Source organism: Nocardia sp. NPDC055165 (assembly GCF_053606985.1).
Window position 1 is genome coordinate 344185 of the sequence record NZ_JBSGSS010000006.1, and the last position, 57671, is coordinate 401855.

Sequence of the window (57671 nt, forward strand, 5' to 3'; positions counted from 1 at the left end):
AGAAGGAGAAAGCAAGTGAGTAAGTATGTTTCAAGACCCACCCTCCGTAGGGAGGAGAGCCACGCCAACATAGGTGGCGATTACGACTACTACGCCGAGATTCAGTTTCGGCTAAATGAGCCGGTGATCTTTCTTGATCCCCTCGGCAACACTACGAAGTTCACTCACATTGTCGTGTTCGAGGGTGATTTCGCAATCCGCATCATGGAGTACGCGAACAATAAGGATGAGTATCTTTCCTTTCCCGTTCCCGTAGAGGTGCTTTACGAAATGTATGAACTGGCAGAGAAGGCTGTAGTAGGTCGGGGCAAGTTATCAGACATGCTGTTTGCCGATACGATCAAGCACTGTGTACCGCTCGATAAGTATAAGAAGGAGTGGATATTGGCATGAATAAACAGCAACTAGAAGAAAAGATGATGGCTGTCTATGCGGAAGATGTCGACGTCGGACCAGGCATCAGTGTCTCTCCTGAGGCAGTCAAAGAGTACGTACAGGTAGCAGAGCAATACGCCTACGAATATGCGGAGAGGGTGATAGGCGATGGCGAGCTACATGTCTCGCACGTTTGCCCACAAGATTCAATACCATGCCGAGAGTTCGGCGCTAGAGGCAGATTAAGAAATGCACAGCACACACGTAACAAGGAACTATCCTCACATAAGGAAGAAAGGGGCATATGAGACTAGAATGCGAAACATGCGGCTCTCCCTTAGAGAGTGAAACACCTCCCGGAGCACCTGGACCAACTATCTTCTGTCCCAATCACTGTCATGAGGCTCCCATATCTAGGGAGGATGAAACCTTTACTCCAATACCAATCGAGGAGGTAGTACGTGAGCTGTTCGCGTCGGGATACACGGCACATATTGTTGACGACCTATCTAACGAAAAATACATCAAGGGGTGGGCGCTGAAGCATATCCGAGCGTGGGGTCTCAATCAGAGGATAGATGAACTCGGTAACTTCATAGAGGACGATGATGGAGATATAACGCTACATGAATCCTATTACGACAAAGAGATTGACGGGGATGTATTGGGGCAAAGTATTAGTTTAGACGACCGACTGGCTACTCTTAAAGCCCAAAAAGAAGGACTACAGCAATGAGCAAGCAAACAATCACAAAAGAAGTCGAGGCTGTTGTTTGTGAGTTCTGCAACGAGGAGATCAACACAAAAGATGGCAACTACTGTTATCACCACCTCCGATCAACCGACGGAGATGTAATCAAAGGGTATCAGTATGGCGTGAAGCATATTCTGTTTAGTTGGTATCACCGTAAAGCACCACCGTCTATCGAGTATGTTCAGTACGACTTCCATGCCTCTTGCTTCGATGAACTGATGCAAAAGTTTTTGGACGAGCGGGGGAAAGATGAAATTTAGAGAGGAAATGATCGAGCCTGTCCAGTTCGCAGTCATTAAGGAGTACCTGCGGGTCGGCGGCAATTACAAAGGAATCTCCGAGGTTACTGGACTAGCGCCAGAACAAATCAAAGAGATAGATAAGACTAAGTACTACCTCGACTACTCAAAGATGCAGAAGCGCAGGAAGATCACGGCAATATTGGACGATGCGGATGAAGTGATCGTCGACCCGCGTAAAGATCAATTTGATTCGATATTCGAGGAGGGAGGACTACAACAATGAGCAGGCGGCTCCTTCGCAACCTGACGAATCAAGAGCCATGGTGGTATGGCGCAGTCGCTCTTTTGGTCGCGGTGCTTGTCATTGATGTTGTTACCCAGAGCTGGTTTCATCTCGTCGGATCTCTTGCGGGCGTTGGTGTAGGGATCTTCCTTAGACGCCTGTAGTCCCTGTCGCGGGACCACCTCTGTTGCCATCAGGCAGCAGAGCACATCCCACGACTAAAGGACTCTACGGGTGAAGATCACAGGCATTGTCATTCCCTCGAATCATGAAGTCTCCCCTACTAGGGTTGAGATCGACCGGGGGGATATCAGAAAGTTTCAGGAGATCGTCGGTGGCCGGTTCGAGGCTGTTGATACGATCAGTCCCCCGGCCACTATGTGGCTGAACGATGAGGGTCTTATTAACGGCCTTCCCATGAACCATCGCTCCACTATGTTCGTCTGGGCTGGTGATTCTGATCTTCGCAATCTCCAGTGGTATTGCGGTGACGTACTTATCACCGGACTGCCGGACGCGGACGGAAACGCTACCTCTGTGCCGGACGAGCTGTTGAAGCTGGTGTTCGAGTATCAGGTGTTCAAGACGCAGGTACAGACGTTCGGCGATCCTGACGAGTGGGCCGGAAATAACATGCTCTTCACGTCGTACTGGATCGCCTTGGCAACCGTGGTCGACTTGGCGCTCAGATGGACTCAGGTGAAAGAGGTGCGAGTAATCAAAGCATAGTCGTGGGTAAGTCCTACCGCCCTCGGGCGGTAGGCAACCTACAAAATAGAAAGGAATTTATGAGTGAATCATCAGATAAAGGTCGCGATCTAGAGAAGTTTATCGCCAAGACCCTGCAGAAGAAGCTAGGCGCTCGCGTGTCACGTGACGGCAAGTCAGGGGCGGGTAGTCATCAGAAGATGGACCTAGTCGACTACTTTCAGGACACTCCGTTCGACATCGAAGCGAAGAACCACAAAACGATCGCTATCAAACAGTGGATGCGTCAGGCCAAGGCCGGCGCGAGCTTGAGTCGCATACCTACGGTGGTGTTCACCGCGGATGATGACGCAGGCAAGCCCGATGTGCTCGCCTGCGTCCCGTTCACTGACTTGGTTGATCTGGCCGTTCAGATACGGGACCTCCGGCGCGAGCTGGCGGACCTACGTACACCGGTGGCCCTCCCCGTTGATGAAGCCGTAGACAAGGCTGTAGCAGTCCGACAGGCTACGGGCGGTGTCTCGTTCTGCCGGAACGGTCACATCGTCTCCCCCGGCTCAAACAAGTGCCTGGACAAGAAGTGTCCGTACAGCTCAACGCACAAGCGTTCTAAAGAGAAGAAGTAGGCCACCTCCGAGCACCTCACCTGGTCGCGGTTGTAACTGCACAGCAACACGGCTGTGCTGAACAATCACGACTAAGGCGGTAGTAATGATCATCACGGCGGTTGTCATTCCGGAGGATACTCGGGACGACATCTTTGAAATCGAGCTCAACACGGCTGACAGGTACCGAATCAACAGATTGGTCGGGGGATCCGCCCATAGGCTGGAGCTGAGTTCGGGCGCTGTAGCGTTCATCAACTGCGGAAGTCTGGCTGACATGGATCAACCCTCCACACCTCTCGTACAGCTCAGGAGTCTCAATCCTAGAGCCGTAGCTCTACTGGGACTTGCGGGCAACTTCGAAGAAGTGATCCTCGTTGTAGGGCCGGTGATTATCTGTGGACCGGAGGATACAAACGGCCGGTTGACGAGCATCCCTCCTCTACTGCACTCGCTTCTGTTCGATCACGAGGAGTACCGCGTGGAGTACCAGGAAGCTAACCTGTCCAATTGGTGTGCGGGTATAAAGGTCTATGCGGATCCTTTCGGAGCCGCCCTGGATGCTATGGCACTCGCAAAGACTCTCGACGTTGTTGCTGTGAGGGTCGTTCCCGCCTAGTTATGGCCCGCCACACAGTTGTGGCGGGCTTTCCCATTAGAAAACCCCTCTACCGAGCCCTGTCGGGCTCTAGGTAGAGGGGCGGTGCAGCTTAGCTGCCGTTTCTGGTGCCGGGCGAGAAGCCTGATCGGCGACCGCGATTGTTGTCGAACTTCTCCAACTGCTCTGCCGACACCAACTTCGCGAACTCAGCTTCGGTGCAATAGACCGATTCCGGTTCTTTGTCGCCGTATCTGTATTCGAGCTCAACTACGTTGTTGAGTCGCTTCAATGCGGACAGCTCATCGACAGTTGCGTCGAACACCTTTCCGTGATTCTTGATGGCTACTGTCACGACCTGATCGTCTGGGATAACTTCCCCCGTGAGATCACTCGTACGCCGATGGATAACCTGAAAGCCCATTCGGACTCACCTCTTTCGCATATACGGAAAATGTCAGTGTGGCCACACTGACACTCTAGTAATTATGAATATCCTCGTATAATTTGCAAGGCTAATAACTTATAATTGATGTCAGATGATAAGGAAGCCCCACACCCGCCCTAAGTCTCCCAGCAAGTCAGCCAGTGCTCCAGCGTTTGACTTTCCGTCCTACATGCAACGCTCAACGGCGGCCAGCGGTGTTCCTCTCCGTGTCTCGGACCCACGGGCGCTCGCTTCGGCGGCTCGGGCGCTCGCGCCCACACGGCCCCGAAACACCCGCTAGATGGCCCTCTGACGGACCAGCGGGCCGGTATGATGGGTGAGTCCGCGTGGAGTGCTTAAGCATTGACAGACTCGTCGAGGAACAGAACCCCGCGATGGGCCCGGCTGACCGCGCCGGGACGGGCCATGCCGGAACCACCGCCGATCATGGCGGTGACCGACGTCGAATGATGCGGCGCGACAAAGGGAGCCAACGTGAGCAACGGCTGCTCGGCCGACAGCGATCCCGCCATCGAATGGATCGCGGTCACCTCCAGCGATTCCGCTTCCGACAGCGGTGGCAGCAGTCCCGGAAGACGTTGTGCCAACATCGTTTTGCCGATCCCGGGCGGCCCGGTGAGCAGCAGATGGTGTCCGCCTGCCGCAGCGACCTCCAGCGCCCAGCGCGCCTCGTCCTGTCCGACGACATCGCTGAGGTCACCGCACGGGACCTGTGTCCCCGGCACGACGCCGTCGGGTTCGAGCAGCTGGCCCTCCCCGCGCAGCCAGGCCACCACTGCCCGCAGACTCGTCGCCCCGAGCACCTCGATCCCCTCGACCAGCCCCGCTTCGGCCACCGCCTCGGCGGGCACGACCACCGTGGGCAGCCCGGCCCGCCGGGCCGCGATCACCGCGGGCAGCACCCCGCGCACCCGCCGAACCCGCCCGTCGAGCGCCAATTCCCCCAGCAGCACCGTTTTCACCAGCCGCTCGCCGGGCACCACCCCGGAGGCGTCGAGCACGGAAACCGCCAGCGCGAGGTCGTAGACACTGCCCACTTTCGGCAGCGTCGCAGGCGAGAGGGCCAGGATCACCCGGCCGTCCGGCCACTTCTCCCCCGTGTTGGCCACTGCCGAACGCACCCGATTGCGCGATTCCTGCAGGGCGGTATCGGGCAGACCGACCAGATTCACCGAGGGCAGACCCTGACCGATGTCGGCCTCGATCTCCACCAGCTGCCCGTCGACCCCCGTCACCGCGACCGACAGCGCCCGTCCGAGCGCCATCAGAACGCGCCGGTCAGATGTTCGATGACCGGCCCGCGCCCCCGCGGCATCAGCACCGACACGACGTCGAAGCGGATGCGCCGCCACGGCCCGTCCTGTTCGGCCAGCCACAGCAGCGCCAGCCGGCGGATGCGCTGCTGCTTGCTGAAGGTGACCGACTCGGCCGGAGTTCCGAACCCCAGCCCCGACCGCGTCTTCACCTCGACGAACGCGGTGATCGACGGGTCCTGGACGATCAGGTCCAGCTCACCGTATCGACACCGCCAATTGCGGGCGACGATCTCCATCCCCGACTCGCACAGATACTGCGCGGCCAGCTTCTCCCCGTACGCGCCGAGCGCCTGTTTGTGTGCCATGAGCGAAAGCATGGCCACAGACGCTCACGTGGCTGTCCCCCGCGACCTGGGCAAACAGAAATCCTGTGGATAACCGCGCCCCTGTGGACAACTACTCCGGCAGGCGCAGGTCCGGCTTCTCCAGCTCCTCGATGTTCACGTCCTTGAACGTGATCACCCGAACGTGCTTGACGAAGCGTGCCGGGCGGTACATATCCCATACCCACGCATCGCTCATCCGCACTTCGAAATACACCTCGCCGTCGGCGTTCTGCGGACGCAGTTCGACCGAATTGGCCAGGTAGAAGCGCCGTTCGGTCTCCACCACGTACGAGAACTGGCCGACGATGTCCTTGTACTCGCGGTACAACGACAGTTCCATCTCGGTTTCGTACTTCTCGAGGTCCTCAGCACTCATCGGGTGGGACGTCCTCCTGCTAGCAGCGCCGCGTTCATTGGTGACATCATCGCGCATGTGCCGCGCGAGTAGCCACTCGGCTACCTCCGGGCGCCTCGAGCTCGCGCACATTCCGCCAGGAACGGCGGTGTTCTGTGCTCGGTCCGAGCTGCCGCAGGGCGGCGGTGTGCTCGGGCGTGTTGTAGCCCTTGTGCGCGGCGAAACCGTAGCCGGGTAGCTGGGCGTCGAGCTCGACCATCATCCGGTCCCTGGTCACCTTCGCCAGGATGCTCGCGGCCGCGATGCAGGCCGCGGTGCCGTCGCCGCCGATCACCGGCAGCGACGGTGCGGGCAGGCCGGGCACCTTGAATCCGTCGGTCAGGATGTAGCCGGGGGTGCGTTCGAGGCCGACGACGGCTCGGCGCATGCCCTCGATATTGGCGACGTGGATCCCGATCGAGTCGATCTCCCACGCAGGTACCACCACGACGCTCCAGGCCAGCGACAACCGCTGAACCACCGGGAACAGCTCCTCACGGGCCGCCTCCGTGAGTTTCTTGGAGTCGTCGAGCCCGGCGAGCTTGTCGTAGGCCTTGGGCGCGAGCAGGCACGCGGCGACCACCAGCGGACCCGCGCAGGGTCCGCGCCCCGCCTCGTCGACACCGGCCACCGGCGCGAGGCCACCGCGCACGAGCGCGGCCTCGAGCGTGCGTAGTCCCGCCGCCCGGCGCATCACCATCCGCGGCGGCCAGCTGGTCCGATCCTGCCCCACAGTTCGATTGTCCCGTCGCGTCAGTTCGACTGGGTGTTCCGGGTGCGCGTTCGCCCCGGAACACCCCTGCTCAACGTGTCAGTTCTCTTGCGCGTTCTGGCCCAGAACACTCATCCTCGTCGCGTTAGTTCTCTTGCGGGTTCTGGGTCTTCACTGGGCCCATCCGGTTCGGCGGCCAGATCTTGAACACCGTTTTGCCGCGGACGTTGTCCACCGGCACGGTGCCCTGTAGATCGTCGCTGACGTGGGCGCGCGAATCAGCCGACTCGTTGCGGTTGTCGCCCATCACCCACAGATTGCCCTCCGGCACCTTCACCGGGCCGAACACCCGGCCCGCCGGGTACACGGCGTTGGGACGGTCGGTGTACCAGGGGTAGTCCTTCTTGATGTACGGCTCGTCGAGCGGTTTGCCGTCGACCATGACGCGCCCCTGCGGATCACAACACTGCACGGTTTGCCCGCCGACCGCGATCACGCGCTTGACCAGATCGTTCTCGTCCGGCGGGACCAGCCCGAAGTAGGACAGGAAGTTCTGCAGACCGCGCACGACAGTGTTGTCCGAACGCACCGACTTGTAGTGCCCGTTCCACGACGGCGGTCCGACGAACACCACCACGTCGCCCGGTCCGGGTTCGGAGCCGTAATAGCTGATCTTCTGGACGTAGATGCGATCACCGATCAGCAGCGTGTTCTCCATCGACTGCGAGGGGATCACATACGGCCGACCGACGAAAGTCACCATCAACGCGGCGATCACCGCTGCGATCACGACGAGTATCGGCAGCTCCTGCCAGAACGGGCGCTGCTTCTTGTCGCCGCGCTTTTTTCTGCGCCGCCCACCTTCGTCACCCGAATCGGACACCGACACCGACTCACTTTCGTCTGCCACGCCGAACAGAGTAGCCCGGCACCCTGACGTGAGTCGGGTACCGGGCTACCTGAAGAATTCTGGTACTGCGAAGTGCTACTGCGAGATCAGCGCTTTTCCTTGATCTTGGCAGCCTTGCCGCGCAGGTCGCGCAGGTAGTACAGCTTGGCGCGACGCACGTCACCGCGGGTCACGACATCGATGTGGTCGATGTTGGGGCTGTGCACGGGGAAGGTGCGCTCGACACCGACGCCGAAGGACACCTTGCGGACCGTGAAGGTCTCGCCGATGCCGCCGCCGTGACGCCGGATCACGACGCCCTTGAAGACCTGGATGCGCTCCTTCGAGCCTTCGATGACCTTCACGTGCACGTTCAGGGTGTCGCCCGGACGGAAGTCGGGGACGTCGCTGCGCAGCGACTTCTCGTCGACGAAATCAAGGGTGTTCATTTTCCACCTTTTCGGATTCTTTGCGTGAACAGAGGAACCTGGCGGCACTCGCGCGCTCGACCGGTTCATGCTCAGAACAGGAGTGCTCTCGGACATGACTCGTCCAAGGCAACCGGTTTATTGTGCCAGACCGGGTAGCCCTGATCGAAATCGGGCCTCACTACTCGTCGGTCTGGTCGGTTCGGCGGCGCGGCAGCAGGTGCGGATGCGGCGGCGGTGCCGAGGGCGCCGGGACGACGGTACGCGCCAACTCCGCCTCGGCTGCCGTACGCGCGTGCTCGACGTCGGGCTTGCCCGCGATCAGGTCCTGGATGAAGATCTTCGCGCGGATGACCGGGCGACGGTAGCGCCGCTCCCGCGCGACCGCGCGGTTCATGGTCTTGGGCCGGTGACCGTAGCGCCAACGTGCCCACGGGGCGCCCGGCCTGCTCAAGCGCACCGCGCCGACCAGCAGCAGCGGCGTGAAGAACATGCCGAACAGCCCGGTCCAGATCTTGCCCTTGGCGATCACGATCGCGGCGAGCACCAGATTCACCGTGATCGTGATCACCACCCCGACCCGCACCCCGACACCGCGCGATGCCCGGAAGTCGTCGTAGTCCAGAAACGTCGCCGGTTGGACGCCGAGCAGGAGCAGACCGGTCACGGCGAAGGCGACGAAGACGGCGTCCACCGAGGTTCGGCCCTGCTCGGACCAGTAGACATCACGCAGATAGAAGATCAGCGCGAATTCGTCGAGTACCAGCGCGGCGCCGATCCCGAAGATCGCGGCCAGCACGCTCGAGGTGACCTGGGTGGAGTCCTCGGCGGTGGCGATCAGCCCGATGCCCGACAGCAGCACGGTGATCACGCCGAACACCATGTGGTGGATGTGGGTGTCGCCGGCTTTCACATTGCCCGGCCACCAGCGCACATTGGCCCGGATCATCCGCACACTCACCCGGATCACCACGAAACCGAGAATGAACCCCAGCAGGAAACAGAGCAGGGGCAGGCGGCCGTGCGCGATCACCGCTTCCTCGAGCCACCGTCGCATGCCGCCCGCCCTGTCGTCGAGTTGCTACCTACTTGTTGCCGAAACCAGCCGCGCGCAGGGCGTCTGCCATCGAACCGCTCGGTGCCGCAGCCTGCTTGCGCTGGTTACCGCCGCCGTTGCCCTGACGCCCCTGTCCCTGGTTGCGGGCAGGTGCCGGACCACGACCGCCTTGCTGTCCACGACCCTGACCGCGCGGCGCGCCACCCCCACGATTGTCCCCCTGCGCGGGCTTGCCCGGCTCGTCATCGAGCCGCAGGGTGAGCCCGATCCGCTGACGGGCGACGTCGACCTCGAGAACCTTCACCTTCACCACGTCACCGGACTTCACCACTTCGCGCGGATCCTTGACGAAGGTGTGCGACAGCGCCGACACGTGCACGAGACCGTCCTGATGGACGCCGACATCGACGAACGCGCCGAACGCGGCCACATTCGTCACGACGCCCTCGAGCACCATCCCGGGCTTCAGGTCGGCGACCTTCTCGATGCCCGCGGCGAACTCGGCGGTCTTGAATTCCGGACGCGGGTCCAGGCCCGGCTTCTCCAGCTCGGCGATGATGTCGCTGACGGTGGGCACACCGAACTTCTCGTCGGTGAAGTCGCCGGGCTTCAACGCGCGCAGAGTGCTGGTGTTGCCGATGACCTCGGCCATCTCCCGGCCGGTGTGCTCGAGAATGCGGCGCACCACCGGGTAGGCCTCGGGGTGCACGGCGGAGGTGTCCAGCGGGTCGGCACCGCCGCGGATACGCAGGAAGCCCGCGCACTGCTCGAAAGCCTTCGGCCCCAGGCGCGGAACCTCGAGCAGGGCCTTGCGGCTGTTGAAAGGCCCGTTCTGATCACGGTGGGCCACAATGCTTTCCGCCACCGACGAGGAAACACCCGACACGCGCGAGAGCAGCGGCACCGAAGCCGTGTTCACGTCGACACCGACGGCGTTCACCGCGTCTTCGACGACCGCGCCCAGCGAGCGCGCGAGCAGCGTCTCGGATACGTCGTGCTGGTACTGGCCGACGCCGATCGACTTCGGATCGATCTTCACCAGTTCGGCGAGGGGGTCCTGCAGACGCCGGGCGATGGAGACCGCGCCGCGCAGCGACACGTCCATGTCGGGCAATTCGGCCGAGGCGTAGGCCGATGCGGAATACACCGAGGCGCCCGCCTCCGACACCACGATCTTGGTCGGCTTGTTCTCCGGAATCCGCGAGATCAGTTCCACCGCGAGGGCATCGGTCTCGCGCGAGGCGGTGCCGTTGCCGATGGCGATGAGCTCCACACCGAAGCGGGCGACGAGCGCGGCCAGCACCGCGAGGGACTTCTCGGTCTGCCCCTGCGGTTTGTGCGGGTAGATCACCTCGGTCGCGACGGCCTTACCCGTGGCGTCGACGACGGCGACCTTCACGCCGGTGCGGTAACCGGGGTCGAGGCCCATGGTGGTGCGGGTGCCCGCGGGTGCGGCGAGCAACAGGTCGCGCAGGTTCGCGGCGAACACGTCGACCGCGTCCTTCTCGGCCGCCTGGCGCAACCGCATCCTGGTGTCGATACCCAGGCTCACGGCGAGCTTGGTGCGCCAGGCCCAGCGGACGGTGTCGAGCAGCCAGGAATCGGCCGGACGGCCCTTGTCGGCGATGCCGAAGGCGACCGCGATGCGGCCCTCGTAGAGGGTGCGCTCGCCGGGTGCCGGTTCGTCGGTGTCGGCTTCGAGATGCAGTGTGAGCATCTCCTCCTTCTCCCCGCGCAGCAGCGCCAGGATCCGGTGCGAGGGCAGCTTGTGGAAGGGCTCGCTGAACTCGAAGTAGTCGGAGAACTTGGCTCCCGCCTCCTCCTTGCCCGCGCGCACCGTGGAGGTGATCTGGCCGCGTTTCCACATCAGCTCACGCAGCTCACCGACCAGGTCGGCGTCTTCAGCGAAGCGTTCGACCAGGATCGAGCGGGCGCCGTCGAGCTGTTCGGCGGTGTAGGCGGCCGGATCGGTGCCCGGGTCGCCGATCAGCGCGTCGGCCACCGGCTCGTGTCCGGCTTCGCGCGCGATCTGCGCCTTGGTGCGGCGCTTGGGCTTGTACGGCAGGTAGATGTCTTCCAGGCGCGCCTTGGTCTCGGCGAGCATGAGCTGCGAGTGCAGAGTGGGATCGAGTTTGCCCTGGCCGCGAATGGATTCGATGATCGCGCCGCGGCGCTCGTCGAGCTCACGCAGATACCCGAGCCGTTCCTCGAGCTGACGCAACTGGGCATCGTCGAGGCCGTCGGTGACCTCTTTGCGGTAGCGCGCGATGAACGGAACCGTCGAACCACCGTCGAGCAGTTCGACGGCGGCGCGGACCTGGGTCTCGCGCACCCCCAGTTCATCGGCGATCCGCCTGCCTACGCTGGCGATGGTGGTCGTGCTGTCGGCGATCTCGGGCGCTGTCGTCACAGCCGCAGAGACTACAGCTCATGACCGACACCGCGCTGGCACCCAGGTCAGCGGATTGTCCGCACCTCGGGTTCGGTGATCGGGCGATCCAGCACGGTGTCGGTGCGTTCGCGCAGGAATTTGTCGAACATCGCCGCGACGTAGCCCCGCACGAGCGACGCCATGCGATCCGGATCGATGGCGCCGAGGTAGGTCGACGCGGCGGGCCGGGCGACGGGGGGCACCAGCGACGGCATGTCGGTGAAGTCGTAGTGCGCCGAATCCGCTATGGCCAGATGACGTTTCCAGCCGGTGGCCCCCTGCCAGAACGCGTCGAGGGACGGATTCGCATCACCGACTTCCTCGATCTGCTCGCTGGTCAGGACCAGGGTGGGCCGATCGACGCCCTCGGTCACCGCGCGGCCGAACGCCTCGTCCACCCCGATCTGTCCGTCCATGTCGACGGCCGCGTCGATGCGGCGGTCCTCGTGCATGGCCTCGACGGCGGTGTACCCACCCGACGAATGTCCGACGGCGCCGACCCGGTTCAGGTCGAGTACCCGGCCCAGATCGGCGGGTAGGGGGTCGGATTCGGCATCGGGGTTGGTCCCCGCGGCCAGCCCGGCGAGGGAGTCGAGCACGAACCGGAGATCGAGCAGCCGTGCGGCGATGTACTTCTCGCGGATCGCGGTGTCGAAGCCGTTGGGCGCCGGGGCGGGCCGCACGAGCCGGCCGCCGGGGAACTCGACGGCCGGACCGGTTTCATAGGTGTGATCGATGGTCACCACCACGTAGCCGCGCGAGGCCAGGTCCTCGGCGAGCCCGGTGCCCAGAATCCGCGAGACACCGGCGCCGGGGGTGTACAGCACGACCGGGTAGGCGCCCGCCGCCTGCGCGGGCGCCTCCCGGTGGGCGTGAGTCAGGGCGCCGGGCAGCTCGATGCCGAGTTCGTCCTCCAGTCCGGGGATCAGTTCGGTCGACGCGTAATGCGCACGCGGGTAGCGATTCACCTCGGTCGCCGGGTAGAACACCGAGACCATCAGTTCCCTCGACCGGTCGGGCTGGAACGGATCCGGCCGTGCGTCGTCGACCAGGTGCAGCATCGTGGCGCCTACCGGCAGAGTTGCACTGGGACTCGGGAGAACGCCGACCCCGCCCGGCCCGGCGCCGGCACCACCCGCACTCGACGCGACCACCGCGCAGACCGACATCGACACCACCACTGCACGACGGAACACCGTCTCCCCCATCATTGTTCAGTACCATCCCGAACGCCCGACCGTCGCGAACACGCTAGCAACAAGCGCTGGTGCCCGCGACGGATCGAGCCAGGGTGCGCTCCAGCCGCTCAGCCGAGGATGTCCCTGGCAAGTTCGCGCATCTCGGCCTTGCGCACCTTGCCGGTGACCGTCATCGGGAACTCGTCGACCACGTGCACATAGCGCGGGATCTTGTAGTGAGCCAGGCGTCCGGCGCAGAAGGTACGGACGGTGTCGGCGTCGAGGGGTTTCGCGCCCTCACGGAGCCGGAGCCAGACCATGAGCTCCTCACCGTATTTGGCGTCAGGGACACCGATGACCTGGGCGTCGACGACATCGGGGTGGGTGTAGAGGAACTCCTCGATCTCGCGGGGGTAGATGTTCTCGCCGCCGCGGATCACCATGTCCTTGATCCGGCCGGTGACCGCGAGGTAGCCGTCGGCGTCCATGACGCCGATGTCGCCGGTGTGCATCCAGCGGGCGGCGTCGATCGCCTCGGCGGTCTTGTCGGGCTGTTCCCAGTACCCGAGCATCACCGAGTAGCCGCGGGTGCACAGTTCGCCCGGTTCGCCACGCGCCACGGTGCGCCCGGTCTCCGGGTCGACCACCTTCACCTCGAGGTGCGGGCCGACCCGGCCGACGGTGGCGGTGCGCCGGTCGATGCTGTCGTCGCGACGGGTCTGCGTGGACACCGGTGAGGTCTCGGTCATGCCGTAGCAGATGGACACCTCGCTCATCCCCAGCCGATCGATCACCCGTTTCATCACCTCGACCGGGCACGGTGAGCCCGCCATGATGCCGGTGCGCAGGCTCGACAGGTCGTAGTCGGCGCCGGAATCGAGTTCGGCCAGCATCGCGATGAACATCGTCGGCACACCGTAGAGCGAGGTGCAGCGTTCCGCGGCGACAGCGGCCAACGCCGCGGCCGGGTCGAACGACGGCGACGGAATCACCGCGGTCGCACCGTGGGAGGTCACCGCGAGATTGCCCATCACCATGCCGAAGCAGTGGTAGTACGGAACCGGGATGCAGACCCGATCGGCCTCGGTGTATCCGCACAGTTCGCCGACGAAGAACCCGTTGTTGAGGATGTTGTGGTGGCTCAGCGTCGCGCCCTTCGGGAAACCCGTTGTTCCCGAGGTGTATTGGATGTTGATCGGGTCGTCGGCCGACAGCGTCTCGGCGATCGCACCGAGCCGCTGCCTGTCCGGCACGGTCTCGGCCACCTGCCGCCACGGCTCGGTGCCGAGAATCAGCACCTGTTCCAGGGCGGGACAATTCGGCCGGACCTGCTCGATCATCGCGACGTAGTCCGAGCTCTTGAACTCCGGTGCGGCGATCAGCGTGCGTACCCCGGCCTGGACGAGAACATATTCGAGTTCGCTGGTGCGGTAGGCGGGGTTGATGTTGACCAGGATGGCACCGATCTTCGCGGTGGCGTATTGCACGAGGAACCATTCCGCGCAGTTGGGTGCCCAGATGCCGACGCGGTCACCGGGTTCGATGCCGTGTGCGGCGAGACCGGTCGCGACGGCGTCGACCGCCGCACCCACCTCGCGGTAGGTCCAGCGACGCCCTGCCGGGCAGTCGACGAGCGCGTCACGCGCGGGGTGGGCCGCGACGGCGCGGTCCAGATTCGCGCCGATGGTGTCGCCGAGCAGCGCGACCTCGGCGGGACCGCAGCTGTAGCTGAGTTCGGACATCACCGGATCTCCTTGCCGCGCAGCAGGAATCGCTGCACTTTGCCACTGGGCGTCTTGGGTAGGCTGTCCACGAAATGGACCCTTCGCGGATAAGCGTGGGCGGCGAACTCGTCCTTGACCAGCTGCTGCAGTTCAGCTGCCAACCCGGCGCTGCCCTCGGCGCCGGGGCGGGTCACGACGAAGGCCTCCAGCACCTCACCGCGCAGTTCGTCGGGCATCCCGACCACGGCGGCCTCGGCGACCTGCTCGTGGAGGACCAGCACACTCTCGACCTCGAACGGGCCGATCCGGTAGCCCGCCATGATGATCACGTCGTCGTCGCGGGAGCTGAAGCGGAAGCAGCCGTCGGAATCGCGGGAGGCGACGTCACCGGTCAGATACCAGCGTCCGTCGGCGGTGAATCGGCTCGCGGTGCGCTCCGGATCGTCGAGGTAGCCGAGGAACCAGAGCAGCGGGCTGTGGTGGGTGTCGATGGCGACCCGGCCGATCTCACCGGGTGCCGCCTCGGTGTCGACATCCTCGGCGAGGACCGCACAGGACCACCCGGGGAGCTGCCTGCCCATCGAACCGGGCGGGACTGCCACATCGAGGGCGGGGTGCCACGCATGGCAGATCACCATGCCGTGCTCGGTCTGACCGTAGTGGTCACGCACCGCAACCCCGAGTGTCCGCTGCGACCAGGCCACCACGTCCGGGGTCAACGGCTCGCCCGCCGACGACGCCCGGCGCAGGGCGAAGCCCTCCGGAGCCGGAGCGCTGTCGGCGCGCAACGCCCGATAGACGGTCGGCGCGGCGGCGAAGTTGGTGACGCCGAAGCGCTGCAACACGTCCCAGGTGAGTGACGCCGAGAACCCCGCGTGCAGCAGCAGGCTGCGCACGCCGGTGGCCAGCGGCCCCAGGATCGCGTAGTAGAGGCCGTACGCCCAGCCTGGATCGGCCGCGTTCCAGAAGACGTCCTCGGGGCGCACATCCAGGGCGAATTCCTGGTAGGCGTGGAACGACGCCAGCGCGCGCACCGGGATCGGCACACCCTTGGGGGTTCCGGTGGTGCCGCTGGTGAACAGCTGGACCAGCAGGCCGTCGCCACCGACCGCCACCGGCTTCGCACGCGGGTCGTCGGACCGGTACCCGTCGAGCAGATCGTCGAAGCGCAGCGCGCCGGGGCTGTCGGCGTCACCGGCAACGATCGTCCGGTAGCCGGCCGCCGCGAGTTTCGGCGCCTGGTCGGCATCGGCGACCACGACCTTCGCGCGGCTCGCGGTCAGCCGGAATTCGACGGCCGGGGGCGCGAACGCGGTGAACAACGGCACGTGCACCGCGCCGCGGCGCCAGATACCCAGCAGCGCCACCACGAGCTCGACGGATTTCGCCATCAATGTCGCCACCCGATCGCCGGGTTCGACGCCGAGTTCGGCCAGCGCGGCGGCGAACCGGGCCGAGCGCTCCCGCAGCTCACCGTAGGTCAGGTCGTGGGCGCGCAGATCGGACTCGATCACCGTGAACGCGATCTGCCCGGCCGGGTGCTGATCGCAGAGCAGATCGGCCGCACAGGCCTCTGGTCGGTCGTAGTGGTCGAGCAGGTCGCGCACCCGCACGTCCAGATCGGTAGTCATCGCAGCTTCTCCTCATCACCCGGGTATCGGCCACCGGGTCTGCCCTAGAATGTGGCATAGCTCACGTGTCCCACTACCCCCGAAAAGGGGTGATCCATGACTTCCCTGTTGCGCCCGCGCGACGGTGACGCGCTGCGCGCCGAGATCCGCTGGGTGGCGGGACGGGCGAGCGTCCCGGTGGTGTTCGGCGGCGCGGTGGACGAGGACACCCTGCTGCTCACCGAGTTCGCCGGCACCGTCACCACCGGTCTGCGCGGGCTGTCGGTGCTGCGCACCTCCGGGCTCGGCGGGCAGGCCATGGAGTACCGCAGGCCCGCGTCGGTGGCCGACTATCGAGGCTCGTCCGCGATCACCCACCACTACGACGCCGCGGTCGTCGGCGAAGGGTTGCGGTCGGTGATGGCCGTGCCGGTGCTGGTCGCCGACCGACCTCGCGCCGTGCTGTACGCCGCCACGCGTGGCACGGGCCCCCTCGGCGACCGCACCGCCGAGGTGATCCTGCAGGCGGGTAAGCGACTGGCCGCGGAGATCGCCGTCCGCGACGAGGTGGACCGGCGGGTCCGGCTGCTCGAGCTCGCGACACCGCCGGCGACGACCACCCCCGCGGCGACCGAGGAGTTGCGCGAGATCCACGCCGAGCTTCGCGCCCTCGCGGCCGCCACGGGCGATCTCGCCCTGCGCGACCGGCTTTCCGGGGTGTGCGAACGACTGACCGGGGTGTTGACCGGCGAGTCCGCCGGCGATGCGCCGCGGTTGTCGCGGCGCGAACTCGACGTGCTCGCCCAGATCGCCCTCGGCTGCACGAATCAGGAAGCGGCGCTTCGACTCTCGCTCGGCGCCGAGACCGTCAAGAGTTACCTGCGCCAGGCGATGAGCAAGCTGGATGCCGGCACCAGGCACGAGGCGGTGGCTCGGGCACGGCGGCACGGCCTGCTGCCCTGACCGCCGCGACCCACGACCGCTTCGACCCCTGCATCAGATGTGGGATATATCACCGTCATTCGGCCGCTGAATCCGCCGCAATGCCTCCGGCGCGACCGATCGGACCGGCAAGGTCTCACATCGTGGGCGCGACACCCCACACCGAATGTCACCGAGCGCTCACTCGGGTCAGCGTCCAATCATCAAGGGACGCAGTGCCTGTACTGGGAACATCGGCGCAGCGTCCGTTCGGCCTCGTCGCGTCCGGCCCGACCGCGCCGACAGACGCTGGGACCGAACCCGTTCCGGATGGAACCAGCAACCCTCACTATGGACGATCGCACAAAGAACGACCTGGATGGATACCCAAATGTCTTTAGGGGAAAACAATCTCGGTCCCCGTCGCGCCCGGTAGCGTCGCTTCGATGACGGAGCCTTTTCAACTGGCCGGCCTCTCACTGGACTGTGACGACCCCGAGTCCCTCGCCCGCTTCTATCTCGGGCTGCTCGGTGGCCGTGTCCTGTGGAACGACGCGCACAGCGTCGGGATCCGAATCCCGTCGGGGCTGACGGTCGCCGCGCAACGCGTCGAGGACTACTACCCGCCGCAGTGGCCCGGCACGGCCGCGGTGCACCTCGATCTCGCCGCCGACGCCGACCTCGATCTCTGCGAACAGCACGCCCTCGCGATCGGTGCCAAACCCGCACCGGTACAACCGGATCCGCGCTGGCGGGTATTGCTCGACCCCGCCGGGCACCCGTTCTGTATCACCACCCGGGTGATCCCGGGTTAGGTCAGGGCAACAGGTCGGGACGGCGCTGCGCCGTGCGTTCCAGTGACTGTTCGTGCCGCCACGCGGCGACCTTGGCATGGTCGCCCGACAGCAGGATCGGGGGCACCTCGAGGCCACGCCACGACACCGGCCGGGTGTAGCTGGGCCCTTCGAGGAGCCCGTCGGAGAACGAATCCTCCTGGTGGGACTGCTGATTGCCGAGCACGCCGGGGATCAGACGCACCACGGCCTCGGTCATCACGAGCACCGCGGCCTCGCCGCCGATGAGGACATAGTCGCCGATGCTCACCTCTTCGACGCGGACGCGGCGGGCGGCATCGTCGAACACGCGCTGATCGATGCCCTCGTAGCGCCCGCAGGCGAACACGAGGTGCTTCTCGGTGGCCCAGCGCTGCGCGGTGGCCTGGGTGAACGGCACACCGGCCGGCGTGGGGACGACGAGCAGTGCGTCGTCCGGGCACACCTCGTCCAGGGCCTCGCCCCAGACGGTGGGCTTCATGACCATGCCGGGACCGCCACCGTAGGGCGAATCGTCGACCGATTTGTGCACGTCGTGCGTCCAGTGGCGCAGATCGTGCACGCCGATCGAGATCAGGCCCTTGTCGACAGCCTTGCCGAGCAGCGCTGTCCGCAGCGGCTCGAGGTACTCCGGGAAGATCGTGACGACGTCGAGTTGCACGAATTACTCCGGATCGAGCAGGCCCTCGGGCGGCGTGATGACAACCAGTCCATCGGCGAGCGAAACCGTCGGCACGATGGCGGTGACAAAGGGAATGAGAATCTCGCGACCGTCGTCGGCGGCGCGCACCGACAGCAGTTCGCCCGCGGCCGAATGCAGCACCTCGGTGACCGTGCCGACGAGGGTGCCGTCGGTGAACTCGACCCGGAGGCCTTCGAGTTCGTGGTCGTAGAAGGCGTCGTCGTCCTCCGACGGCGGCAGCGAATCGCTGTCGACGACGAACAACGTGCCACGCAGGGCATCGGCGGCGGTGCGATCGTCGATCCCGTCGACGAACACCAGAAGCCGGCCCGAGTGCTCTCGGGCCGACTTCACGGTGTAGTCACGGGTCGCCGAGGACTTCGGCATCCTGCCGCGCAGCGTGACGCCCGGCGCGAACCGGACGTCCGGTTCGTCGGTGCGAACATCGACGACGAGTTCGCCGCGCACACCGTGCGACTTGGCGACCCGACCTACGACGAGTTCCATCTAGGCGTCGGTATCGACCACGTCGACCCGGATCCCACGGCCGCCGATGCCGGCGACCAGGGTGCGCAGCGCGGTCGCGGTACGACCACCGCGCCCGATCACCTTGCCCAGGTCTTCAGGATGGACGTGTACCTCGACGGTGCGTCCACGACGTCCGGTGAGCAGCTCGACACGGACGTCGTCAGGGTTGGCGACGATGCCGCGAACCAGATGTTCGACGGCATCGGCAACAACAGCAGTCATTACTCGGCAGCCTCGGTGGCGGCTTCCTCAGCGGCAGCCTCGTCCTTCTTGGCGGCCTTCTTCTTCGGGGTGACGGCCTCGGTGGTGGGCGCGTTGTCGGCGGCGGCCAGCGCGGCGTTGAACAGGTCCAGCTTGGAGGTCTTCGCGGCCTTCACCTTCAGGGTGCCCTCGGTGCCCGGCAGGCCCTTGAACTTCTGCCAGTCGCCGGTGATCTCCAGCAGACGCTGCACCGACTCGGTGGGCTGCGCGCCGACCGACAGCCAGTACGCGACGCGCTCGGCGTCGATCTGGATCAGCGACGGCTCTTCCTTCGGGTGGTACAGGCCGATGGACTCGATGGCGCGGCCGTCACGACGGGTACGGGCGTCGGCGACGACGACGCGGTACTGCGGGTTGCGGATCTTGCCGAGACGAGTGAGCTTGATCTTGACAGCCATGCTGTTCAGTCTTCTTTCAGTAGTTTTGGTCACCACGCGATTCGGCGACCCGCATGGTCTGCGGGTCCGGTTTCGCGCATGCGTGCGTGACCGCCGCGCGGTACGTAACCGGAGACGGGCTGACACTGTCCAGGAAGGACGAGGGTTCATTCTGCCAGACGACCCGCCGCGCCCGGAAATCGCCTCCGCTATTGCCGTCGACGCCGATTCAGCGGTGCCCGGTGACCGGATCGGGGGTCTTCACGACCAGGCCACGCAGCACGACCCATTGTGGGTCGGTGAGCGAGTGCGGGTTCACGCGGGGGTCGTGGGCGTAGACGACGAAGTCGGCCGGGGCGCCCTCGTCGATACCGGGGCGGCCGAGCCAGGTGCGGGCGTTCCACGACGCGGCGCCGAGAGCCTCGTGGGGTGACAGGCCCGCGCCGGACAGGGCGGTGATCTCGTCGGCGATGCGGCCGTGACGGATGGAGCCGCCCGCGTCGGTGCCCGCGTAGATCGGGACGCCCGCCTCGTGGGCTTTGCCGACGGTGTCGCGAACGCGGCGGTGCAGGTCGCGCATGTGGGCGGCGTAGACCGGGAACTTCGTGGCGCTGTCGGCGATGCCGGGGAAGGTGTCGATATTGATCAGGGTGGGGACCAGGGCGGTGCCGTTGGCCACCATCAGTTCGATGGTGTCGTCGGTGATGCCGGTGCCGTGTTCGAGGCAATCGATACCCGCGTTGATCAGGCCCGGCAGGGCGTCCTCACCGAACACGTGGGCGGTGACCCTTGCCCCGTTCGCGTGGGCGGCGTCGATGGCCTGCTTCAGGATGTCGTCACTCCACAGCGGGCGCAGGTCGCCGACGGAGCGGTCGATCCAATCCCCCACGATCTTCACCCAGCCGTCACCGAAGCGGGCCTGCTCGGCGACGATCTCGGGCAGGTCGCGCTCGTCGTCGAGTTCGATCCCGAGTTCGCGGATGTAGCGCTTGGGGCGGGCGATGTGACGACCCGCGCGGATGATCCGCGGCAGCTCGGCGTGCTCGTCGATGAAGCGGGTGTCGATCGGCGAGCCCGCGTCGCGCAGGAGCAGCGCCCCGGCGTCACGTTCGGTCTCGGCCTGCTCGATCGCGCCGTCGCGGGTCTCGTCCCCGCCGCCGTAGCGAATGCCGACATGGCAGTGCGCGTCGACCAGGCCGGGCACGATCCAGCCTGTGCCGCACAGGGTTTCGGCACCACGCACGGGCTCGAACGTCACGGCGCCGTCGACAACCCAGAGGTCGCGCTCCCGGTCGCCGGGGAGAACTACACCACGCAGATGCACACGAACCTCCAGTCGTCGGCCTGAAACCGAACCTACCTCGCAGGATCGGCGCACGCACACGCTCCGAGGCCCGGCCACCGCGCCAGCACCGGGCGCGGGGTCGGCACCCTTCGGGCGAGCGGTCAGTCGCCTGAAGGATCGCCGTCGAGAAAGACCCGCACAGCGGTGATCCGCGGCCGGTCCGGGGCGAAGTCGACGAAGGCCACACCCCACGACGCACCGACCCGCACGCTCACGCTGACCGTGCGACCCGCGGCGATCATCTTGTCCCACTCGATGTCTCGCGCGCGGTCGGCGAACTCCGTCACCGAGATCGGTCGCCCGGCGGGCAGCTCGCACACCGTCCGCTCATCGAGCAGCGCTCGCACGCCACCCGTGTCGCCGGACGCGACAGCAGCGAAGAGTCTGCCGACGATGCGCTTGCCGGAGCCGCCGATGCCGCGCAGCGCCCGCATCATGCCCATCGCTCCGCCCATGCCGAGCTCGCCCACGAGTTGCGGCCCGAGCTGCGCTCCCGCGAGCAATCCGGACGGGCCGGTGCGCAGCAGACGCGCGACCATCACCCCCAGCTCCCAGTGCGCGGCGAGCCGGGCGATCCGCCAGCCGCCATCGGTATCGACCAGGTCGTAGCGCAGATGCATCGGCACGGTGACGGTGGCGCCCGTCGACATCGTGGTCTCGATGTGCAGGTCACGCACCACCGCGTAGCCGGCGACGATGTCGCGGTCCACGCGGAAGGCGATGGCGTTCGGCGCGATGAAGACGTTGTAGAAACGCGAGATCGCGTCCGGGCCGATGTGCTCGCGCGAGCCGTACGGGTCGTGTACCGCCGCCTGCTCGGCGAACAGCCCGACCCACGCGGTCTTGTCGTGCGCGGCCACCGCACGCGGTGACGCCCGCACCGCCGCCAGCAGGTCCTCGGCGGTCCGATCCAACGACATGTAGGTCCTCCATAGTCACGCTCCCCCTGCGCGATCCATGATAGAACGTGTTCTAGTTTTGCGTCGGCGATCGTGCTCGGCGCCTGTTGGACAAGAGGATCTCGATGGACTGGTACACCGGGAACACCACCTACGACACCGTGCTGGCCATCGCCTTCGCCTTCGCCGCGTTCGTGATCGTCGGCGGGCTGTTCGCGCAGAGCCCCTACGGCCGCTTCGCGTCGAACAAGGTCGGCTTCAATCTCAACCCCAAGCTGGGCTGGTGGCTGATGGAGCTGCCCGCGACCGTCGTGTTCGCGGTGTTCTATCTCAGCGGCCCCGATCGTTTCGAGCCGGTGCCGCTGGTGCTGGCCGCCATCTGGTTGCTGCACTACGGCAATCGCGGCTGGTTCTTCCCGCTCTCCATCCGGCAGGTGCCGGGTAAGACGAGCAGCTTCAACGTCTCGGTGGTCGCGGCGGGCGTGTTCGTGACGGCCCTGCACGGCTACCTCAACGGCGCGTTCTTCAGCAACGACTACAAGAACCAGTACGGCACCGCCTGGCTCACCGATCCGCGCTTCCTGATCGGACTGGTCGTGTACCTGTGCGGATTCGGGCTGCTGGTGCGATCCGAGGCGATCGTGCGCAATCTGCGGGACAAGAACAACCCAGGCGCCGCCGAGTACCGGGTCCCCCACGGCGCCGGTTTCCGCTTCGTCAGCAGCCCGGCCTACCTCGGCGAACTGATCGCCTGGGCCGGATTCGCCCTGCTCACCTGGTCACTGGCCGGCGTCGCGATCTTCTTGATCACCGCAGGGAACCTGGTGCCACGCGCCTTCGCCACCCACCGCTGGTACCGCGAGAAGTTCGCCGACTACCCGACCACTCGCAAAGCGCTGATCCCCGGCGTGATCTAACACGCCGACCAGCACCGCGACCCCTAGGGAGCGGCGGCCACGAAGTGGCCGGTCCGCGGCCGGGTCGCCGGTTAGACGCCGTTGCGTACGCGACGAAGGAGCAAGCAACGGCGTCTAACCGGCGACCCCTCAGGGCCGCGGACACGCGCGCGCCAGCGCGCCAACAATTCAGTTCTTGGGGAACTTCAGCTGGGACAGGTCGATCCCCTCCAGGCCGGGCGGCAGCTGATCGAGACCGGGGGGCATGTTCGACAGATCCATGCCCGGCGGCAAGCCCGGCATCCCGGCGGGCATTCCGGGGAACCCGCCGCGCATCTTCGGCTGAGTGGGCCCACGCCCGCCCTTCTTGCCCTTTTTACCGCCCTTTTTGTTGTTGCCGCGGCGAGCTCCCGGCATCCCCATCTGCCGACCCATCATCGCCATCATCTTCTTGGCTTCGAAGAACCGGTCGACGAGCTGGTTGACCTCGGAGACCTGCACCCCGGAACCGTTGGCGATGCGCAGGCGGCGCGAGGCGTTGATGATCTTCGGATTGTCCCGCTCGGCGCGGGTCATGCCCCGGATGATCGCCTGCACCCGGTCGAGCTGCTTGTCGTCGACCGCGGCCAGTGCGTCCTTCATCTGACCGGCGCCCGGCAGCATCCCGAGCAGATTGCCGATCGGGCCCATCTTGCGGATGGCCAGCATCTGATCGAGGAAGTCCTCGAGGGTGAGTTCGCCGCTGCCGATCTTGCGCGCGGTCTCCTCGGCCTGCTCGGCGTCGTAGACCTGTTCGGCCTGCTCGATGAGGGTGAGCACATCGCCCATGCCGAGGATGCGCGAGGCCATCCGGTCGGGATGGAAGACGTCGAAGTCCTCGAGCTTCTCACCGGTGGAGGCGAACATGATCGGCGCGCCGGTGACGTTGCGGACCGACAGAGCGGCACCACCGCGGGCGTCACCGTCGAGCTTGGTGAGCACGACACCGGTGAACCCGACGCCGTCGCGGAAGGCCTCGGCGGTGCTCACCGCGTCCTGACCGATCATCGCGTCGAGCACGAACAGCGTCTCGTCGGGCTGCACGGCGTCGCGGATGCCGGCGGCCTGGCGCATCAGCTCGGCGTCGATACCGAGGCGGCCTGCGGTATCGACGATGACCACGTCGTACTGCTTGGCCTTGGCCTCTTCGATACCGGCCGCGGCGACGGCGACCGGGTCGGCCGCGGTGATCCCGAGCGGGTTCTCGCCGCCACCGATGGAGGTGCCGCCGTGCGGGGCGAACACGGGCACGCCCGCGCGCTCACCGACGACTTGCAGCTGGGTGACCGCGCCGGGACGCTGGAGGTCACAGGCCACCAGCAACGGCTGGTGCCCCTGGCCCTTGAGCCATTTGGCCAGCTTGCCCGCGAGCGTGGTCTTACCCGCACCCTGCAGACCGGCCAGCATGATGACCGTCGGCGGGTTCTTGGCGAGATTGAGGCGACGGGTCTCGCCACCGAGGATCGCGACGAGTTCCTCGTTGACGATCTTGACGACCTGCTGCGCGGGATTGAGCGCGCCGGAGACCTCCGCGCCCTTGGCGCGTTCTTTGACGTTGGCGATGAAGCCGCGCACCACGGGCAGCGCGACGTCGGCCTCGAGGAGTGCGAGCCGGATCTCGCGCGCGGTGGCGTCGATGTCGGCCGGTGACAGACGCCCCTTACCGCGCAGATCCTGCAGTGCACCGGTAAGCCGGTCGGACAGGGATTCGAACACCGATCGCGCTCCTGATCTGAAAGGGTCTCAGGTCGTCTGACCGAAGCCGGACGTCTCTTGCCCTCCCAGGGTAATGGAGGTTATTCGGTATGTTGCACGTGCGGTGGCGCCGTGCGGCGCAACTCGTGCGATTCGATGTCCACCAGATACACCGCTTCTCTGCCGGTGAGGCCGAGTTCCCGGGAGAGCGCCTCGATCCGAATCCATTCGGAATCGGCACTGTCGGCGTGGTGGGCGGCGGTCGAGGCAATGGTCATCGCGGCCAACGCCTGCGCACCACTGAGGGTGCGACCCGGCAACCACGAAACCACCCACAGGTCACCACCGACGCACCGCGCGATGTGCGCGGTCGCGTCGCTGGTCATCATCGACGCGGAAACGACTTCGATAGCCACGGATCAGCTCCCCTCGTACGAGCGACAGCCAGACCAGGGGAATGCTATAGGTCCCATCTCGACTTATCGGGCCGCGAGGACGCTGTGTAGCAACCTGATAGCAATCAGTGAGTAAACCGTGTCCTTGCGGTGTCAGCCGGCGTCGGTGGTTTCGGTCGGCGGCGGGGTGGGCGCGGGCCGCGGAACCACGTCCAGGACGGCCTTTTCGATCCGGTCGCGCAGGGCTGGGCTGTCGGTGTCGCCCAGATCAAGGCAGAAGGCGTCGACCACAGCCGAGCCCATCGTGACCACCTTGGCCCACCGGACATTGGCTCCCGTCGCGGCGAACGCACCGGCCAGCCTGCTCAGCAAACCGATCCGGTCGTCGGCGCGCAGCTCCAGGATCACCTGTCCGGGAGTGCTGGTCGGTGACCAGATCAGGCGCGGCGCGGCGCGCGCGTACCGGCCTGGCCCGGTCCCGACAGCGTCGGTTTCGCGTTTGGCCAGCACCGCGGGCAGGTCGAGCGCGCCGGTGGTGGCCCGGATGAGTTCCTGACGCAGCAGACCCGCGTCCGGCGGATCGCCGAATTTCGGCATCACCACGAAGGTATTGATCGCCGATTCCCCCGCACTGCCCAGCGCGGCCGAGAGCACCCGCAACGCGTGCAGTGCCAGGACACCGGCGGCGTCGGAGAGCAGGCCGGGCTCGTCGGGGGCGATCACGGTCACCACGAAGGTGTGCTTGCCGTCACCGGGCGCGAGGGTGACGTGCACGCCGCCCGCCCTGGCCTTGTCCAGAAGCTCCGGGTCGATCGGTTCCGGTTGCGGCAGCGGCTCGCCCGCCATGACGAGCCGGCAGCGGCGCACCAGCTCACCGATCAGCGAGGCCTTCCAATCGCCCCAGACTCCGGGGCCGGTCGCCATCGAGTCGGCTTCGGCGAGCGTGTGCAGCAGTTCGAGCAGGCCGACGTCACCACCGAGCGCGTCGGCGACGTGCTGCACGGTCGCCGGGTCGTCGAGGTCGCGCCGGGTCGCGGTGTCGGGCAGGAGCAGGTGGTGGCGCACGATCGCGCTGAGGGTGCGCACATCCGAAGGCCACATTCCGAGCCTGCGGCCGATATGCGTGGCCAGCTCGGCGCCGACGATGCTGTGGTCGCCCTGCCGCCCCTTGCCGATGTCGTGGAGCAGGGCGCCGAGCGCCAGCAGGTCGGGCCGGGCGACCCTGGTGCTCAGGCTGCTCGCGTAGGCGACCGTCTCCATCAGGTGCCGATCGACGGTCCAGGTGTGCATCGCATCGCGCGGCGGCAGATCGCGGACCGCGCCCCATTCGGGAAAGAGTCTGCCCCACAATCCGGTTCGATCGAGCGCCTCGACCGCGTCGATGCTGCCGCGACCCGCGCCGAGCAGGACGAGCAGATCGTTGAGCGCGTCCTTGGGCCACGGTTCGCGTAGTTCGGGCGCGTCCTCGGACAACCGGTTGAGCGTGGTCGCCGACATCGGCAACCCGGTCTGCGCCGACGCCGCCGCGACGCGCAGGATCAGCCCGGGATCACGCTGCGGGCGGGCGTCTCTGGCCAGCACCACCTCGCCGGAGTGCTCGACCACCCCCTCATCGAGTGGTCGGCGCACCGGCATGCGGCGCAGTCTGGCCAGGCCGCGCCGCGGTAACGCGTTGGCGGCCGTGCGCAGACCGACGTCGCACGAATAGCTCACCGTACGCGCCGAATCGGTCAATGTCCGGGCGAGATCGAAGCGATCGCCGATGCGCAGCGCGGCGCCGATCTCGTCGGCGTCCTGGGCGCGCAGCTGATCGCGGGCCCGGCCTGCGACGCGGTGCAGTTCGGTGCGCACGTCGAGGAGCCTGCGGTGGGCCTGTTTCAGGCCGCCGCCGGGGACCTCGGGGCCCAATCCCGGCATGGCGTCGGTCAATTGGGCGATCGAGAGCGCGTCGAGCAGCTGGATATCGCGCAGCCCGCCGCGACCGTTCTTGAGATCGGGTTCGGCGCGATGGGCGATCTCGCCGCTGCGCTGCCAGCGGGCGGTGGTCTGGGCGATCAGATCGTCGAAGCGGGACCGGATACCGGTGCGCCATTCCCGGCGCACGCCGCCGATGAGCAGATTGCTGAGGTCTCGGTCGCCGACGATGTGGCGCGCCTCCAGCAGGCCGAGCGCGGCGATCATGTCGTCGGCGGCCACCCGCAGCGCCTGCGGCACGGTGCGCACGCTGTGGTCGAGCTTGATGTGGGCGTCCCAGAGCGGGTACCAGAGTTGATCGGCGACCTCCGAAACCACCTTGGGGTCGACGTCGTCGTGCAGCAGCACGAGGTCGAGATCGGAGTAGGGCAGCATCTCGCGGCGTCCGAGTCCACCCACCGCGACGAGCGAGAGGCCGCTGTCGGCGGTGATGCCGAGTTCGTTGCCCTTGCTGGTGAGCCACAGTTCGAACAGATCGACCAAGGCCTCGCGCAGCGATTCCGGATCGAGCCGCGGATTGCGGGTGCCCGCTCCGTCGAGCAGTTGCGCCCTGGCCTTGACCAGGTCCGCCGCTCCGTTGTTCTGAATACCACCGTTCCGCTGTGCCACAGCCCACACCACCATTTCATGCGGGCGGCCCCGCCCCGACCGGATCAGTCTTCCCGGTGGGAGCGGGGCCGCCGCTCGATCGATTTATCGTGCGTGCCCTACCGAATTACAGTGCGTCGCTTCCGCGTTCGCCGGTACGGACGCGGATGATGGTGTCCACCGGGGTCACCCACACCTTGCCGTCACCGATCTTGCCGGTGCGCGAGGCTTCGACGATCACCTCGACGACCTTCTCGACCGACGCATCGTCCACGACGACCTCGACCCGGACCTTGGGCACGAAGTCCACCGAATACTCGGCACCGCGGTAAACCTCGGTGTGGCCCTTCTGCCGGCCGTATCCCTGGACTTCGCTGACGGTCATGCCGAGCACGCCTGCCTGTTCCAGCCCGGACTTCACATCTTCGAGCGTGAACGGTTTGACGATTGCCGTAACCAGTTTCATGTTCGTCATGCCTCCTTGACGAGCGTGCGTGCCGTGCCACCCACAGCAGCGAAATCGTAAGCGGTTTCCGCGTGCTCGGACTCATCCAGGCCCGCAGACTCGGATTCTTCGCTGGCGCGCAGGCCGATCGTGAACTTGATCGCGTACGCGATGATGGCCGTGGCGACCAGCGAGTAGGCGAGAACGGCGAAGGCACCGACGGCCTGCAGCTTCAACTGCTCGACCCCACCACCGTAGAACAGTCCATCGACACCTGCGGGAGCTTCGCTGGTAGCGACGAGTCCGACGATCAGCGTGCCGACCAGACCACCGACGAGGTGGACGCCGACGACGTCGAGCGAGTCGTCGAAGCCGAAGCGGAACTTCAGGCCGACCGCCAGGGCGCACAGCGCACCGGAGACGACACCGACAGCCAGGGCGCCGACCACGTTCACCGAGGAACAGGCCGGGGTGATCGCGACCAGACCGGCGACGATGCCCGAGGCAGCACCGAGCGAGGTCGGGTGACCGTCGCGGATCTTCTCCACGAGCAGCCAGGCCATCATGGCGGCGGCGGTGGCGATCGTGGTGGTGAGGAAGGTGGCACCCGCGACACCGTTGGCGCTCAGCGCCGAACCCGCGTTGAAGCCGTACCAGCCGAACCACAGCAGACCGGCGCCGAGCATCACGAACGGCAGGTTGTGCGGGCGGAACGGCGTCTTCGGCCAGCCCTTGCGCTTGCCGAGGATCAGGCAGAGCACCAGACCGGCGGCACCGGCGTTGATGTGGACCGCGGTACCACCGGCGAAGTCGATCGCCTTGAGGTTGTTGGCGATCCAGCCGCCGTTCTCACCGGTGTAGCCGCTGAAGGCGAACACCCAGTGCGCGACGGGGAAGTAGACGACCGTGGCCCAGATTCCGGCAAATACGAGCCACGACCCGAACTTCAAGCGGTCGGCGACCGCGCCCGAGATGAGTGCGACCGTGATGATCGCGAACATGAGCTGGAAGGCGACGAACACCGAGAGCGGGATCGTGCCGAACAGCGGGATGGCGGCGGGGGCCGCGGGGTCGGTAGTCGCTAGATAGTCGCCGCCCAGGACGCCCTTGAGGCCGAAGTACTGGAGCGGGTCACCGACCAGCTTGCCCTTGTCCTCGCCGAACGCCATCGAGAAGCCGTATAGACACCACAGGATGGTGATCAGGCCCATCGCGGAGACGCTCATCATGATCATGTTCAGCACGTTCTTGCCACGGACCATACCGCCGTAGAAGAACGCCAGACCCGGCGTCATCAACAGCACGAGGGCCGCTGACGCCAGCATCCAGGCGGTGTCACCGGCGTCCGGTGCGCCGATCAGTGGAAATGCCACCTTGTGTTCCTCCTCATCTCGGGCCCTGCCGATGACGGCAAAAGGACCTGTACAGAAGGGTCGCCACTCGGTGTTTCATCCGTTGAGCTGTGGTGTTTCACCTGAGTGAACGGATAGCGCTGTTGTGTTGCATCCACGTTTCGCGTGGTTGGCACGAGCCTGTCAGCTCACGGTGAGGTTGGTACGGATGTGCGATTCGCCGCGAGTTCGCGCGGCGATTCCCCACACCACCGCTGTCCGGAAACAGTGATGTCAGCTCAGGAAAACAGCGATGCCCGCCCGATCGCTGGATCGGACGGGCATCGGCGGGACCGTTACGCGGTACCCCCGAGCAGCGCGTCGACGAACGCGCCCGGCTCGAACGGCGCCAGGTCGTCGGCGCCCTCGCCGAGACCGACGAGTTTCACCGGCACACCGAGTTCGTGCTGCACCTGGAACACGATGCCGCCCTTGGCGGTGCCGTCGAGCTTGGTGAGCACCACGCCGGTGATGTCGACGACGTCGGCGAACACCCGGGCCTGCATCAAGCCGTTCTGGCCGACGGTCGCGTCGAGGACCAACAGCACCTCGTCGACCTCGCCCTTCTTCTCCACGACCCGCTTCACCTTGCCCAGCTCGTCCATCAGGCCGGTCTTGGTGTGCAGGCGGCCCGCGGTGTCGACGAGGACCGCGTCGACGCCGCGGTCGATGCCCGCGGTGACCGCGTCGAAGGCGACAGCGGCCGGGTCGGCGGCCTCTTTACCGCGTACGGTCTCGGCCCCCACCCGTTCGCCCCAGGTCTGCAGCTGATCGGCGGCGGCGGCGCGGAAGGTGTCGGCGGCGCCGAGCAGTACCCGGCGGCCGTCGGCGACGAGCACGCGGGCCAGTTTGCCGGTGGTGGTGGTCTTGCCGGTGCCGTTGACGCCGACGACGAGCAGGATCGCGGGCTTGTCGCCGTGCGGAAGGGCGTGGATGGAACGGTCGAGCTCGGGACGCAGCGCCTCGATGAGCACGTCACGCAGGGCGGCACGAGCCTGTTCGGGAGTGCGCACGCTGCGCGAGGCCATCTCCTCGCGCAGGCGTTCGACGATCTTGGCGGTGCTCGCGGTGCCGATATCGGCCAGCACCAGGGTGTCTTCGATCTCTTCCCAGGAGTCCTCGTCGAGGTCGCCGCCGCCGAGCAGGCCGAGCAGGCTCTTGCCGACCGCGTTCTGGGAACGGGCCAGGCGACCGCGCAGCCGGACGAGGCGGCCGGTGGTGGGGTCGATCTCGTCGATCGCGGTGGTGGTGGCGCCGACTTCGGCCGGGGTGGTCTCGGCCGGAGCCGGTGCGGGCTCGGTGGTCGGTGCGGCGGGAGCCTCGATCGAGGACGTATCCGCGGGCTCGACTTCGGTAACCACCGGGTCGGACGGCGCGGTCTTCGCGGGGGCCGTGTCCGCGGGCGCGGTCTCGGTGCCGGGCTCGGCCGGTGCGACCGTGTCGAGGGCGGACGCGTCATCGGGGACGACCACGGTGTCGTCGACGGCGACATCGCCCTCGGGCAGCGGAACATCGGTGATCCCGCGGCGCGGGGCGTCGCGCGGGATCGCGGCGTCGTCGCCGACGTGCGGTTGACCATCGGTATCGGTGCGTTCAGGGACGGGTTCGGGTTTCGGCACGGTCGCCGTCGAGCCGCCCTGGCTGAAGCTGAATCCACCGGACGCGGTGTAACCACCGGAGCGGTCCGTCAACTCCTTGTCCGGCTCGGGCGGGGCCAGCGAAATCTGGCGTCGCTTGTACAGGACGAAACCCGCGACGAGCGCCACCAACAGGACGGCGGCGATCGCGGCGATCAGGATCCACGCTTGCGAACTCACCCGGCGAGTCTATTCGGGCGGGGAGTTGCCGCACGTCGGCGGCGTCTGCGCGGCAGGTCGGCGAGCCGTAGCCGGGCGCGTCGCGGCGTGGCGGAAATACTACAGATTCGTTGTCCTGCGGAACTTCTGGCGGTTGCCCCATAGGATCGGCGGAGTGACCGATCGAAACGTGCTTGGGGGGCCGCTGGAAGAGTGCGGCACCGATCCTCTCACGGGCTTCTACCGGGACGGCTGCTGCAGCACCGGTCCGGAGGATCTCGGCAGCCACACCGTGTGCACCGTCGTGACGGCGGAATTCCTGGAGCATCAGGCCTCCATCGGCAACGACCTCAGCACCCCGCGCCCAGAGAACAACTTCCCCGGCCTGCAACCGGGCGACCGCTGGTGCGTGGTGGCGGTCCGCTGGTTGCACGCCCACGAGGACGGCGTGGCCGCACCCGTGGTGCTGGCCGCGACCCATGAGAACGCGCTGGAGGTCATCTCCATGGACATCCTGCGCAAATACGCCGTAGATGTCCCCGACGACGTCAGCGACCTGCTGTAAGGGCTCGCGACCCGTTGCGGAGGCGGTGGGCCTTCTGGCGGCAGGCCGGGGAGCAGTAGCGGGCCGGTCGGCCGGTGGCCGGTCTCCGAACGGGCGAGCCGCAGACGACGCAGGGTGCCGAGGTTTCGTTACCTTCCGCCGTTTCGTTACGGTCGGCCGCCGGGCGTTCCGTTACGACTGACGGATGGGCGCGCAGGGCGTCGAGGATGAGCGCGACGGCCGGTGCGAGCGGGTCCGCTGCGCGTCGATGTCGTTGGATCGCAACGCATCCGGTGAAGATGTCCAGCACATCGGTGACGACCACGTCGCGCCGGACCGCACCCTGACGTTGCGCCGAGGCCAGCAGCGCGCCCAGTGCGCGATGGAAGCGGTTGCCCGCCCCGCGTAGCAGGGCACGAGGCCAGCCGTCGTCGGATTGCACCAGGTCACAGAGGTCCTTGTTGCCGGGTGTGGTCACGATGACGTGGGTGCACAGGGCGAAGAAGGCCGCGCCCGGATCCGGATCGGTGAGGTGGTCGGCGGCCAGCGCCGCCAGCCGGTCGACGCGCTGTTGCATAACCGCTTCCAGCAGATCGGTTTTCGTGGGGAAATGCCGGTGGACGGTGCCCGCGCCGACACCGGCGCGGCGGGCCACCTCGGCCAGCGAGACGGTGGCGCCGCGTTCGGCGAGCGCACGCTGCGCGGCAGCCAGGATCAGCGCGCGATTGCGGCGCGCGTCGGATCGGATCGCCGGTTCCACGCCGTGCTCGACCGTCATTTCGTTACGCCTTCCCTGCACCGGACCTGGCCAACCGGGTGTGACCACCCGTACCGTCCGGAATACGGGTCGACCGACCCGATTGTAGGCACACGATCGATCACGAAACGGAGCTCCTCCGCAATGACGTCAGCACTTCCCGTTCTGATCACCGGCGCGACAGGCAAGCAGGGTGGCGCGACCGCCTACCGATTGCTCACCGAAGGCCGGCCGGTTCGCGCGTTGGTGCGCGACCCCGGCTCCCCCGCCGCCCGCGCACTGGCCGATGCCGGCGCCGAACTGACGGTCGGCGACTTCGACGACGCGGCCTCCCTGCGAGTGGCGGTGACCGGAACCCGAGCCGTATTTCTCGTTCCCCCAGCCGATTACCGCGTCAAGGGCTGGGGTGAGGACACCGAGGCCCGCCGCGGTATCGCCCTGATCGACGCGGCCCGCGCCGCCGGTGTCGAACAGATCGTGTTCACCGGCGTCGCGACCATGGGCGATGCGAAATCATGGGGTCAGCAGGGCAAACGCCGGATCGAAGAGGCGCTGGCTTCGTCGGGTCTGCGCTACACCGTGTTGCGCCCGGTGCGGTTCATGGAGAACTACCTGCTGCACGGCTCCCCTGTCGACGGTATCCGCGACGGCGGCGAACACCCGCACCTGTTCCCCGCCGATCGCCCGCTCCAGATGATCGCGATCGATGACATCGCCGCGTTCGCCGCCCTGGCCTTCGCCGACCCCGCGGGCTGGCACGCCCGCATCCTCGAACTCGCGGGCGACGCCATCACTCCGGTCGACGCGGCCGCCATCATCGGCGCCGCGATCGGCCGGCACGTCCACTACCGCGAGGTCACCGAGGAGGAAGCCGACGCGATCGGCCCCCAACTCGGCAACACCTGGCGCCTGATCCGCGAGACCGGCGGCTGGCACGCCGACCTGCCCGCCTTGCGCGCGCTGCACCCAGAGTTGACCTCCCTGCGGGATTGGCTCGCCCGCGGCGGCTCCGAGCGGATCATCGACCGGATCGACACCACGGCCCCGGCGACCCGGTTCGGCTGAGAATCCGTCCAGCCGCGCGAGCACCGGCCTCAGGCCGAAGCCGAGACCGGGTCGGGGTCGGGGACCTCGGCTCGGTTCAGCCGCTGGGAGATGACCTGCGTGATGCCGTCGCCGCGCATGCTCACGCCGTAGAGGGCGTCGGCGATCTCCATGGTGGGCTTCTGGTGGGTGATGACGATCAGCTGGCTCTTCTCCCGCAGCTGCTCGAACAGGCCGATGAGGCGGCGCAGGTTGGTGTCGTCGAGGGCCGCTTCGACCTCGTCCATCACGTAGAACGGGGAGGGGCGAGCGCGGAAGATGGCGACCAGCAACGCGACCGCGGTGAGCGACTTCTCGCCGCCGGAGAGCAGCGAGAGGCGCTTCACCTTCTTGCCGGGCGGGCGCGCCTCGACCTCGATGCCCGTGGTGAGCATGTCCGACGGGTCGGTGAGCACCAGCCTGCCCTCGCCGCCGGGGAACAGTTTCCCGAAGACGCCGACGAATTCGCGTTCCACATCGGCGTAGGCCTCGGTGAACACCTGGAGAATGCGGGCGTCGACTTCGGCGACCACGTCGAGCAGGTCCTTGCGCGCGTTCTTGACGTCCTCGAGCTGGGTGGCCAGAAAGGTATAGCGCTCTTCCAAGGCCGCGAACTCCTCCAGCGCAAGGGGATTCACCTTACCGAGGGTGGTGAGGTCCTTCTCGGCGCGTTTGGCGCGGCGCTCCTGGGTCGGGCGATCGTAGGGCATCGGCTGCGGTGCGCTGACCTGCTCGCCGCGCTCCTTGGCCTCCTCGTACTCGTGCAGCTCCAGGGCCGAGGGCGGCAACGGCACCTCGGGCCCGTATTCGGCGACGAGGTCGGCGAGCGCGATGCCGAATTGTTCGGAGATCGTCGTCTCCAGCTGTTCGATGCGCAGTGCCGCTTGGGCTTTGGCGACTTCGTCGCGGTGCACGGCGTCGGTGAGCTGGGTCAGCTGGGTGTTCAGCGCACGGGCGCGTTCCTTCACCTGTTCCAGCGCGGCCGCGCATTCGCCACGGCGACGGACCAATTCGTCACGCCGTGCCGCGGCGGCGGCCACGACCTGCTCGAGTTCGTTCTTGATCTCGGTGCCCGATGCGGCGACGGCCGCGGCGACCGCGGCAGCCTGGCGCCGAGCGGCCTGCGCGCGTTCGGCGCGAGCCCTGGCCTCCCGCTCCCCACGGGCCGCTCTGCGCAGCGAATCTGCTTTGCCGCGAACAGATTCCGCGCGCTCCTCCGAAGTACGCACCGACAGCCGGGCCTCGACCTCCATGGTCCGGGCCTCGGCGAGCGCGGCGGCGGCTTCCTCACGGGCATAGCCGGCGGTCTCGGTGCTCGCGGCGCCGTAGCTGTCGTCGCTGCCGTCGTGTTCGATCTCGGCGTGCCGCAGCCGGTCCTCGAGTTCGGCGAGCGAGGCGAGCGACTTCTCCCGCGCCGCTTCGGCTTCCGCGCGCTGGGTGGCCAGCCGCTCGCCTTCGGTCTGTGCCGCGCGAGCGTTCTGCCCGACCCGGGCGAGCCGGTCGTAGATCGCCAGCAGTGCCTGATCGGATTCGTGCAGCGCCATCAGCGCGTGGTCGGCGGCGTCCTTGCGGTCGGTCTGTTCGGCCAGCGCGCCGGCCAGCGCGGCCTCCAGCTCCTCGGCCCGCCGTTGCGCGGCCGCCAATTCGGCGGTGGCAGTGTCGATATCGGCCTGGACCTCGAGCTGGCTGGGCATCCGTTCCGAACCGCCGACGATCCAGCCCGCACCGGCCAGATCCCCGTCACGGGTGACCACCCGCAGTTCCGGGCGCAGGGCGACGAGCTCGGTGGCGGTCGCCAGATCGTCGACGACCACCACGTCGGCGGTGAGCGCGGCCAGCGCGGGTCGCACCTGCTCGTCGCCTTCGAGCACGTCGGCGAGCCACTGCGCACCGGCGGGCAACGCGGAACGCTCGGCCGATAACGCCGCGTCGGTGGCGAAGACGAACGCCACCCGGCCACCGTCACCGCTGCGCAATTCCCGCACCGCCGAGTCGGCGGTGATGGCGGTATCGGCGGTGATGGCATCGGCGAGCGGACCGAGCAGTGCGGCCACAGCGGCCTCGAACCCGGACTGCACGCGTAGCAAGCCCGACAGCCGTCCGCCGAGCCCGCCCACGCCGTGTTCAAGTAGCCAGGCCGCGCCGTCCTTGCGGGCCAGGTTCATGCCGAGCGCTTCGATGCGGGCACCGAGCCGGGCGACCAGCTTGCTCGCCTCCCGGTCGAGTTCCCGCAGTTCCCGCACGCGCTCGTCGGCCAGTTCCTGGGCGGCGACGGCGTGTTCGTGCTGGGCGTCCAGACCCTTCTCGCCCGCGTCGAGTTCGCCGAGTTCGTCCTGCACCGAGTCGTATTCGACCTGCGCGGTCTCACCACGGTGCCGGGCGTCGGCGATGGCCACGGACAGGCGTGCGATCTCGGCGTCCACGGACTGGGCGCGGGTGCGCAAGGTGTCGACCTGGCCGGACAGCCGGGCCAGCCCCTCCCGCCGGTCGGCGATCGCGCGCACGGCCGCCAGGTGCGCCTGCTCGGCCGCCTTGGCGGCGTGTTCCCGCTCGGCGAGGGCTTCGCGGGCGGCTTCGAGGGTCTCGGTGGCCATCTCCACCGCGTACCGCAGTTCGGCCTCTTCGGCTTCGATCCGGTCGGCCTCGGCCTCGAGCTGGTCCGGGTCGCGTCCGGTGCCGACCGGCGCCTCGGTGTGCAGGTGCCGGGCCCGGTCGCTGGCGATGCGGATGGTGGCGTTGACCCGTTCGGTCAGCGCCGAGAGCTGGAACCAGGTCTGCGCGGCGGCCTCGGCGCTGGGACTCAGCCGCGACAGCTGGAACTCCTGCTGTGCCAGTGCGGCGTTGGCGGCGTCGAGTTCGGTCTGCACGTTGATCTGCTGTTCGCGGGCGTAGGCCTCTTTGCTGAGCTGGGATTCCAGCTCGCCGCGGCGGGTGACCAGGTCGTCGGCGGCCAGTCGCAACCGGGCATCGCGCAGGTCGGCCTGCACGGTCTGCGCGCGGCGGGCGACCTCGGCCTGGCGGCTGAGCGGCTTGAGCTGGCGGCGCAGTTCGGTGGTGAGGTCGGTGAGCCGGGCGAGGTTGGCCTGCATCGCGTCGAGCTTGCGGACCGCCTTCTCCTTGCGCCTGCGGTGCTTGAGCACGCCCGCGGCCTCTTCGACGAACGCGCGCCGATCCTCCGGCCGCGATTCCAGGATCGCCGACAGCCTGCCCTGACCCACGATGACGTGCATCTCGCGCCCGATACCGGAGTCCGACAGCAGTTCCTGCACATCCATCAGCCGGCACGTGCTGCCGTTGATCTCGTACTCGCCCGCGCCGTCGCGGAACATCCGCCGGGTGATCGACACCTCGGCGTAGTCGATGGGCAGTGCGCCGTCGGAGTTGTCGATGGTCAGTGTCACCTCGGCGCGCCCGAGCGGAGCCCGCCCGACCGTCCCGGCGAAGATGACGTCCTGCATCTTCCCGCCCCGCAACGCTTTGGCACCCTGCTCGCCCATCACCCAGGACAGCGCGTCCACGACATTGGATTTGCCGGACCCGTTCGGCCCGACTACGCAGGTGATGCCCGGTTCGAAGCGCAACGTGGTCGCAGACGCGAAGGACTTGAACCCCTTCAACGTCAGGCTCTTCAAATGCAAGAGAACTCGTCCGCCTCTCCGCGAATCAGGCCAGACCTAGGTGCGTGCGGGCATCGCACGCGGCCAGCGGTGATGGGGGTGACTCGGGCAGCCGGTTCCCGACGAGTTACCCATGTGCTCGCGAAAGCCTAGCGGACGTAGCGGCAAGTTTGCGGTCAGTGCGGATTGATGTGCTTCATCTGCTTCTGAAGTTGACGCAAGTGGGTCTGGGTGCCGGGAGTCGCTTCCCAGCCGGTGATCACGCGGAAGACCAGGACCGCGCCCCACGGGCCGATCACCCACATCGGCCAGAAGTAGGTGAGCTCGCCCGCGGTCAAGGAGATCAGACCCCAGATGACCAGCACGATCACGCTGACGCCGAGCCAGCTGCCCGCCTCGATGCGCTGCCAGATCGGGAACCGTGTACCGGGCTTGCGTTCGACCGGTACGTCCGCTTGCTGCTGTTTCGTCAGCGCGGGCAGGTCGGACAGGACGACGGCGAGTTCGTCGCGCGTGGTGGTCGCGTAGACCTTGGCCACGCGCAGATCGTATTCGCCCAGGTCGAGCCTGCCGTCGGCCAGATGTGTGCCCAGCTGGGCGACGATCGCGTTGCGTTCGGCGTCGGACGCGCGCGTACCCGGGGTGATATCCATGCCGACGTCCTCTCGGTCACATCCACGGTGGAGTGCTGGTTTCCAGCGTCCACCCTCCACAGTGCGATGTCAACCGATCACCCTCGTTCAGAGAATGGCGAAGGCCACCACGAGACCCAGCGCGAAGTGCGCGGCGGCGACGACGAGAACCTCGGGGGTGTAGGTCTCGGCGTGCAGCGTGCGGCCGATGTCGATGCCGGTGACCTTCTCGATCACCCGTACCGAGATCACCTGCGCGATGATGCCGACCAGGCCGTAGATGATCGCCGCGATCAGACCTTCCGACAGCTTGCCGCTGCCGCCGGTGGCCAGCACCGCGAACACGACGATGAACGCCATGCTGATCATCCCGGCCGCCGAGACGATGATCGCGTTCGGCTTACCCGCCACCACCAGGTCGCGCAGCTTGCCGGGCGTGGTCAGGTCGATGGCGAAGAAGCCGATCAGCATGAGGGCGAGGCCGATCAGGCAGTACAGGATGATGGCGCCGACGCCTTCACCGAGCGCACTCCAATAACCCGATTCCAGGGCGAGGGCGGTCATCGTGGTCCTTTCGAACAATGTTGTGAGGTCAGGTGTCAGTCGACGATGCGGTGCGGCACGAACGCGGCGCCGTCATCGGTGATCAGGCCGGCGGTCTCCCGAATGCCCAGCCCCGCCGCGGTGTCACCCACGACCCAGGCGCCGAGCACCGGGCGCATCCCGTCGAATTCCGGTAGCGGATCGAGCAATTGGTAGACGAAACCCTCGGCGCCGTAGACGCCGCCGGTCGCGGTCTCCATGCCGGGACCGACGATGGTCATGTTCGCGCCCTCGCGGCCGAGCTTGGGTTTGCGAATGTATTCGGTGAGCTCGTGCGGGTTGTCCAGGTACGCGGGCAACAGATTGGGATGACCGGGATACATCTCCCACAGGATCGCCAGGATCGCCTTGTTGCTCAGCAATGTGGTCCACAGCGGTTCGATCCACGCGGTCGCGGGCAGGCTGCCGACCACGCGCTTGCCGAAGTCGTCGTCGAGGATCCACTCCCACGGATACAGCTTGAAGATCGCCTCGATCGGCGCCTCGGCCAGATCGACGAACCGGTTCAGCTCGGTGTCGAAACCGACTTCCTCGATCGGCAGCGCGACCGTGTCGAACCCGGCCTCGGCCGCCGTCTCCTGCATGTAGGCGGTGGTGACATTGTCCTCGCCGGTCGCGTCGGCGCCCGACCAGGTGAAGTGCAGTTCGGTACCGGGCAGCACGCCGCGCAGCTCGGTCCAGCGCTCCACCAGTTTCTCGTGCAGCGAATTCCATTGGTCGCCACCGGGATACACCTGCTGCAACCAGTGCCACTGGATGATCGCGGCCTCGAGCAGCGAGGTGGGGGTGTCGGCGTTGTATTCCAGCAGCTTGGCCGGGCGGCGCGCGTCGTAGCGCAGGTCGAAGCGGCCGTACACGTAAGGGTCACTGCGACGCCATGATTCGGCGATCGGGCCCCACGTCCATTCCGGCAGACCGAAATCGGCGAAGCGCTCGGTGAGGACCACGTGCTCGACGGCGTGCAGACACATCGATTGCAGCAGTTCCACATCGGCTTCCAGCGCGAGGATCTCGTCCATCGAGAACTCGTAGTGCACCGACTCGTCCCAGTACGGGCGCGGCTGACCGCTGGCATCGCGCCCCGGCGCGCCGTAGACGAGGCCCTGCTTCTCGACGATCTGCTGCCAGTCCTGGCGTGGGGTGCTCTTGGTGCGCCGCATCTACGACCCACTCCCCCCGGTCGACTTGCTGCCGAGTCCGCCGCGTTGCACCGTGGTGCCGCTCTTGGTCGTGATCTGGGCATTGCGCGGTTTCACCGAGGTGCCGCCCGTGGGTGGCTTGCCGATCGTCGGTGTGCCGCCGTAGTGGTAGCGGTACTGCGGCCAGCCCAGAATCAGCAGTCCGGCGCCGTGACCGCCGGAGCCCTCACTGCGGAAATTGGTCTTGCCGTCGCCGCAGTTGTCGTCGGGGACAACGACTTCCTGCCCGTTCTGGTCGATCTGCACGCACGAGGCCGTGACCTGGTCGGGTGCGGTGATCGCCCGGTAGGCGAGGTAACCGCCACCGACCAGCGCGGCGACGCCCACGATGGCGACACCGCCGATCATCACGCGTTTACGGTTGCGCCGCTTCTCCTCGGCCGCCGCGACCGCTGCCCGCTCGGCCTCTTCGGCTTGCCTGCGGGCCTTGTCCCTGGCGCGCGCCTCACCGACAGTGGGTGGACGTGGCTGGGTGACGCCGGGTTCCTGCCGTGACATCCGGCCGGGTTGCGGTTGGCCGACGGGATGCCCGCCCCCGCCGAACACCGGGTCCGCTGGCGTCGCACCGGCATTCGGATCGGACGGTGCCGAACCCGGGTCCGGCGGGGTCCAGCCCGCGCCGGAGTCGGGCGGGGTCCACGGCGATCTCTCGGGCTCGCCGTTCGAGGGTTGTTCCGGTCGATCGGGCGGACCAGGGTTCTGTGTGCTCACCGCTGCCGCCCCCTAGCCCCCGAAGTCACCACTAGCGCTCCTCGAATCCCGTCATGTCGCCCCGCACGGGCTCCCAGCTTTCCACAACCAGGTCTACCCGCCCAGGAGCACGCCCGGACAGACCATGTGTCACGTGCCCGACAGCGTGCGAGCTCTCGGGCGCTTCGCCGGACCGTAGCAGTTCCAGCAATTTCTCGCCCGCCGTTCGTGGCCCTTCGGCGACAACGTGGACGCGACCGTCGCTGTGGTTGCGCGCGTAGCCGACCAAGCCGAGTTCCAGTGCGCGCGACCGCGTCCACCACCGGAATCCCACGCCCTGCACGTACCCGTGCACCCACGCGCTCAGCCGAACCGGCTCCTCGCTCATGCGTCGATGTTGAAGGTCAGCGTCACCTTCGTGCCCGCTTTGAGCGTGCGGCCCACGGTGCACACCTTGTCGACAGCACGCTGCACGGTGACCAGTAGTCGTTCGCGGGCGGCCTCGTCGAGTTCGGACAGGTCGAGTTCGAGGACCTCGTCGAGCTGCGGGTAGAGCTCGTTCTCGCGGTCGGCATCGCCCGAGACGCGGATGGTGGCGTCGAACTCGTCGCCGAGGCGACGCGACAACGGCAAATCGGAGCTGAGCCCGGTGCAGCCCGCGAGCGCGATCTTCAGCAACTCACCCGGGGTGAAGGCGCCCGGCACGCCCTGGGAGGCGATCAACACCTCGGCGCCACGGTTGCTGCGCCCGGTGTAGGCGCGGGTTCCGGTGCGCTCGACCCACAGTTCGGTGGGGGCGTTGGTCACGGGTGCGATCTGCTCAGCCATGCCTTGATCCTGCCATTCGCTCGACGACGATCCACGCCTGGGAACGTCCACGCCACTCCCGGCATTCCGGTCACGTGACCGGGCGCACGCTCATTCCTGGAAGCGGTACCCCATCCCCGCCTCGGTGAGCAGATGGCGCGGGTTGGCCGGATCGTCTTCGAGTTTGCGCCGCAACTGCGCGAGGTAGACCCGCAGGTAATGGGTCTCGGTGGCATAGGCCGGACCCCACACCTCGCGCAGTAGTTCCTTGCGCCCCACCAGTTTTCCGCGATTGCGCACCAGCATCTCGAGCATCCCCCACTCGGTGGGCGTCAGGTGCACCGGCACACCCTGCTTGGTGACCTTCTTGGCGACGAGGTCGACGGTGAACGAGTCGGTGACCACGATCGGGTCGCCCGCATCGGTCGCGCTGGCACCACGACGCACCGCCGCGCGCAGCCGGGCCAGCAGTTCGTCCATCCCGAACGGCTTGGTCACGTAGTCGTCGGCGCCGGCGTCGAGCGCCTCGACCTTGTCGGCCGAATCGGTGCGCGCCGACAGCACGAGCACCGGTGCGGGCGACCACCCACGCAGTCCGGCCAGCACCTCGATCCCGTCCATGTCGGGCAGACCGAGGTCGAGAATGACGACGTCGGGGTGCTTTTCGGCCGCCACCCGTAAGGCGGCGGCGCCGTTTCCCGCGGTCAGGACCTCGTACCCGCGCACCGACAAATTGATCCGCAAGGCGCGGACGATCTGTGGCTCGTCATCGACGACGAGCACTTTGACCGGGGGATGCGCTGCCCCGCCTCCCCGCGTCTTCGGATCGGCCTCCTGCGCGTGGTCGTCCACCGCCGGCGGCCGGCGGACCGGTTCGCCCGTCCCCGATGAGTTGCCCATGTGCTCACTTTCCTCGGGAGTCGACGTGTGCCGGCGCCGCGGGTGTGCCGGACGGCAGATCGACGAGCATCGTGAGCCCACCTCCCGGGGTCGGCTCGGCGTGGACGGTGCCGCTCATTGCTTCGACGAAGCCGCGGACCACGGACAGGCCGAGGCCGACGCCGGTGGTGTTGTCGCGGTCGCCGAGGCGCTGGAAGGGTTCGAACAGTTGCTCTTCGGTGCCGGACGGGACGCCGGGGCCGACGTCGACAACCGCGATCGACACCCGGTCACCGTCGTGTTCGGCAGTCACCCGCACGGGCGACTCGCGACCGGAATGGCGCAGGGCGTTATCGATCAGGTTGGCCAGGACGCGTTCGAGCAGACCGCTGTCGGCGAGCACCGAAACCTCATCGACCTCGACCTTCACCCGGTCCATCGCCGCGCGGCGCAGGCCACGGGTGCCCATGCCGACACTCACCAGCGCGCGATGTACCGCCTCGTCCATGTACACCTGTCGCAACTGCGGCGTGACGACGCCGACCGCCAGTCGCGAGGAGTCGAGCAGATTGCCCACCAGCGCGGTCAGCTGGTCGACGGATTCCTCGATCGCCTCCAGCAGTTCGCCGGTGTCCTCCGCCGAGAATTCGATGTCGTCGCTGCGCAGGCTGGACACGGCCGCTTTCGCGCCTGCCAGGGGCGTGCGCAGATCGTGGCTGACCGCCGACAACAGCGCACGGCGCAGCCGGTCGGCTTCCAGCAGCGCCGCCGCCGCGCTGGCTTCCTCCGCCAATCGGGCCTGGCGCACCAGCCCGACCGCCTGATTGGCGACCGCGTTGAGCACCGGCCGATCGGAGGAGTCGATCGACCGACCGGCGAGCAGCAGGTGACTCTGCGCGTCACCGGCTTCGATGACGGTCTCGGCATCGGAGGGACGTGTCGGTGGTTCGGGACCGACCGCGGCGACGATCCGATCGCCGCACTGCACACTCACCGCGCGCTGGCCGTAGGTTTCGCGGACTTGCTCGAGCAGGTTGTTCAGGTCGGCGCCGTGCAGCACGGATCCGGCGAACATCGTCAGCAGCTCGGCTTCCCGGGATGCCTTGCGCGCCTGCAGCGTTCGCTTCGCCGCGACATCGACCAGCGCCGCCACGGCCACCGCGACGATGAGCAGCACGACCACGGTGACGAAGTTGTCCGGCTCGGCGATGGTGAAGCTGAAGCGCGGGTCGGTGAAGTACCAGTTGAGCAGCAGCCCCGACAACAGCGCCGACAGACCGGCGGGAACGATACCGCCGAACAACGCGACCGCGACCACGCCGACGAAGAACATGGCGCTGAGCCCGCCCAGCTGCAACCACCCGTCGAGGAATACCGCGCAGATCGCGCTCACCAGCACCGGCACGATCACCGCCGCGGGCCACGCGCTCACCGGCCGCCTCGGACGCAGCCAATGCCTGCGCACCCCGCGATTGGCCTCCTCGTGCGTCACCATGTGCACGTCGATCTTGCCCGAGCGCTGCACCACGGTGGAGCCGATGCCCTCATCGAGCATCCGCGCCCAGCGCGAACGCCGCGAAGTGCCGAGTACCAGCTGGGTGGCATTGACCTCTCGCGCGAATTCCAGCAGCGCGGTGGGCACGTCGTCGCCGGTCACGGTGTGCAGCGAGGCGTCGAGACCGGCGGCGAGATCGCGCAGCTTGGTCATCCGTTCGGTCGACACCCCGACCAGCCCGTCGCCGCGCACCACGTGCAACACGACCAGATCGGCACTGGACTTGGACGCGATCCGCCCGGCCCGGCGCACCACCGTCTCCGACTCGGGACCACCGGTGACCGCGACCACGACGCGTTCACGCGCCTCCCAGAGCTCGGTGATCTTGTGGTCGGCCCGGTACCGGGCCAGCGCCGCATCGACCTGGTCGGCCAGCCACAGCAGCGCGAGTTCGCGCAGCGCGGTGAGATTGCCGGGGCGGAAGTAATTGCGCAGCGCCGCGTCGACCTTGTCGGCGGCGTAGACATTCCCGTGAGAAAGCCTGCGCCGCAACGCTTCCGGTGTCAGGTCGACCAGTTCCACCTGATCGGCGCCGCGCACCACCGCGTCGGGCACGGTCTCCCGCTGCTCGATCCCGGTGATCTGCTGGACCACATCGTTGAGGCTCTCGAGGTGCTGCACGTTCACCGTGGAGATCACGTCGATACCCGCGGCCAGGAGTTGCTCCACGTCCTGCCAACGCTTCTCGTGCACGCTGCCCGGTGCGTTCGTATGCGCCAGTTCGTCGACCAGCACCACCGCGGGCTTGCGCGTGAGTACCGCATCGACATCGAGTTCGGGCAACTCGGTCCCGCGATAGGAGACCGTCTTGGTCGGAATCTGCTCGATGCCGTCCAGAAGTTCGGCGGTCTTCTTACGCCCGTGCGTCTCCACGACGGCCGCCACCACATCACGGCCACGTTCGGACCGCCGATGCGCTTCGCCGAGCATGGCGTAGGTCTTGCCCACGCCCGGCGCCGCACCGAGGTAGATGCGCAGTTGTCCGCGTTTCACCGGTCCATCATCGCGTGTCGACGCGCCGGAGCCGACGTGCGCACCGGCAACACACCGACGCTCACCATCGGTGCGTGCGAGGTGTTCAGCCGACCGAGTATCCGGATCAACAGCAGCGATCCGGCAAAACCGAAAATCACCGCAAGGGTCACTACCGACACCGCGATCTCACTTTCCGTGCACCAGGGACCGCCGGCGCCATTCGCCGACCGGTGCCCACTTTCTACCGCCCGAACAGGCGCGTGATCTCGATCTTTACGGTGTGTTGACAGCTATCGCGCCTGCTTTGACGGCATCCTCACACCCATCGGCGGCGTCAACGTTGCGCAAAGGCCGGGCCCCGAGGCGCTAAGGAGTCGTAAGGAAGCCACGCCGAGCCGCGATCCGGCGTTTCACTCACCTAGGTGCTCCACCTCGGAGCGCAAGGAGGTTGGAAATGTCTGTCGTGGTGTTCACGGTGCTCACCGTGGCGATCTTCGCGCTGCTGGGCTTGATCCAGCGAGGGGTGGAGAAGCTGTGATCGCGAACCTTGTAGGTCTCGCGCTGGCTGCCGGAGTCGCCGTCTTCATGGTCGCGGCGCTGCTCTTCCCCGAGAGGTTCTAGGTGAACACGACTACTGCGGGGATCGTCTTCGTGGCGGCTCTGGTTCTCGCGCTCGCCCTGGTGCATGTGCCGCTGGGCGACTACATGTACCGGGTCTACAGCAGCGACAAGTACTCCCGCGTCGAGCGGCTGATCTTGCGCGCCATCGGCGCGAAGCCCGAGGTCGAGCAGACGTGGCCCGTCTATGCCCGCAGCGTGCTGGCGTTCTCGGCGGTCAGCGTGCTGTTCCTGTTCTTTTTCCAGCTGGTGCAGGGCGCGCTGCCGCTGCACCTCGACGATCCCGGCACCGAGATGACCCCCGCGCTCGCGTGGAACACCGCGGTCAGCTTCGTCACCAACACCAACTGGCAGAACTATTCCGGTGAGTCCACCCAGGGTCACCTGGTGCAGATGGCCGGTCTCGCGGTGCAGAACTTCGTCTCCGCGGCTGTCGGCATGGCGGTGGCGGTGGCGCTGGTGCGTGGCTTCGCCCGTCGCCACACCGGCGACCTCGGCAACTTCTGGGTCGACCTGGTGCGCGGCACCCTGCGCATTCTGCTTCCGCTGGCGTTCGTGTTCGCGATCGTGCTGGTCGCGGGCGGCGTCATCCAGAACTTCCACCTCCACGATCAGGTCGCGCAGACCATCGGCGGCGCCGAACAGACGATCACCGGCGGTCCGGTGGCCAGCCAGGAAGTCATCAAGGAACTCGGCACCAACGGCGGCGGCTTCTACAACGCGAACTCCGCGCACCCGTTCGAGAACCCGAGCACCTGGACGAACTTCCTCGAGATCTTCCTGCTGATGGTGATCGCGTTCTCACTGCCGCGCACCTTCGGCCGGATGGTCGGTTCCACCAAGCAGGGCTACGCGATCGTGGCGGTGATGGGCACGATCGCCCTGGCCAGCATCTCGCTGACCAACCTGTTCCAGCTCCAGCACCACGGCACGGTGCCGACCGCGATCGGCGCTTCCATGGAAGGCGTGGAAACCCGTTTCGGCGTCGCCGATTCGGCCACTTTCGCCGGCGCGACCACGCTCACCTCGACCGGCGCGGTGAACTCGTTCCACGATTCCTACACCAGCCTCGGCGGCATGATGACGATGTTCAACATGCAGCTGGGCGAGGTCGCGCCCGGCGGTGTCGGGTCCGGTCTCTACGGTATGTTGATCCTCGCCGTGATCACGGTGTTCGTCGCGGGCCTGATGGTCGGACGTACCCCGGAATACCTGGGCAAGAAGATCACCCCGCGCGAAATCAAGCTGGCGGCGACGTATTTCCTGGTGAGCCCGCTGATCGTCCTGGTCGGCACGGCGGTGGCCATGGCCTTGCCGGGACAACGAGCGAGCATGCTCAACGGCGGGCCACACGGCATGTCGGAGGTGTTGTACGCCTTCACCTCCGCGGCCAACAACAACGGTTCCGCCTTCGCCGGTCTCACCGGCAACACCGAGTGGTACAACACCGCACTCGGCCTCGCGATGCTGTTCGGCCGATTCCTGCCGATCATCATCGTGCTGGCACTCGCGGGTTCGCTGGCCCAGCAGGGCACCACCCCCGCGTCGATCGGCACGCTGCCGACGCACCGGCCGCAGTTCGTCGGCATGGTCGTCGGCGTGACGGTGATCCTGGTCGCGCTCACCTTCCTGCCCGCTCTCGCGCTCGGGCCGCTCGCCGAAGGAATCCACTGAAATGACCACTCCCACACTAGAATCCGCACCGCAGCCCGAACACCGCACCAAGGGCGTACAACGCGGCGTCCTCGACCCGAAGTTGCTGCTCACCTCCCTTCCCGACGCCGTGCGCAAACTCGATCCGCGCACGCTGTGGAAGAACCCGGTAATGCTGATCGTCGAGATCGGCGCCGTGTGGTCGACCATCCTCGCCATCGCCGACCCGAGCTTCTTCGCCTGGGCGATCGTCGTCTGGCTCTGGCTCACCGTCGTTTTCGCGAACCTGGCCGAAGCCGTCGCGGAGGGGCGCGGCAAGGCGCAGGCCGACTCGCTGCGCAAAGCCAAGACCGACACCATCGCCCGCCGCCTGGCCGACTGGACACCGGGTGGGCGCATCGTCGAGGAACGCCTCGCGGCTCCCGAACTGCGACGCGGCGACTACGTCGTCGTCGAAGCGGGCCAGATCATCCCCGGCGACGGTGACGTCGTCGAAGGCATCGCCTCGGTGGACGAATCGGCCATCACCGGTGAATCCGCGCCCGTGATCCGGGAATCCGGCGGCGACCGCTCGGCCGTCACCGGCGGCACCACGGTGCTCTCGGACCGGATCGTCGTGCGGATCACCCAGGAGCCCGGCGCCAGCTTCATCGACAAGATGATCGCCCTCGTCGAGGGTGCGAGCAGGCAGAAGACACCGAACGAGATCGCGCTCAACATCCTGCTGGCCGCGCTCACGATCATCTTCGTGTTCGCGGTGACCACCCTGCAGCCGCTGGCCGTCTTCGCCAAGTCGAACAACCCCGGCGTGCCGGACACCTCGGCGCTGGACGCGCACGGCATCACCGGCATCGTGATGGTCTCGCTGCTGGTCTGCCTCATCCCCACCACCATCGGCGCGCTGCTCTCGGCCATCGGCATCGCGGGCATGGACCGCCTCGTGCAGCGCAATGTGCTGGCCATGTCCGGTCGTGCGGTGGAAGCCGCGGGCGATGTGAACACACTGCTGCTGGACAAAACCGGAACGATCACCCTCGGCAACCGCCAGGCAGCCGCGTTCATCCCGGTACCCGGCGTTCTCGACGACGACCTGGCCGACGCGGCACAGCTGTCCAGCCTCGCCGACGAGACGCCGGAGGGTCGCTCGATCGTTGTGTTCGCCAAGGAGGTGTTCAACAAGCGCGAGCGCAGCGCGGGTGAACTGCCCGGGGCCACCTGGGTCGAGTTCACCGCGCAGACCCGCATGTCGGGGGTCGACCTGGCCGACGGGCACCAGCTGCGCAAGGGGGCAGCGGGTGCGGTCACCGAATGGGTTCGCGCCCAGGGTGGTTCGATCCCGGCCGAGGCTTCGGCGATCGTCGACGGCATCTCCGCCTCCGGCGGCACCCCGCTGATGGTCGGTGAAGTCCGCGACGCAACACCGCGTCTGCTCGGCGTCATCCATCTCAAAGATGTCGTCAAGCAGGGCATGCGGGAACGTTTCGACGAGATGCGCCGCATGGGCATCCGGACGGTCATGATCACCGGCGACAACCCGTTGACAGCCAAGGCGATCGCCGACGAAGCGGGCGTGGACGACTTCCTCGCCGAGGCGACGCCGGAGGACAAGCTCGCGCTGATCAAGTCCGAACAGGACGGCGGCCGCCTGGTCGCGATGACCGGTGACGGCACCAACGACGCTCCCGCCCTGGCTCAGGCCGACGTGGGCGTGGCGATGAACACCGGCACCTCGGCCGCCAAAGAGGCGGGCAATATGGTCGATCTCGACTCGGATCCGACCAAGCTGATCGAGATCGTGGAGATCGGCAAGCAGTTGCTGATCACCCGTGGCGCGCTCACCACGTTCTCGATCGCCAACGACATCGCCAAGTACTTCGCGATCATTCCCGCGCTGTTCGTGGCACTGTTCCCCGGTCTGGACGCACTCAACATCATGCGCCTGGCCAGCCCACAGTCGGCGATCCTGTCCGCGGTCATCTTCAACGCGATCATCATCGTGGCGCTCATCCCGCTCGCGCTGCGCGGTGTCAACTATCGGCCGAGCAACGCCTCGAAGCTGTTGAGCCGCAACCTGACGATCTACGGCCTCGGCGGCATCATCGCGCCGTTCCTCGGCATCAAGGTCATCGATCTGTTCGTCCAACTCCTCCCCGGGATGTCCTGAAATGCGTATGTCAACCTGGATCCGCCAGCACCTGGCCGCCCTGCGCGCCCTGCTCGTGCTGACCGCGATCACCGGAATCATCTATCCCGTGGCGGTTTTCGCGGTCGCTCAGCTGCCCGGACTCGACAACAAGGCCGACGGCTCGCTCATCGAGCGGGACGGAAAACTGGTGGGCTCCAGCCTGATCGGGCAGTCGTTCGCCGGCGCCGACGGCAAGGCCATGGCGCAGTACTTCCAGAGCCGCCCGTCGGCCGCGGGCGACGGCTACGACCCGCTGTCCACCGCCGCGAGCAATCTCGGCCCGGAGGACATTGTCGACACCACCGACCGCACCAGCCTGCTCACCACCGTGTGCGCCCGTTCGAAGGAGGTCGGCGACCGTGAGGGGGTCGACGGCGCCCGGCAGTTCTGCACGAAAGACGGTGTGGGCGCGGCGCTCTCGGTGATCGGGCCGCGTGATGCCGACGGCGACGTGTCGCGGCCGGTGCAGGTGGTCAGCGTCAACGAACTCTGCCCCGCGCGACCGTTCCTGACCACGTTCCGCGGCGTCGCCGTGGAGTGTGCGCAGGAGGGCGAGGACTACGCCGTCGGCCGGATCATCCCGATCCTCGGTGACGCGCCGGCCGAGGCCACGGTCCCCGCCGACGCGGTCACCGCGAGCGGCAGCGGTCTCGACCCCCACATCTCCCCCGAATACGCGACCATCCAGGTCGACCGGGTGGCCGAAGCACGCGGCATCACCGCCACCCAGGTGCGCGAACTACTCGCCGCGCACACCGACGGGCGCACGCTCGGATTCCTCGGAGAGCCACGGGTGAACGTCGTCGAACTCAACCTCGATCTCGACGCCCGCTACCCGTTCGAAGGCTGAAGCACAGCAATCGGGGCCGCGACCATCGCTGGTCGCGGCCCCGATTCCGCGATCTACTCCTCGTCGGTGATCAGCGCCCAGCCCTCGGGCAGGCCCGTCACGGTCACCGCCGAGCCGCACACCTCGAGATCCACCGTCACCCCGTCGCCGAGCCGGAACTCCGACATCCGCACGCACCCCCAGGCCGGGGGAATCTGCGGCCGCAGCGTCAACGTCCTGGCCGGCACATCGGGATCGAGCCCGAGGAACGACCGAACCAGCAGCAACGGCGCCGCACTGGCCCAGGCCTGGGGCGAACACGACGTCGGATACGGCACGGGCGCGGCGAATCTCGCCCGCGGGAAACCACAGAACAGCTCGGGCAACCGGCCGTCGAACGCCGCGGCGGCATCGAGCAGACCACCCGACAGCTTCGTCGCCAGTTCCACCGCGCCCGGCACATGCTGGTATCGCATCAACCCGGCGACAGCGATCGCCGTATCGTGCGGCCAGATCGACCCGCAGTGGTAACTCATCGGGTTGTAGGCGCCCATATCGGAAGCCAGCGTCCGCAGCCCGAAGCCCGAATCCATCTCCGCCCGGGACAGATTCCGGATCAGGATCTCGGCGTGCTCGTCGGTCGCGATGCCCGACCACAGACAGTGCGCCGCATTGCTGGTCAACGCGTCGACCTGGCGTTTGCGTCCGTCCAAGGCCACCGCGTACCACCCGTAATGGGGTAGCCAGAACTGTTCGGCGAACTTGGTTCGCAACTCGTCGGCCCGTTCCCGCATTCGCACGGCCAGCTCGGGGTCGTCGAACTGGTCGGCGAGCTCCGCACGGGCCAGGAACGCCGCGTACACATATCCCTGGACCTCGGCCAGCGCGATCGGGGCCTCGGCGATATGTCCCGCGGCGTCGTTGATTCCGTCGAAACTGTCCTTCCAGCCCTGATTGATCAGGCCGCGATCGGTGGCGCGCACGTATTCGACGAAACCGTCGTCGTCGCGGTCACCGAAATCGGTGATCCAGCTGATCGCGGCGTCGGCCGCTGGCAGCAGGGTGGCGATCGACGCCGGATCCGCGCCCCATCGCAGACATTCGGCGAGCAGCATCACGAAAAGCGGTGTGGCGTCGACGGTTCCGTAATAGATCTGCCCGCCCAGCACCTGCCCGACCGAGGGCCCGCGCCGCATCTCGTGCATGATCCGGCCCGGCTCCTCCTCGACGAGCGGGTCGATCGTCTGCCCTTGCAATTCGGCCAGCTGCTGCAAAGTGCCCAGTGCCAGATCGGTTTCCAGTGGCAGCGACATCCACGCCGTGAGCAGGGAGTCCCGGCCGAACAGCGTCATGAACCACGGCGCGCCCGCCGCCACGAATGGCCGGTTGGTGCCCGAATCGGTGTGGATCTGCAAAGCGCCCAGATCGCTTTCGGTGCGCCGCAGGATCTGGTTGAGCAGGCCCGAATCCGCGGAGATATCGGTGGCGGTGGCTCGCCAGGCCTGGATCTTGCGCACGGGCTCGCTGGCCCGATATCGCTCGCCCGGTGTCCCCGCGGTCTGCGGGCGTTGCGCGGCACCCGCAGGCTGGGCGGTGATCTCGGTCTGCCAGCGCCCGCCCGCGGGGACCACGACCCGCCAGATCATGGTGCCGGGCAACACCATCGGCTCGACGGTCGAGGTGAGCGCGAGCCCACGTGACAGATCGGCGCGATCGTGCAGCAGCAGTTCACCGTCGGTGGTGGTCATCTCCGCCCGGCGCCCGTGGGTCCGGCCTTCCTTCACCGCGAACAGGTCGACGAAATCGGCGTCGACGTGCAGTTCGAGCACCACCGCTGTCGCCTCACGGCTCATGTTCTCCAGCGTGATCAGCTCGTGCATGCCCTCGGCGACGAGCCGATCGCGCACCACGAGCAGGGTGCTGTCGGCCCGACCCTGTTGCGGCGGCCTGCGCAGCACGAACCGCGCCGCGAAGGCCTCCGGGCTCAACACCGACAGCGCCTCGGGCCGTTTGCCGTCGATCATCAGCTCCCAGCGCGAAATCACCCTGGCGTCACGAAAGAACAGGCCCTGCGGCTTACCCGGCTCGATATCGCCGAGCCGGTCGGACAGGCAGAACGTGCCGCCTTCGACCAGGGTGATGTTGCCGCCGCCGCCACCGAGACCCGCGGGTTCCCCCGCGTTGAGGGGGCTCGGCGCCGAGGCGCTGTCGGTGCTCATGCGCGCCCGTTGGCCGCTACCCCGACGGGCATCGGCATCGCATACGCGGTGTCGTACCCGATCGTGGTGCGGGCGAGCAGATCCCGGTACACCTGTTCGTAGCCGCGGCCGAGGGTGTCGGCGCTGAAGTTGTCGACCACGTGCTTGCGGCAGACCGCCGGATCGTAGGTCTGAACTTCGGCGATGGCCGCGGGCAGCTCGGCCGGATCGTCACAGATCCGCCCGGTGACCCCGTCGACCACCACTTCGCTCACCGCACCGCCACGCAACGCGACCACGGGCGTACCGCAGATCATCGCCTCGATCATCACCATGCCGAACGGCTCCTCCCATCGAATGGGGAACAGCAGACACTTAGCTCCGGAGAGCAGCTTACGCTTGGCGGCCGCGTCGGCGAGACCGAACATCTGATCCTGATCGGTCATCCGCGGCCGCACGAACTCCTCGAAGTAGGCCTTCTCCGGCGGCTCACTGCACTTGCCCGCAAGGATCAGCGGCATGCCGACGGCGTGGGCGGCGTCGAGCGCCAGATGCGGGCCCTTGTCGTCGCTGAACCGGCCGAGAAACAGTGCGTAGTCCTGCTTCTCGGTCTCGTACGGCCACTGATCGGGACACAGCGCGTTGTGGACCCGGCCCGCCCATGGCAGATCGGGCGCCAGCGCGCGCTGACGGTCGCTGATCGCGACGAGCGAGCACTCCTGGCCCAGTTCCTTGTAGTAGCGGTAGCAGTCGTCCTGCACCGGGCCGTGCACGGTGACCACCGTCGGCAACCCGAGATTGGCGTAGGCGGGCGCGTTCAGCGGGCCCGCGAACGTGTGGTCGTGGACCAGGTCGATGCCTTCGGTATCGGCCAGCCGCTCGATGGCGCGGCGCACCCGCAGCGCGTGCACGATTTCCGGGAACGGATCGCCCAGCCGTTCGGGCTGGATCCGGTCCCACAGCGGAACGAAATCCGCTTTGGTACCGTCGACACCCGCACCGAACAGGGTGACGTGATGGCCACGCTCACACAGGGAGTCGACCAGATCGGCGACGACGGCCTCGACGCCGCCGTAGGCCTTGGGTGGAACATCGAAATACGGTGGAACAACCATCGCGATCCGCAGGGGACCACCGTGGTGATCGATCGAGTAGAGATCGGACGCGGACAAACCGGTCGGCGACATTGCCGACGTGTCTGTACTCATGACCTTCCTTCCAGGGACGCAACCTAGCAACACTTGCGCGAACAAGAGATGGCCGCCTCGGCGGAGGTGGAGACGAGAGCTTCACCGCCGTCCATGGGGCATGGTTGGCCTGGCCAGACGCAATACGCACCGTTTCGGGTGCCCGCCTGAACAGAGGGGCCGTCAAGGAACGTACCCCGCTACCGCAGAGTAAACCAGCGTGTTGCTGGAAATGTTCTATATCGATTACCTACCACGGCAGGAGATTACGCGGTCAGAGGCGGTCTACGGCGTACAGATTGCCTGTCCAACCGAATCCAGGCACGGAATATTGCCGAACTCCCGAATAGTGGCCCTGCCTTGACCGTGCATCAGGTAGTCGATGAACTGAGCCGCCAGCGAATCACCGGCCACCTGTCCATGTGTATCGGCGTACTCCACCACCGTGAGCGGGTACGTCCGCATCTTCATGGTGTCCTCCGACGCGTTGACCCCGTCCAGCGCGACGAGTTTCACCTCACCGCTGACCGCCGAAGTCTCCATGTAACCCACCGCGCCCGGGGTACGGGCGACGAACGATGCCACCCCCTCGGTGGTCTTGACTTCGCATTGTTCGCCCTCCGATGGCCTTCCGGCGCACGGGATGAACGGGAACACCTTACGGTTACCTTCGAGCAACCGGTTCTCGAGCGCCGTTCGGGTGCCGGAACCCGCCTCCCGGTCGATCAGCACCACCGGCTGATCGGGCCCACCGATCTGGTTCCAGTTCTTGATGTTTCCCCGGTACAGATCACGGACCTGCTGCGTCGTGAGATTCGGCAGGTCGACACCCGGGTGGGTCACGATCGAGAAGGAACTGAGAGCCAATTGATACTCGACCAGTTTGTCGAAGCCGTTGCCCTTTGGACCGTCACTGATCGCGAGCATCTCCTGCGTCGGGCCGGTCTGGACCAGCTCGACGAGCCCGTCGGAGGTTCCCGCGAAGTCGAAGGTGAATTTCGCTCCGGTGCAGGTCTTTGCGTAGTTCTGCGCGGCCGTGCGAATCATCGGCGCCATCGCGGTGGAACCGACCAGCGTGAGGGCACCCTCCGCGCAGTCACGCGGTGGCGGGTCCGGTTGCAGAGCGAGGACCGCTTGCACCGCGATCAGCGCGACCAGGAAGCCCGACAGCGCCATCAGTTTCTTCGACGGGCCGGAGTGACTCGTGGTCTCGACGACCTTGCCTCGCTTGACCCGCCCGGTCAGGACCGGTTCCACCGGCTCCCCGTCACCGTGCACCCGCTTGAGCACCGCGAGAATCTTGTAGTGCTGGCGTCGTTCGAGCTGCACCTTCGGCAGATCGATGATGCCGGCGAAGTTCTCGCCCTCGCCTCTGGCCCGTTTGCCGATACCCGATGCGGGGCCGAGATTGTCGGAGAGCGGCCCGTCCAGCTCGGTCACCGCCAAACCGATGACCTCACGACCAGGGAACGTGACATGCAGCCCGACCCGCGGATCGGCTCCACTCATCGTGTAGTCGTCGGGGTCGATGGCGAGCGTGCCGTTGTTCTCGACGCGGACCAGCACGACCGACAGCTTGGACAGGTCCAGCTGTGGCCCACCGGCTTCCGGGGTGCTCAGATTCGCCAGGGCGCCGACCAGCGACGCGGTGTCCGTCTCGCCGGTCACCGGCGTGTCCATCTGGACGCGGTATCCCAGCCGACGCCGCCCGACCAGGACGAATTCGCGAACGAACGCCGCCGAGGCCACCACGAGGCCGACCGCGGAAAGTACGAGCTCCACCGGAATGTCCATCAAATCCCCCACTAAACCATGTCGATCAGCGAGTTGATGTGTACCAGCCGGGATTCGGCGGATCAGAGATCGAAATCAGTTGTTGGGCAAGACTTCACTCATTCGATTCCGAGCACCAGGCGAGCAACTGCTCGACCGGCCAGGTGTCGATCACCTTTTCAGCCGTCACACCGTGCGCCAGCGCCCGCTCGCATCCGTACCCCTGCCACGCCAGCTGGCCCGGCGCGTGCGCGTCGGTGTCGATGGAGAACAGGCAGTCCATCTCGACGGCCAGCTCGATCAAACGCCCGGGTGGATCACGGCGTTCGGGGCGGCTGTTGATCTCGACGGCGGTGCCGTAACGACGGCAGGCTTCGAAGACGAGTTCGGCGTCGAACGACGACTCCGGCCGGGTGCCGCGCGCCCCTTCCACGAGACGGCCCGTGCAGTGACCCAGGATATCGACGTGAGGGTTCGCGACGGCGTAGACCATGCGCTTGGTCATCGTGTCGCTGTCGTCGCGCAGGTGCCAGTGCACGCTGGCGACAACGACATCCAGGCGTTCGAGGAGATCTGGCCGCTGGTCGAGGGTGCCGTCGTCGAGGATGTCGACCTCGATACCGGTGAGGACGCGAAACGGCGCCATCTGCTCGTTGAGTTCGGCGATCACGTCGAGCTGGCGCAGCAGCCGGTCGGCGGACAGGCCGTTGGCGACCTTGAGACGCGGCGAATGGTCTGTCAGCGCGCAGTATTCGTGGCCGAGCGCGGCCGCGACGCCCATCATCTCGGCGATCGGGCTGCCCCCGTCGGACCAGTCCGAGTGGGTGTGCAGATCACCGCGCAGCGCCGCGCGCAGCTCCTCACCCGCGGGTGCGATCGGCTTCGCCTGTGCGCGGAGCTCGGCAAGATAGCCGGGAACCTCACCGGCACAAGCCTGTTCGATGATGGCCGCCGTCTTGGGCCCGATCCCGGCGAGCTCACGCCAACTGTGTTCGCGGGCGCGAGTCGACACCTCGTCGTCGGCGAGCCCGGCGACGACATCGGCGGCACGGCGGTAAGCCTTCACCCGGTGCGTTTCGGCACGACCGCGTTCGAGCCAGAACCCGACCTCGCGCAGTGCCGCCACCGGACCCGGACTCGCCGCCGATGTCATCGTGACTACTTGATCCGGCCGTACTTGAGGAACGCGACGCCGTCGGCGTACACCCGGCTGGTGATCACCCGGAACTTCTCCGGCGCGGGCAGTTTCGCCCCGCCGCCGAACAGCGGCCTGCCGGTGCCGAGCACCACCGGATGCAGCTTCAGGAACACCTGGTCGATCTCGGGCAGCAGCGCCTGCGCCAGTTCACCGCCACCGCAGAGCCAGATGCCCAGTCCGTCTTCGCGTTTGAGCTCACGCACCGCGGCGATCGGATCCTCGGCGATCAATTCCACCCCGGGTGCGGGTGATTCGGGCAGCGTCGTGGACACCACGTACTGGCGCAGGTGCTCGTACGGGCTGGCGGTGCCGGTGCGTACCCCGAAGTCGTGGGTCTTGCGGCCCATGATCACGGTGTCGAAGTAGATGTTGCCCGCCGCGATTCCGCGCGCCTCGCGCACCTTGGTGGGCAGGGTTTCCGGGTACTGCGAGATGATCGCGGGCCCGTGATCACCGCCCACCGGGAAGAAGTCCAGCGTTCCGTCCTCGGCGGCGATGAAACCGTCGATTGTCGATGCCACGAAATAGGTCAGCTTGCGCATAACGTCCTCCCTGCACGGACCCGGTCTGTCACGACCTGTCAGAGGAAACGTTAGCGTGCCCGGATCAGCGGCGGCGCGGCTTCCGTTGACACTTCGGACAGGAAAACGACGACCGATTCATGAACTGTTCCCGCACCAGCAGCGTCGCACACCGATCGCACGGTTCGTCCTCGCGCCCGTAAGCGGCCAGTGACCGGGAAAAATAGCCGGATTCGCCGTTCACATTCACGTACAGGGCGTCGAAGGAGGTGCCACCGACGGCCAGCGCCTCGGTCATGACCGCGCTGACTCCGTCGAGCAGGGTACGCACGACCGGCCGGGTGAGTTCGGCGGCCACGCGGGTGCCGTGCAATCCGGCCCGCCACAGTGCTTCGTCGGCGTAGATATTGCCGATACCCGAGATCACCGTCTGGTCGAGCAGCACGCGTTTGATCTCGGTGTTCTTGGCGCGGATGGCCGCGACCACGGCCTCGCGATCGAACAGTGGGTCGAGCGGATCGCGCGCGATATGGGCCACGGAATCGGGCACCACGGTCCCGTTCACCTCGACGAGGTCGGCCAGCGCCCAGCCGCCGAAGGTGCGCTGATCGACGAAGCGCAATTCGGCGCCGTCACCGAGCACGGCCCGGATGTGCGCGTGCTTCTCGACGGGAGCGTCGGCGGGCTGCACCAGCATCTGACCGCTCATGCCCAGATGCACCACCAGTGCGGTATCGGGCTCGTCGAAGGTGAGCCACAGATACTTACCGCGGCGCTGCGCGGAGTCGATCCGCAACCCGGTGAGCCTCGCCGCCAGATCAGCACCACCCGCGATGTGCCTGCGCACGGCTCGCGGGTGGGTGACGGTGACGGTATCGATGGCCCTACCGACGGCGTGCTCGGCGAGACCGCGACGAACAACCTCGACCTCGGGCAGTTCGGGCACGGCTCAGGCTTTGTCTGCGGATTCGGCGGTCAGCGCCTTGTACGCGGTACCGGCGGCCTTCTGCTCGGCTTCCTTCTTG

Annotated in this window: 57 protein-coding genes and 1 pseudogene (2 of these 58 only partly in view); 17 read left to right on the top strand and 41 right to left on the bottom strand. The window is 66.8% G+C overall.

Annotated features, from left to right (window positions below):
- The 8 genes from ACWFRF_RS15595 to ACWFRF_RS15630 all read left to right on the top strand — a co-directional run.
- Positions 1-19 carry the 3' end of a hypothetical protein gene (locus tag ACWFRF_RS15595; RefSeq protein WP_452450541.1) on the top strand. Its footprint begins 209 nt before the window's first position, so 19 of the gene's 228 nt are visible here — the last part of the coding sequence; its start codon lies beyond the left edge, outside the window; it ends in the stop codon at positions 17-19.
- Positions 16-393 (top strand): hypothetical protein, encoded by a 378-nt coding sequence (locus tag ACWFRF_RS15600; protein ID WP_452450543.1) that lies wholly within the window; start codon positions 16-18, stop codon positions 391-393. The genes ACWFRF_RS15595 and ACWFRF_RS15600 overlap by 4 nt, the downstream gene beginning before the upstream one ends.
- Entirely contained in the window at positions 390-683 is a 294-nt protein-coding gene (locus tag ACWFRF_RS15605; protein WP_452450545.1) for a hypothetical protein, read from the top strand. The genes ACWFRF_RS15600 and ACWFRF_RS15605 overlap by 4 nt, the downstream gene beginning before the upstream one ends.
- A 424-nt stretch (positions 684-1107) precedes the next feature.
- Positions 1108-1389, top strand: coding sequence for a hypothetical protein (locus ACWFRF_RS15610; protein WP_452450546.1), 282 nt, complete (start codon positions 1108-1110; stop codon positions 1387-1389).
- Between the two features lie 7 nt (positions 1390-1396).
- Positions 1397-1654, top strand: coding sequence for a hypothetical protein (locus ACWFRF_RS15615; RefSeq protein WP_452450548.1), 258 nt, complete (start codon positions 1397-1399; stop codon positions 1652-1654).
- 234 nt (positions 1655-1888) lie between these two features.
- On the top strand, positions 1889-2383 hold the full coding sequence (locus tag ACWFRF_RS15620; RefSeq protein ID WP_452450550.1) for a DUF3846 domain-containing protein: 495 nt from the start codon (positions 1889-1891) through the stop codon (positions 2381-2383).
- 59 nt (positions 2384-2442) lie between these two features.
- Positions 2443-2988: a putative PDDEXK endonuclease gene (locus ACWFRF_RS15625; RefSeq protein ID WP_452450551.1), complete on the top strand. Its 546-nt coding sequence runs from the start codon at positions 2443-2445 to the stop codon at positions 2986-2988.
- A gap of 85 nt (positions 2989-3073) precedes the next feature.
- Positions 3074-3586, top strand: a complete 513-nt coding sequence (locus ACWFRF_RS15630) for a hypothetical protein (protein ID WP_452450553.1) — start codon at positions 3074-3076, stop codon at positions 3584-3586.
- 91 nt (positions 3587-3677) lie between these two features.
- On the opposite strand, the gene ACWFRF_RS15635 is transcribed toward ACWFRF_RS15630, so the two are convergent.
- From ACWFRF_RS15635 to ACWFRF_RS15690, 12 genes and pseudogenes are all read right to left on the bottom strand, one after another.
- The gene (locus ACWFRF_RS15635) at positions 3678-3920 is read right to left on the bottom strand and encodes a hypothetical protein (protein ID WP_452450555.1); all 243 of its coding nucleotides are present in this window, start codon (positions 3918-3920) and stop codon (positions 3678-3680) included.
- A 443-nt stretch (positions 3921-4363) separates the two neighbouring features.
- Positions 4364-5278, bottom strand: a pseudogene (locus ACWFRF_RS15640) (YifB family Mg chelatase-like AAA ATPase); the annotation flags it as partial.
- Positions 5278-5634, bottom strand: coding sequence for a YraN family protein (locus ACWFRF_RS15645; RefSeq protein WP_378992197.1), 357 nt, complete (start codon positions 5632-5634; stop codon positions 5278-5280). The pseudogene ACWFRF_RS15640 and the gene ACWFRF_RS15645, both read right to left, overlap by 1 nt.
- Before the next feature lie 91 nt (positions 5635-5725).
- On the bottom strand, positions 5726-6031 hold the full coding sequence (locus tag ACWFRF_RS15650) for a DUF2469 domain-containing protein (RefSeq protein WP_011210678.1): 306 nt from the start codon (positions 6029-6031) through the stop codon (positions 5726-5728).
- A 46-nt stretch (positions 6032-6077) separates the two neighbouring features.
- The gene (locus tag ACWFRF_RS15655; RefSeq protein ID WP_378992196.1) at positions 6078-6782 is read right to left on the bottom strand and encodes a ribonuclease HII; all 705 of its coding nucleotides are present in this window, start codon (positions 6780-6782) and stop codon (positions 6078-6080) included.
- A 124-nt stretch (positions 6783-6906) separates the two neighbouring features.
- A complete protein-coding gene (gene lepB, locus ACWFRF_RS15660) occupies positions 6907-7671 on the bottom strand; it encodes a signal peptidase I (protein WP_378992195.1) in 765 nt (254 codons plus the stop codon).
- A gap of 86 nt (positions 7672-7757) precedes the next feature.
- Positions 7758-8099, bottom strand: coding sequence for a 50S ribosomal protein L19 (rplS, locus tag ACWFRF_RS15665; RefSeq protein WP_071929278.1), 342 nt, complete (start codon positions 8097-8099; stop codon positions 7758-7760).
- A 160-nt stretch (positions 8100-8259) separates the two neighbouring features.
- On the bottom strand, positions 8260-9135 hold the full coding sequence (locus tag ACWFRF_RS15670; protein ID WP_452450558.1) for a hypothetical protein: 876 nt from the start codon (positions 9133-9135) through the stop codon (positions 8260-8262).
- 28 nt (positions 9136-9163) lie between these two features.
- The gene (locus ACWFRF_RS15675; RefSeq protein WP_378992192.1) at positions 9164-11545 is read right to left on the bottom strand and encodes a Tex family protein; all 2382 of its coding nucleotides are present in this window, start codon (positions 11543-11545) and stop codon (positions 9164-9166) included.
- Positions 11546-11592: 47 nt separating this feature from the next.
- Positions 11593-12762 (bottom strand): alpha/beta hydrolase family protein, encoded by a 1170-nt coding sequence (locus ACWFRF_RS15680; protein ID WP_452450560.1) that lies wholly within the window; start codon positions 12760-12762, stop codon positions 11593-11595.
- Between the two features lie 110 nt (positions 12763-12872).
- Positions 12873-14486 (bottom strand): AMP-binding protein, encoded by a 1614-nt coding sequence (locus tag ACWFRF_RS15685; protein WP_387442158.1) that lies wholly within the window; start codon positions 14484-14486, stop codon positions 12873-12875.
- Positions 14486-16099: an AMP-binding protein gene (locus ACWFRF_RS15690; protein WP_452450562.1), complete on the bottom strand. Its 1614-nt coding sequence runs from the start codon at positions 16097-16099 to the stop codon at positions 14486-14488. Before ACWFRF_RS15690 ends, ACWFRF_RS15685 begins: the two co-directional genes overlap by 1 nt.
- A gap of 96 nt (positions 16100-16195) precedes the next feature.
- Here ACWFRF_RS15690 and ACWFRF_RS15695 point away from each other — a divergent pair, with 96 nt between their 5' ends.
- Positions 16196-17041, top strand: a complete 846-nt coding sequence (locus ACWFRF_RS15695) for a helix-turn-helix transcriptional regulator (protein WP_378992184.1) — start codon at positions 16196-16198, stop codon at positions 17039-17041.
- Between the two features lie 404 nt (positions 17042-17445).
- Positions 17446-17814 carry a VOC family protein gene (locus tag ACWFRF_RS15700; RefSeq protein WP_378992183.1) on the top strand — a complete coding sequence of 123 codons (369 nt, stop codon included), beginning with the start codon at positions 17446-17448 and terminating at the stop codon, positions 17812-17814.
- Between the two features lies 1 nt (position 17815).
- Here the strand turns inward: ACWFRF_RS15700 and trmD are convergent, their stop codons facing one another.
- From trmD to ACWFRF_RS15730, 6 genes are all read right to left on the bottom strand, one after another.
- Entirely contained in the window at positions 17816-18493 is a 678-nt protein-coding gene (gene trmD / locus ACWFRF_RS15705) for a tRNA (guanosine(37)-N1)-methyltransferase TrmD (protein WP_378992180.1), read from the bottom strand.
- 3 nt (positions 18494-18496) lie between these two features.
- Positions 18497-19021, bottom strand: coding sequence for a ribosome maturation factor RimM (gene rimM / locus ACWFRF_RS15710; RefSeq protein ID WP_378626368.1), 525 nt, complete (start codon positions 19019-19021; stop codon positions 18497-18499).
- A complete protein-coding gene (locus ACWFRF_RS15715; RefSeq protein WP_056811833.1) occupies positions 19022-19264 on the bottom strand; it encodes an RNA-binding protein in 243 nt (80 codons plus the stop codon).
- Positions 19264-19701: a 30S ribosomal protein S16 gene (gene rpsP, locus ACWFRF_RS15720; protein WP_378626367.1), complete on the bottom strand. Its 438-nt coding sequence runs from the start codon at positions 19699-19701 to the stop codon at positions 19264-19266. Before rpsP ends, ACWFRF_RS15715 begins: the two co-directional genes overlap by 1 nt.
- Before the next feature lie 208 nt (positions 19702-19909).
- Positions 19910-21004 (bottom strand): amidohydrolase family protein, encoded by a 1095-nt coding sequence (locus ACWFRF_RS15725; protein ID WP_378992179.1) that lies wholly within the window; start codon positions 21002-21004, stop codon positions 19910-19912.
- A 122-nt stretch (positions 21005-21126) separates the two neighbouring features.
- Entirely contained in the window at positions 21127-21945 is an 819-nt protein-coding gene (locus ACWFRF_RS15730) for a nuclear transport factor 2 family protein (protein ID WP_452450566.1), read from the bottom strand.
- 104 nt (positions 21946-22049) lie between these two features.
- Between ACWFRF_RS15730 and ACWFRF_RS15735 the strand changes: the two genes are divergently transcribed.
- Complete coding sequence (locus tag ACWFRF_RS15735) at positions 22050-22841, top strand: phosphatidylethanolamine N-methyltransferase family domain-containing protein (RefSeq protein WP_378992176.1); 792 nt, start codon at positions 22050-22052, stop codon at positions 22839-22841.
- Positions 22842-23009: 168 nt separating this feature from the next.
- Here the strand turns inward: ACWFRF_RS15735 and ffh are convergent, their stop codons facing one another.
- From ffh to ftsY, 6 genes are all read right to left on the bottom strand, one after another.
- Positions 23010-24575 (bottom strand): signal recognition particle protein, encoded by a 1566-nt coding sequence (ffh, locus tag ACWFRF_RS15740; RefSeq protein ID WP_056811842.1) that lies wholly within the window; start codon positions 24573-24575, stop codon positions 23010-23012.
- Positions 24576-24655: 80 nt separating this feature from the next.
- Positions 24656-24970, bottom strand: coding sequence for a hypothetical protein (locus tag ACWFRF_RS15745; protein ID WP_378992174.1), 315 nt, complete (start codon positions 24968-24970; stop codon positions 24656-24658).
- A gap of 132 nt (positions 24971-25102) precedes the next feature.
- Positions 25103-27547, bottom strand: coding sequence for a [protein-PII] uridylyltransferase (locus ACWFRF_RS15750; protein ID WP_452450569.1), 2445 nt, complete (start codon positions 27545-27547; stop codon positions 25103-25105).
- 91 nt (positions 27548-27638) lie between these two features.
- Positions 27639-27977: a P-II family nitrogen regulator gene (locus tag ACWFRF_RS15755; protein WP_067449485.1), complete on the bottom strand. Its 339-nt coding sequence runs from the start codon at positions 27975-27977 to the stop codon at positions 27639-27641.
- Positions 27978-27982: 5 nt separating this feature from the next.
- Entirely contained in the window at positions 27983-29329 is a 1347-nt protein-coding gene (locus tag ACWFRF_RS15760; protein ID WP_378992171.1) for an ammonium transporter, read from the bottom strand.
- Positions 29330-29643: 314 nt separating this feature from the next.
- Complete coding sequence (gene ftsY / locus ACWFRF_RS15765; RefSeq protein WP_452450571.1) at positions 29644-31164, bottom strand: signal recognition particle-docking protein FtsY; 1521 nt, start codon at positions 31162-31164, stop codon at positions 29644-29646.
- 154 nt (positions 31165-31318) lie between these two features.
- On the opposite strand from ftsY, the gene ACWFRF_RS15770 reads away from it, so the two are divergent.
- On the top strand, positions 31319-31708 hold the full coding sequence (locus tag ACWFRF_RS15770) for a DUF2237 family protein (RefSeq protein ID WP_019048221.1): 390 nt from the start codon (positions 31319-31321) through the stop codon (positions 31706-31708).
- On the opposite strand, the gene ACWFRF_RS15775 is transcribed toward ACWFRF_RS15770, so the two are convergent.
- Positions 31692-32465, bottom strand: a complete 774-nt coding sequence (locus ACWFRF_RS15775; RefSeq protein ID WP_452450573.1) for a TetR/AcrR family transcriptional regulator — start codon at positions 32463-32465, stop codon at positions 31692-31694. The two genes, ACWFRF_RS15770 and ACWFRF_RS15775, sit on opposite strands and share 17 nt — an antisense overlap.
- Positions 32466-32588: 123 nt before the next feature.
- Between ACWFRF_RS15775 and ACWFRF_RS15780 the strand changes: the two genes are divergently transcribed.
- Positions 32589-33509 (top strand): NmrA family NAD(P)-binding protein, encoded by a 921-nt coding sequence (locus tag ACWFRF_RS15780; protein ID WP_452450575.1) that lies wholly within the window; start codon positions 32589-32591, stop codon positions 33507-33509.
- 29 nt (positions 33510-33538) lie between these two features.
- Here ACWFRF_RS15780 and smc read toward each other — a convergent pair whose 3' ends face one another.
- From smc to ACWFRF_RS15825, 9 genes are all read right to left on the bottom strand, one after another.
- Complete coding sequence (gene smc, locus ACWFRF_RS15785; RefSeq protein WP_452450577.1) at positions 33539-37165, bottom strand: chromosome segregation protein SMC; 3627 nt, start codon at positions 37163-37165, stop codon at positions 33539-33541.
- Positions 37166-37320: 155 nt separating this feature from the next.
- Positions 37321-37797, bottom strand: coding sequence for a DUF1707 SHOCT-like domain-containing protein (locus ACWFRF_RS15790; protein ID WP_378992161.1), 477 nt, complete (start codon positions 37795-37797; stop codon positions 37321-37323).
- 87 nt (positions 37798-37884) lie between these two features.
- On the bottom strand, positions 37885-38340 hold the full coding sequence (locus ACWFRF_RS15795) for a DUF350 domain-containing protein (protein ID WP_062986928.1): 456 nt from the start codon (positions 38338-38340) through the stop codon (positions 37885-37887).
- 35 nt (positions 38341-38375) lie between these two features.
- Positions 38376-39539, bottom strand: coding sequence for a glutathionylspermidine synthase family protein (locus tag ACWFRF_RS15800; RefSeq protein ID WP_378992159.1), 1164 nt, complete (start codon positions 39537-39539; stop codon positions 38376-38378).
- Entirely contained in the window at positions 39540-40289 is a 750-nt protein-coding gene (locus ACWFRF_RS15805) for a hypothetical protein (RefSeq protein ID WP_378992158.1), read from the bottom strand.
- Positions 40290-40320: 31 nt separating this feature from the next.
- Positions 40321-40656 carry an acylphosphatase gene (locus tag ACWFRF_RS15810; protein ID WP_378992157.1) on the bottom strand — a complete coding sequence of 112 codons (336 nt, stop codon included), beginning with the start codon at positions 40654-40656 and terminating at the stop codon, positions 40321-40323.
- Positions 40653-41096 carry an OsmC family protein gene (locus ACWFRF_RS15815; protein WP_378992155.1) on the bottom strand — a complete coding sequence of 148 codons (444 nt, stop codon included), beginning with the start codon at positions 41094-41096 and terminating at the stop codon, positions 40653-40655. The genes ACWFRF_RS15810 and ACWFRF_RS15815 overlap by 4 nt, the downstream gene beginning before the upstream one ends.
- A gap of 90 nt (positions 41097-41186) precedes the next feature.
- Entirely contained in the window at positions 41187-41858 is a 672-nt protein-coding gene (locus tag ACWFRF_RS15820) for a response regulator (RefSeq protein WP_378992399.1), read from the bottom strand.
- Between the two features lie 121 nt (positions 41859-41979).
- The gene (locus tag ACWFRF_RS15825) at positions 41980-44502 is read right to left on the bottom strand and encodes a sensor histidine kinase (RefSeq protein ID WP_378992154.1); all 2523 of its coding nucleotides are present in this window, start codon (positions 44500-44502) and stop codon (positions 41980-41982) included.
- 436 nt (positions 44503-44938) lie between these two features.
- Here ACWFRF_RS15825 and ACWFRF_RS15830 point away from each other — a divergent pair, with 436 nt between their 5' ends.
- The 4 genes from ACWFRF_RS15830 to ACWFRF_RS15845 all read left to right on the top strand — a co-directional run bounded on the left by ACWFRF_RS15830 (position 44939) and on the right by ACWFRF_RS15845 (position 49790).
- Positions 44939-45022 carry a potassium-transporting ATPase gene (locus ACWFRF_RS15830; protein ID WP_067449012.1) on the top strand — a complete coding sequence of 28 codons (84 nt, stop codon included), beginning with the start codon at positions 44939-44941 and terminating at the stop codon, positions 45020-45022.
- An 83-nt stretch (positions 45023-45105) separates the two neighbouring features.
- The gene (kdpA, locus tag ACWFRF_RS15835) at positions 45106-46776 is read left to right on the top strand and encodes a potassium-transporting ATPase subunit KdpA (protein WP_452450581.1); all 1671 of its coding nucleotides are present in this window, start codon (positions 45106-45108) and stop codon (positions 46774-46776) included.
- Between the two features lies 1 nt (position 46777).
- Positions 46778-48919, top strand: a complete 2142-nt coding sequence (gene kdpB / locus ACWFRF_RS15840; RefSeq protein ID WP_452450582.1) for a potassium-transporting ATPase subunit KdpB — start codon at positions 46778-46780, stop codon at positions 48917-48919.
- A 1-nt stretch (position 48920) separates the two neighbouring features.
- Positions 48921-49790, top strand: a complete 870-nt coding sequence (locus tag ACWFRF_RS15845) for a potassium-transporting ATPase subunit C (protein WP_452450584.1) — start codon at positions 48921-48923, stop codon at positions 49788-49790.
- 53 nt (positions 49791-49843) lie between these two features.
- Here ACWFRF_RS15845 and ACWFRF_RS15850 read toward each other — a convergent pair whose 3' ends face one another.
- From ACWFRF_RS15850 to rnc, 7 genes are all read right to left on the bottom strand, one after another.
- Positions 49844-51988 carry an amylo-alpha-1,6-glucosidase gene (locus ACWFRF_RS15850; protein ID WP_387442114.1) on the bottom strand — a complete coding sequence of 715 codons (2145 nt, stop codon included), beginning with the start codon at positions 51986-51988 and terminating at the stop codon, positions 49844-49846.
- Positions 51985-53154 carry a glycosyltransferase family 4 protein gene (locus ACWFRF_RS15855; protein WP_379316068.1) on the bottom strand — a complete coding sequence of 390 codons (1170 nt, stop codon included), beginning with the start codon at positions 53152-53154 and terminating at the stop codon, positions 51985-51987. The genes ACWFRF_RS15850 and ACWFRF_RS15855 overlap by 4 nt, the downstream gene beginning before the upstream one ends.
- 285 nt (positions 53155-53439) lie before the next feature.
- Positions 53440-54948 carry a PstS family phosphate ABC transporter substrate-binding protein gene (locus ACWFRF_RS15860; RefSeq protein ID WP_452450587.1) on the bottom strand — a complete coding sequence of 503 codons (1509 nt, stop codon included), beginning with the start codon at positions 54946-54948 and terminating at the stop codon, positions 53440-53442.
- 94 nt (positions 54949-55042) lie between these two features.
- A complete protein-coding gene (locus tag ACWFRF_RS15865) occupies positions 55043-56080 on the bottom strand; it encodes a PHP domain-containing protein (protein WP_452450588.1) in 1038 nt (345 codons plus the stop codon).
- A 5-nt stretch (positions 56081-56085) separates the two neighbouring features.
- A complete protein-coding gene (locus ACWFRF_RS15870; RefSeq protein ID WP_378992139.1) occupies positions 56086-56667 on the bottom strand; it encodes a dihydrofolate reductase family protein in 582 nt (193 codons plus the stop codon).
- 64 nt (positions 56668-56731) lie between these two features.
- Positions 56732-57592, bottom strand: coding sequence for a bifunctional DNA-formamidopyrimidine glycosylase/DNA-(apurinic or apyrimidinic site) lyase (gene mutM, locus ACWFRF_RS15875; RefSeq protein ID WP_378992137.1), 861 nt, complete (start codon positions 57590-57592; stop codon positions 56732-56734).
- Positions 57593-57595: 3 nt separating this feature from the next.
- A protein-coding gene (gene rnc, locus ACWFRF_RS15880) for a ribonuclease III (RefSeq protein ID WP_358064067.1) crosses the window boundary here: on the bottom strand, positions 57596-57671 show its 3' end. 656 nt of this gene lie beyond the right edge of the window; the window shows 76 of its 732 coding nt (coding positions 657-732); its start codon lies beyond the right edge, outside the window — the gene reads right to left on this strand; the stop codon is at positions 57596-57598.

Coding starts and splice junctions, on each gene's coding strand:
- ACWFRF_RS15690 (WP_452450562.1), bottom strand. CDS start 16,099: ATGACTACCGATCTGGACGTGCGGGTGCGCGACCTGCTCGACCACTAC.
- ACWFRF_RS15735 (WP_378992176.1), top strand. CDS start 22,050: ATGGACTGGTACACCGGGAACACCACCTACGACACCGTGCTGGCCATC.
- ACWFRF_RS15830 (WP_067449012.1), top strand. CDS start 44,939: ATGTCTGTCGTGGTGTTCACGGTGCTCACCGTGGCGATCTTCGCGCTG.
- kdpB (WP_452450582.1), top strand. CDS start 46,778: ATGACCACTCCCACACTAGAATCCGCACCGCAGCCCGAACACCGCACC.
- ACWFRF_RS15850 (WP_387442114.1), bottom strand. CDS start 51,988: ATGAGCACCGACAGCGCCTCGGCGCCGAGCCCCCTCAACGCGGGGGAA.
- ACWFRF_RS15670 (WP_452450558.1), bottom strand. CDS start 9,135: ATGCGACGGTGGCTCGAGGAAGCGGTGATCGCGCACGGCCGCCTGCCC.
- ACWFRF_RS15605 (WP_452450545.1), top strand. CDS start 390: ATGAATAAACAGCAACTAGAAGAAAAGATGATGGCTGTCTATGCGGAA.
- ACWFRF_RS15755 (WP_067449485.1), bottom strand. CDS start 27,977: ATGAAACTGGTTACGGCAATCGTCAAACCGTTCACGCTCGAAGATGTG.
- ACWFRF_RS15625 (WP_452450551.1), top strand. CDS start 2,443: ATGAGTGAATCATCAGATAAAGGTCGCGATCTAGAGAAGTTTATCGCC.
- rpsP (WP_378626367.1), bottom strand. CDS start 19,701: ATGGCTGTCAAGATCAAGCTCACTCGTCTCGGCAAGATCCGCAACCCG.
- ACWFRF_RS15700 (WP_378992183.1), top strand. CDS start 17,446: ATGACGGAGCCTTTTCAACTGGCCGGCCTCTCACTGGACTGTGACGAC.
- ACWFRF_RS15775 (WP_452450573.1), bottom strand. CDS start 32,465: ATGACGGTCGAGCACGGCGTGGAACCGGCGATCCGATCCGACGCGCGC.
- ACWFRF_RS15845 (WP_452450584.1), top strand. CDS start 48,921: ATGCGTATGTCAACCTGGATCCGCCAGCACCTGGCCGCCCTGCGCGCC.
- ACWFRF_RS15780 (WP_452450575.1), top strand. CDS start 32,589: ATGACGTCAGCACTTCCCGTTCTGATCACCGGCGCGACAGGCAAGCAG.
- ACWFRF_RS15815 (WP_378992155.1), bottom strand. CDS start 41,096: ATGGCTGAGCAGATCGCACCCGTGACCAACGCCCCCACCGAACTGTGG.
- ACWFRF_RS15645 (WP_378992197.1), bottom strand. CDS start 5,634: ATGGCACACAAACAGGCGCTCGGCGCGTACGGGGAGAAGCTGGCCGCG.
- ACWFRF_RS15695 (WP_378992184.1), top strand. CDS start 16,196: ATGACTTCCCTGTTGCGCCCGCGCGACGGTGACGCGCTGCGCGCCGAG.
- ACWFRF_RS15870 (WP_378992139.1), bottom strand. CDS start 56,667: ATGCGCAAGCTGACCTATTTCGTGGCATCGACAATCGACGGTTTCATC.
- ACWFRF_RS15730 (WP_452450566.1), bottom strand. CDS start 21,945: ATGTCGTTGGATCGGACCGCCGAGGACCTGCTGGCGGCGGTGCGGGCG.
- ACWFRF_RS15800 (WP_378992159.1), bottom strand. CDS start 39,539: ATGCGGCGCACCAAGAGCACCCCACGCCAGGACTGGCAGCAGATCGTC.
- ACWFRF_RS15685 (WP_387442158.1), bottom strand. CDS start 14,486: ATGTCCGAACTCAGCTACAGCTGCGGTCCCGCCGAGGTCGCGCTGCTC.
- ACWFRF_RS15630 (WP_452450553.1), top strand. CDS start 3,074: ATGATCATCACGGCGGTTGTCATTCCGGAGGATACTCGGGACGACATC.
- ACWFRF_RS15795 (WP_062986928.1), bottom strand. CDS start 38,340: ATGACCGCCCTCGCCCTGGAATCGGGTTATTGGAGTGCGCTCGGTGAA.
- ACWFRF_RS15615 (WP_452450548.1), top strand. CDS start 1,397: ATGATCGAGCCTGTCCAGTTCGCAGTCATTAAGGAGTACCTGCGGGTC.
- ACWFRF_RS15810 (WP_378992157.1), bottom strand. CDS start 40,656: ATGAGCGAGGAGCCGGTTCGGCTGAGCGCGTGGGTGCACGGGTACGTG.
- rplS (WP_071929278.1), bottom strand. CDS start 8,099: ATGAACACCCTTGATTTCGTCGACGAGAAGTCGCTGCGCAGCGACGTC.
- ACWFRF_RS15865 (WP_452450588.1), bottom strand. CDS start 56,080: ATGACATCGGCGGCGAGTCCGGGTCCGGTGGCGGCACTGCGCGAGGTC.
- ACWFRF_RS15715 (WP_056811833.1), bottom strand. CDS start 19,264: ATGACTGCTGTTGTTGCCGATGCCGTCGAACATCTGGTTCGCGGCATC.
- ACWFRF_RS15790 (WP_378992161.1), bottom strand. CDS start 37,797: ATGGATATCACCCCGGGTACGCGCGCGTCCGACGCCGAACGCAACGCG.
- ACWFRF_RS15650 (WP_011210678.1), bottom strand. CDS start 6,031: ATGAGTGCTGAGGACCTCGAGAAGTACGAAACCGAGATGGAACTGTCG.
- ACWFRF_RS15860 (WP_452450587.1), bottom strand. CDS start 54,948: ATGGACATTCCGGTGGAGCTCGTACTTTCCGCGGTCGGCCTCGTGGTG.
- ACWFRF_RS15855 (WP_379316068.1), bottom strand. CDS start 53,154: ATGTCGCCGACCGGTTTGTCCGCGTCCGATCTCTACTCGATCGATCAC.
- rimM (WP_378626368.1), bottom strand. CDS start 19,021: ATGGAACTCGTCGTAGGTCGGGTCGCCAAGTCGCACGGTGTGCGCGGC.
- ACWFRF_RS15610 (WP_452450546.1), top strand. CDS start 1,108: ATGAGCAAGCAAACAATCACAAAAGAAGTCGAGGCTGTTGTTTGTGAG.
- ACWFRF_RS15750 (WP_452450569.1), bottom strand. CDS start 27,547: ATGGTGGTGTGGGCTGTGGCACAGCGGAACGGTGGTATTCAGAACAAC.